Source organism: Synechococcus sp. H55.2, from assembly GCF_047462495.1.
In the GTDB taxonomy this organism is placed as follows: Bacteria; Cyanobacteriota; Cyanobacteriia; order Thermostichales; family Thermostichaceae; genus Thermostichus.
This window is the reverse complement of sequence record NZ_JANSJH010000011.1, coordinates 1-41,904: the sequence shown is the minus strand read 5'-3', so window position 1 is coordinate 41,904 and position 41,904 is coordinate 1. Positions and strand designations below refer to the sequence as shown.

Annotated in this window: 50 protein-coding genes and 1 pseudogene; 33 read left to right on the top strand and 18 right to left on the bottom strand. The window is 60.7% G+C overall.

Going from position 1 to position 41,904, the window contains the following annotated elements; genetic code table 11:
• Positions 1 to 345: 345 nt before the first annotated feature.
• The 4 genes from NW844_RS02865 to NW844_RS02850 all read right to left on the bottom strand — a co-directional run bounded on the left by NW844_RS02865 (position 346) and on the right by NW844_RS02850 (position 5,827).
• Positions 346 to 906 (bottom strand): hypothetical protein, encoded by a 561-nt coding sequence (locus NW844_RS02865; RefSeq protein ID WP_414333301.1) that lies wholly within the window; start codon positions 904 to 906, stop codon positions 346 to 348.
• Positions 907 to 1,054: 148 nt separating this feature from the next.
• Positions 1,055 to 3,430, bottom strand: coding sequence for a tetratricopeptide repeat protein (locus NW844_RS02860; protein WP_414333299.1), 2,376 nt, complete (start codon positions 3,428 to 3,430; stop codon positions 1,055 to 1,057).
• Between the two features lie 98 nt (positions 3,431 to 3,528).
• Positions 3,529 to 3,804 (bottom strand): hypothetical protein, encoded by a 276-nt coding sequence (locus NW844_RS02855; protein WP_414333297.1) that lies wholly within the window; start codon positions 3,802 to 3,804, stop codon positions 3,529 to 3,531.
• 34 nt (positions 3,805 to 3,838) lie between these two features.
• Complete coding sequence (locus NW844_RS02850) at positions 3,839 to 5,827, bottom strand: hypothetical protein (protein ID WP_414333295.1); 1,989 nt, start codon at positions 5,825 to 5,827, stop codon at positions 3,839 to 3,841.
• A gap of 443 nt (positions 5,828 to 6,270) precedes the next feature.
• On the opposite strand from NW844_RS02850, the gene rplC reads away from it, so the two are divergent.
• The 23 genes and pseudogenes from rplC (at position 6,271) to NW844_RS02735 (ending at position 19,772) form a co-directional block, all read left to right on the top strand.
• Positions 6,271 to 6,915 (top strand): 50S ribosomal protein L3, encoded by a 645-nt coding sequence (gene rplC / locus NW844_RS02845; protein WP_414333293.1) that lies wholly within the window; start codon positions 6,271 to 6,273, stop codon positions 6,913 to 6,915.
• A gap of 42 nt (positions 6,916 to 6,957) precedes the next feature.
• A pseudogene (gene rplD, locus NW844_RS02840) lies at positions 6,958 to 7,584 on the top strand (50S ribosomal protein L4); the annotation flags it as partial.
• Positions 7,585 to 7,810: 226 nt separating this feature from the next.
• Positions 7,811 to 8,110 (top strand): 50S ribosomal protein L23, encoded by a 300-nt coding sequence (locus tag NW844_RS02835; protein ID WP_414333291.1) that lies wholly within the window; start codon positions 7,811 to 7,813, stop codon positions 8,108 to 8,110.
• A gap of 58 nt (positions 8,111 to 8,168) precedes the next feature.
• Positions 8,169 to 9,053, top strand: coding sequence for a 50S ribosomal protein L2 (gene rplB / locus NW844_RS02830; RefSeq protein WP_414333289.1), 885 nt, complete (start codon positions 8,169 to 8,171; stop codon positions 9,051 to 9,053).
• A gap of 70 nt (positions 9,054 to 9,123) precedes the next feature.
• Positions 9,124 to 9,405 (top strand): 30S ribosomal protein S19, encoded by a 282-nt coding sequence (gene rpsS / locus NW844_RS02825; protein ID WP_414333287.1) that lies wholly within the window; start codon positions 9,124 to 9,126, stop codon positions 9,403 to 9,405.
• A gap of 41 nt (positions 9,406 to 9,446) precedes the next feature.
• The gene (gene rplV, locus NW844_RS02820; protein ID WP_414333285.1) at positions 9,447 to 9,821 is read left to right on the top strand and encodes a 50S ribosomal protein L22; all 375 of its coding nucleotides are present in this window, start codon (positions 9,447 to 9,449) and stop codon (positions 9,819 to 9,821) included.
• 42 nt (positions 9,822 to 9,863) lie between these two features.
• Positions 9,864 to 10,613, top strand: a complete 750-nt coding sequence (gene rpsC / locus NW844_RS02815) for a 30S ribosomal protein S3 (protein WP_414333283.1) — start codon at positions 9,864 to 9,866, stop codon at positions 10,611 to 10,613.
• A gap of 47 nt (positions 10,614 to 10,660) precedes the next feature.
• Entirely contained in the window at positions 10,661 to 11,137 is a 477-nt protein-coding gene (rplP, locus tag NW844_RS02810; RefSeq protein WP_414333281.1) for a 50S ribosomal protein L16, read from the top strand.
• 16 nt (positions 11,138 to 11,153) lie between these two features.
• Positions 11,154 to 11,390: a 50S ribosomal protein L29 gene (rpmC, locus tag NW844_RS02805; protein WP_414333279.1), complete on the top strand. Its 237-nt coding sequence runs from the start codon at positions 11,154 to 11,156 to the stop codon at positions 11,388 to 11,390.
• On the top strand, positions 11,390 to 11,641 hold the full coding sequence (gene rpsQ, locus NW844_RS02800; RefSeq protein WP_414333277.1) for a 30S ribosomal protein S17: 252 nt from the start codon (positions 11,390 to 11,392) through the stop codon (positions 11,639 to 11,641). Before rpmC ends, rpsQ begins: the two co-directional genes overlap by 1 nt.
• Positions 11,638 to 12,006 carry a 50S ribosomal protein L14 gene (gene rplN / locus NW844_RS02795; protein ID WP_011434162.1) on the top strand — a complete coding sequence of 123 codons (369 nt, stop codon included), beginning with the start codon at positions 11,638 to 11,640 and terminating at the stop codon, positions 12,004 to 12,006. The genes rpsQ and rplN overlap by 4 nt, the downstream gene beginning before the upstream one ends.
• A complete protein-coding gene (gene rplX, locus NW844_RS02790; protein WP_414333276.1) occupies positions 12,007 to 12,405 on the top strand; it encodes a 50S ribosomal protein L24 in 399 nt (132 codons plus the stop codon). It begins immediately after the preceding gene.
• 59 nt (positions 12,406 to 12,464) lie between these two features.
• On the top strand, positions 12,465 to 13,007 hold the full coding sequence (gene rplE, locus NW844_RS02785) for a 50S ribosomal protein L5 (protein WP_414333275.1): 543 nt from the start codon (positions 12,465 to 12,467) through the stop codon (positions 13,005 to 13,007).
• A gap of 54 nt (positions 13,008 to 13,061) precedes the next feature.
• Entirely contained in the window at positions 13,062 to 13,472 is a 411-nt protein-coding gene (rpsH, locus tag NW844_RS02780) for a 30S ribosomal protein S8 (protein WP_414333273.1), read from the top strand.
• A 32-nt stretch (positions 13,473 to 13,504) separates the two neighbouring features.
• Positions 13,505 to 14,050 carry a 50S ribosomal protein L6 gene (rplF, locus tag NW844_RS02775; protein WP_414333271.1) on the top strand — a complete coding sequence of 182 codons (546 nt, stop codon included), beginning with the start codon at positions 13,505 to 13,507 and terminating at the stop codon, positions 14,048 to 14,050.
• A 7-nt stretch (positions 14,051 to 14,057) separates the two neighbouring features.
• Positions 14,058 to 14,426 carry a 50S ribosomal protein L18 gene (rplR, locus tag NW844_RS02770; RefSeq protein WP_414333269.1) on the top strand — a complete coding sequence of 123 codons (369 nt, stop codon included), beginning with the start codon at positions 14,058 to 14,060 and terminating at the stop codon, positions 14,424 to 14,426.
• Positions 14,427 to 14,444: 18 nt separating this feature from the next.
• Positions 14,445 to 14,981: a 30S ribosomal protein S5 gene (rpsE, locus tag NW844_RS02765; RefSeq protein ID WP_414333268.1), complete on the top strand. Its 537-nt coding sequence runs from the start codon at positions 14,445 to 14,447 to the stop codon at positions 14,979 to 14,981.
• Positions 14,982 to 15,016: 35 nt separating this feature from the next.
• Entirely contained in the window at positions 15,017 to 15,484 is a 468-nt protein-coding gene (gene rplO / locus NW844_RS02760; protein ID WP_414333266.1) for a 50S ribosomal protein L15, read from the top strand.
• Positions 15,485 to 15,589: 105 nt separating this feature from the next.
• Positions 15,590 to 16,888: a preprotein translocase subunit SecY gene (gene secY, locus NW844_RS02755; RefSeq protein ID WP_414333264.1), complete on the top strand. Its 1,299-nt coding sequence runs from the start codon at positions 15,590 to 15,592 to the stop codon at positions 16,886 to 16,888.
• Positions 16,888 to 17,469: an adenylate kinase gene (locus NW844_RS02750; protein ID WP_414333263.1), complete on the top strand. Its 582-nt coding sequence runs from the start codon at positions 16,888 to 16,890 to the stop codon at positions 17,467 to 17,469. The genes secY and NW844_RS02750 overlap by 1 nt, the downstream gene beginning before the upstream one ends.
• A 32-nt stretch (positions 17,470 to 17,501) precedes the next feature.
• On the top strand, positions 17,502 to 18,275 hold the full coding sequence (gene map, locus NW844_RS02745; protein WP_414333305.1) for a type I methionyl aminopeptidase: 774 nt from the start codon (positions 17,502 to 17,504) through the stop codon (positions 18,273 to 18,275).
• A gap of 267 nt (positions 18,276 to 18,542) precedes the next feature.
• Positions 18,543 to 18,767 (top strand): translation initiation factor IF-1, encoded by a 225-nt coding sequence (gene infA, locus NW844_RS02740; RefSeq protein WP_011434173.1) that lies wholly within the window; start codon positions 18,543 to 18,545, stop codon positions 18,765 to 18,767.
• A 24-nt stretch (positions 18,768 to 18,791) separates the two neighbouring features.
• A complete protein-coding gene (locus NW844_RS02735) occupies positions 18,792 to 19,772 on the top strand; it encodes an alpha/beta fold hydrolase (RefSeq protein WP_414333261.1) in 981 nt (326 codons plus the stop codon).
• Between the two features lie 51 nt (positions 19,773 to 19,823).
• Here the strand turns inward: NW844_RS02735 and NW844_RS02730 are convergent, their stop codons facing one another.
• From NW844_RS02730 to NW844_RS02715, 4 genes are all read right to left on the bottom strand, one after another.
• Positions 19,824 to 20,714, bottom strand: a complete 891-nt coding sequence (locus NW844_RS02730) for a PRC-barrel domain-containing protein (RefSeq protein ID WP_414333259.1) — start codon at positions 20,712 to 20,714, stop codon at positions 19,824 to 19,826.
• Between the two features lie 74 nt (positions 20,715 to 20,788).
• Entirely contained in the window at positions 20,789 to 21,925 is a 1,137-nt protein-coding gene (locus tag NW844_RS02725) for a glycosyltransferase family 4 protein (protein ID WP_414333257.1), read from the bottom strand.
• 71 nt (positions 21,926 to 21,996) lie between these two features.
• Complete coding sequence (locus NW844_RS02720; protein WP_414333255.1) at positions 21,997 to 22,440, bottom strand: ubiquinol-cytochrome c reductase iron-sulfur subunit; 444 nt, start codon at positions 22,438 to 22,440, stop codon at positions 21,997 to 21,999.
• Between the two features lie 174 nt (positions 22,441 to 22,614).
• The gene (locus NW844_RS02715; protein WP_414333253.1) at positions 22,615 to 23,745 is read right to left on the bottom strand and encodes an AI-2E family transporter; all 1,131 of its coding nucleotides are present in this window, start codon (positions 23,743 to 23,745) and stop codon (positions 22,615 to 22,617) included.
• 62 nt (positions 23,746 to 23,807) lie between these two features.
• Here NW844_RS02715 and xseA point away from each other — a divergent pair, with 62 nt between their 5' ends.
• The 3 genes from xseA to folD all read left to right on the top strand — a co-directional run bounded on the left by xseA (position 23,808) and on the right by folD (position 26,340).
• Positions 23,808 to 25,109, top strand: a complete 1,302-nt coding sequence (gene xseA / locus NW844_RS02710) for an exodeoxyribonuclease VII large subunit (protein WP_414333252.1) — start codon at positions 23,808 to 23,810, stop codon at positions 25,107 to 25,109.
• Entirely contained in the window at positions 25,090 to 25,326 is a 237-nt protein-coding gene (gene xseB / locus NW844_RS02705) for an exodeoxyribonuclease VII small subunit (RefSeq protein ID WP_414333250.1), read from the top strand. The genes xseA and xseB overlap by 20 nt, the downstream gene beginning before the upstream one ends.
• Before the next feature lie 144 nt (positions 25,327 to 25,470).
• Positions 25,471 to 26,340, top strand: coding sequence for a bifunctional methylenetetrahydrofolate dehydrogenase/methenyltetrahydrofolate cyclohydrolase FolD (folD, locus tag NW844_RS02700; protein ID WP_414333248.1), 870 nt, complete (start codon positions 25,471 to 25,473; stop codon positions 26,338 to 26,340).
• Positions 26,341 to 26,353: 13 nt separating this feature from the next.
• Here folD and NW844_RS02695 read toward each other — a convergent pair whose 3' ends face one another.
• The 4 genes from NW844_RS02695 to NW844_RS02680 all read right to left on the bottom strand — a co-directional run bounded on the left by NW844_RS02695 (position 26,354) and on the right by NW844_RS02680 (position 29,813).
• A complete protein-coding gene (locus NW844_RS02695; protein WP_414333247.1) occupies positions 26,354 to 26,938 on the bottom strand; it encodes a hypothetical protein in 585 nt (194 codons plus the stop codon).
• Between the two features lie 201 nt (positions 26,939 to 27,139).
• Entirely contained in the window at positions 27,140 to 27,745 is a 606-nt protein-coding gene (locus tag NW844_RS02690; protein ID WP_414333245.1) for an Npun_F5749 family FMN-dependent PPOX-type flavoprotein, read from the bottom strand.
• A 23-nt stretch (positions 27,746 to 27,768) separates the two neighbouring features.
• Positions 27,769 to 29,037, bottom strand: a complete 1,269-nt coding sequence (locus NW844_RS02685) for a GNAT family N-acetyltransferase (RefSeq protein ID WP_414333243.1) — start codon at positions 29,035 to 29,037, stop codon at positions 27,769 to 27,771.
• A 122-nt stretch (positions 29,038 to 29,159) separates the two neighbouring features.
• Entirely contained in the window at positions 29,160 to 29,813 is a 654-nt protein-coding gene (locus NW844_RS02680) for a DUF3386 domain-containing protein (protein ID WP_414333241.1), read from the bottom strand.
• A gap of 421 nt (positions 29,814 to 30,234) precedes the next feature.
• Between NW844_RS02680 and murA the strand changes: the two genes are divergently transcribed.
• From murA to sixA, 3 genes are all read left to right on the top strand, one after another.
• A complete protein-coding gene (gene murA / locus NW844_RS02675) occupies positions 30,235 to 31,569 on the top strand; it encodes a UDP-N-acetylglucosamine 1-carboxyvinyltransferase (protein ID WP_414333303.1) in 1,335 nt (444 codons plus the stop codon).
• Positions 31,570 to 31,672: 103 nt separating this feature from the next.
• A complete protein-coding gene (locus tag NW844_RS02670) occupies positions 31,673 to 33,805 on the top strand; it encodes a transglycosylase SLT domain-containing protein (RefSeq protein ID WP_414333240.1) in 2,133 nt (710 codons plus the stop codon).
• 81 nt (positions 33,806 to 33,886) lie between these two features.
• Positions 33,887 to 34,468: a phosphohistidine phosphatase SixA gene (gene sixA, locus NW844_RS02665; RefSeq protein WP_414333238.1), complete on the top strand. Its 582-nt coding sequence runs from the start codon at positions 33,887 to 33,889 to the stop codon at positions 34,466 to 34,468.
• Positions 34,469 to 34,523: 55 nt separating this feature from the next.
• Here sixA and NW844_RS02660 read toward each other — a convergent pair whose 3' ends face one another.
• The gene (locus tag NW844_RS02660; protein ID WP_414333236.1) at positions 34,524 to 34,814 is read right to left on the bottom strand and encodes a DUF3082 domain-containing protein; all 291 of its coding nucleotides are present in this window, start codon (positions 34,812 to 34,814) and stop codon (positions 34,524 to 34,526) included.
• Positions 34,815 to 34,890: 76 nt separating this feature from the next.
• Here NW844_RS02660 and NW844_RS02655 point away from each other — a divergent pair, with 76 nt between their 5' ends.
• Positions 34,891 to 35,586: a J domain-containing protein gene (locus NW844_RS02655; RefSeq protein WP_414333234.1), complete on the top strand. Its 696-nt coding sequence runs from the start codon at positions 34,891 to 34,893 to the stop codon at positions 35,584 to 35,586.
• Here the strand turns inward: NW844_RS02655 and NW844_RS02650 are convergent.
• From NW844_RS02650 to NW844_RS02640, 3 genes are all read right to left on the bottom strand, one after another.
• Positions 35,578 to 36,447: an SDH family Clp fold serine proteinase gene (locus NW844_RS02650; protein WP_414333232.1), complete on the bottom strand. Its 870-nt coding sequence runs from the start codon at positions 36,445 to 36,447 to the stop codon at positions 35,578 to 35,580. The genes NW844_RS02655 and NW844_RS02650 overlap by 9 nt on opposite strands.
• 70 nt (positions 36,448 to 36,517) lie before the next feature.
• Positions 36,518 to 37,399, bottom strand: a complete 882-nt coding sequence (locus NW844_RS02645) for a hypothetical protein (protein WP_414333230.1) — start codon at positions 37,397 to 37,399, stop codon at positions 36,518 to 36,520.
• Between the two features lies 1 nt (position 37,400).
• Positions 37,401 to 38,360 (bottom strand): fatty acid desaturase, encoded by a 960-nt coding sequence (locus NW844_RS02640; RefSeq protein ID WP_414333229.1) that lies wholly within the window; start codon positions 38,358 to 38,360, stop codon positions 37,401 to 37,403.
• A gap of 329 nt (positions 38,361 to 38,689) precedes the next feature.
• On the opposite strand from NW844_RS02640, the gene psaK reads away from it, so the two are divergent.
• The gene (gene psaK, locus NW844_RS02635) at positions 38,690 to 38,935 is read left to right on the top strand and encodes a photosystem I reaction center subunit PsaK (protein ID WP_414333228.1); all 246 of its coding nucleotides are present in this window, start codon (positions 38,690 to 38,692) and stop codon (positions 38,933 to 38,935) included.
• 125 nt (positions 38,936 to 39,060) lie between these two features.
• A complete protein-coding gene (locus NW844_RS02630) occupies positions 39,061 to 39,198 on the top strand; it encodes a photosystem II reaction center protein K (RefSeq protein ID WP_414333226.1) in 138 nt (45 codons plus the stop codon).
• A gap of 164 nt (positions 39,199 to 39,362) precedes the next feature.
• On the opposite strand, the gene NW844_RS02625 is transcribed toward NW844_RS02630, so the two are convergent.
• Both NW844_RS02625 and NW844_RS02620 read right to left on the bottom strand, forming a co-directional pair.
• On the bottom strand, positions 39,363 to 39,902 hold the full coding sequence (locus tag NW844_RS02625) for a DUF3611 family protein (protein WP_414333224.1): 540 nt from the start codon (positions 39,900 to 39,902) through the stop codon (positions 39,363 to 39,365).
• A gap of 113 nt (positions 39,903 to 40,015) precedes the next feature.
• Positions 40,016 to 40,429, bottom strand: coding sequence for a DUF4168 domain-containing protein (locus tag NW844_RS02620; protein ID WP_414333223.1), 414 nt, complete (start codon positions 40,427 to 40,429; stop codon positions 40,016 to 40,018).
• A gap of 340 nt (positions 40,430 to 40,769) precedes the next feature.
• On the opposite strand from NW844_RS02620, the gene bchI reads away from it, so the two are divergent.
• Positions 40,770 to 41,828: a magnesium chelatase ATPase subunit I gene (gene bchI, locus NW844_RS02615; protein ID WP_414333222.1), complete on the top strand. Its 1,059-nt coding sequence runs from the start codon at positions 40,770 to 40,772 to the stop codon at positions 41,826 to 41,828.
• The last annotated feature ends 76 nt before the right edge of the window (positions 41,829 to 41,904 follow it).

Sequence of the window (41,904 nt, the reverse complement as noted above, 5' to 3'; positions counted from 1 at the left end):
AGTACGGAGCGGAAAAGCCCGTTCGCGTTAGCGGGACGTAGTCCTTGAGCGACTTGAGTCGCTCGCCAATGCTATGATTACCAATCCCAAGCAAGCACCCACCCCGGTGAAAGACCCGGACAGTGCTGTAAGTCAGCAAGTAAGCGGAACCTTGAGACTTGGTTCCAAGGAACCGTCTAGGGGCGTCTTGACAGCGCCTTTGCGAGTCCGTCTATGGACTGCGTAAGAATCCCCCGACTAAAGTCGGGGGAGTGTCAATCCTATCCCCCATCCCGACAAGCTCTGCTGTGGCGGGAGTACGCCGGAGTTGGTGATGGCAAGGATCCCTGAGGCAAAATTGCAAACTCACCGAGGCTGTCCTTGGGATGGCTGGGCAGGATCCGAAGGGTCGGCAAGCTGCAGCTCCAAAGTTACCAAAAGCTCCGTCCCGCCAGCGCGAGCCGCCGAGGAGGTTGGCGGGGCAGGATGCAAATGAACGAGCAGGTGGCGCAGCTTGGGCGGGAGATCCTGCAACTGATCCAACAACAAGTTTAGAGATATGGCCGATTCTCTGGAAAACAGGGATCCCGCCGAGGCTACGGGTGGCAAAGGAGAACGGGCAAGGGCATCCGCAACCAAAGACCGGATCAGCTCCTGCTGTTCCCGCCACAGGGATTGGCTGATTTCTAGGGGAAAGGTGAGGTGAGGAGCGCCGCGGCGCTGCCAGAGGCGGAGGATCTGTTCCACAGAGGCGGCCTTGTAGCGCCCCTGGTAGAGGGCTTCCAGCAGAGCTGCCGGGATCCAAGAGGCCGGGAACCGCTGGCTCCAGCGCTCCACCCACACCTGGCCGGGCTGCCCCTCCAGCTCAAACCCGTAGCGCTCCAAAAAGGTGGCGGGATCCATCAGGCAGGGCCCAAGGAAACTCAACCCAAGGCTAACCCAGATCCGGCAAGATAAAGGGGAGATAAAGCTTTCCTTCCCGGATCCCGCAAGACGGCTCTCGTCCTAGAATACCGCTATTGGCCTTCCATGCAGGCTCTGTGAAGAGGCTATGAAGCTGCGGTACGGCGAAGACTCAGTGGTCAACGGGCCCCAGCTCCAGCGCTGCCTCCAGAGCACGATCGCTGTCGGGAAATTGCGCCAGCAGCCGCCCTAGAAAGGTGGCATCTCCCGTCAGGCCGTACAGACTCATGAGCACATCCCCGGCATAGCGGCTCTGCGGGAAGCGGGCCAGCAGCTCATTGCCGGCGTAGATCGCCTGGCGGGCATAGCCGTCCCGCAAGGCTTTGGCTTCCAGAAAGTAGCGATCTCCAGGGTCGCTGGGATCCACGTAGTCGGGCAGCGGCGTGTCGAACAAGCTGGCATCTTCGGTCACCCCTGGGGGAAAGCCCGGCAGCGGATAGATGGCTGCCGTCTCGTCGGGAGGGTAGGCGGTGTACTGGCGGTAGAGGATCACCACCTGCCAGTAAAGACTTTTCTCTTGCAAGTGGGCAGGGGCGCTGGGATCCGCCAGCACAGAGCCGAGCAACTCTGCTGCCACAGCATGGTGATTGGCCCGCTGATAGTTGGATAAGGAACCATCAGAAGCAGCCGGTCGGGGCGGTGTCCTTTCCTCGGCATCCAGGCTGAGGCCAGCAGCGCGGTTGCGGTTAAACAGCCACAGGTAGCCATTGCGCCAACCGTCGGCAGCGGCCCAGTGGGCGGCCAGTTGATAGCGCTGCTGGGGGGTGGAGCGGGCTTGCCACCGCCTCAATTCTCGCCAGCGTTTTCGTTGGGCCTGGATTTCCGGATCCAAAGGGGTGCGGCTGCCGGGTTCTGGATCCCAGTCGTAAAGCCAGTAGCTGCCATCCAGCAAGGGGTAGCGCTCCAACACCGCATCCAAAGCCAGATTTTCCGTCAACCGGAGGGCTTGGTCGTAGCGGTGCTCGCGGGCGTAGCGCACCGCCAGCGCATAGCGGACGGCGGCAGCCAGAGGATGATCCCCGTGGCGGTCGAGAAAAGCCTGCAACTCGCCGGGGGTTGCGCCGCTGTCTAGGAGCAAAAGCAGGCGGCGGCGCAAGACGTAGCGCATGTCCCCATCGCCAAAGGGCTCCGCCAGCCAGTTGGCCAAAAGGAGCAGCGCCTCCTCCCGCTTGCTTTGCCACTCCAAGGTGCGCGTCAACCAAAAGAGGGCATCGTCGGCGCCGGGGTGATCCGGGTAGGCGGTCAGCCAAGCCCGCCAAAGGGCCTCTTCTTCTGCCGGGGGGAAAGGCCGCGGGATCGGCTCGCCGGTCTCGGGATTGTGGGGGGAATAGCCAAAATAGCTGCCCCCGCGAATGCGGGCATATTCCCGGCAAGCTTGGGTAAAGCGGGAGTTGGGAAAAGCCTCCGCCAGCTGCAGCAAAACCAAACCATTGCTGATGCCGTGCAGAGCGGCCAAATCCTCGTTGAGAGACCTCTGCAGCAGCGGCTCCCCGACGGGATCCCCCTTGATGTAGAGCAGGGCCGCCGCCAAAAACCGCTGTGGGTCGGCATCATCGGCCACCACACTGCGCAACAACACCTGAGCACCAGGGTTGAGGGTTTCCGGCTCCGCTATCTGCAGCAGAAAAAACTCTCGAGATGAGGGTGGCAAACCTTCATACAGAGGGCGCACCGCCTGCACTGTTGGCTGTTCTAGGAGCAGCACCTGGTCGGCGCGCCCATAAAAATCGATGTAAGAGGTGGTACTCCCCTCAACCCGCTGCCGCACCGCCTGCACCTGGGATAGCGCCCAGGATGGGATCCCTTCCTCCTCATAGGGCAAGACGCTCAAGAGTTTCTTGGCCCGCTGTGGAGGGCTGCTTTCCAAGGCGGGGATCAGCACCCCGTAGACCTGCTCTCGAAAGGGAAATCCTTCTTGGGTGAGCAAGCTGTTGAGCCAGTTGAGATTGAAACTCCACTCCGGGCTATCGGCTTGGATCCCGGCCAAGGCCAGCTCGGTGAGGCGCTGCACCGACTCTGGCCGATCCAGCCCAAACAGCTCGTACTGGGGCGGGATCTCCTGACCGCTGGAGTAGTCGTAGCCCCCGAACAACGCCGCTGGGGCGAAAAACTCAGCCGGATTTTGCCGCAGCCGATCCTCCAACCACCAGCGGCTGTAAGGCAGGCCATGGCTTTGTAAAGTGTAAAAGGCGTAGCTGCGGCGGCTTGGGTCGGCGGATCCCCCCCAGCGGGCTAGCACAGGATAGGTCAGAGGAAACCAGCGGTCGCTTGGGCCGGGATCGAACGCTGCCACATCTTCATAGCCGGAGAAAGCGGCGTACCGATAGAGGATCAGATCCCGGTGCATCTGCAGCCGTAGCCGCTGCAGTAGGACGTAGCCCCCCGCTCCCAGCCCCGCCAGGAGGCCGGCGGCGAGGGCCAGCGTTGCCACAGGACGAAGGGGAAAGCGGCGGGACGAGGGCGCAGCAGGCGGGGTATCCGGATTCATAAAACCCAATCCAAGTCCAGGCGGGCGTCCCCACTCTACTCGATTCTTTCCGAGCGCGGATAGAGGGCCTACAGCCATTTCGGGCCGGCCGCTTTCGATCACGGCTGCCGACGTAAACACCACACGGCTCCGGGCACGTCGGTTTCTCCCTCTCGCCGCAGGGTAAAGTTCTGATGATAGACGGGATCCAGCCCTGCCCGTTCTGCCTGCCGCAGCACGTAGGCGGCGGAGTGGGCAGAGCGCCCCGTGGTGGATCCCAGCTCGTAGCCGGGGACGGATCCCTGCTCGACGGTGAAGGCCAAAAGCCCGCCGGGATTGAGCACCCGCCCACAGGCCGGCAAGACCTGGCCCAAATCCCCCAGATAGATGAACACATCTGCCGCCAGGAGCAAGTCGTAGCGCTCTGAATCAAGCCGTGGCCATGGCCTTCGCGGCCTTTAAAATGAGGTAATCTAACATGCCGGTGTTCTCTTCGCCGCGGTAGTTACAAGTGGAGCGCACCAGCCACAGCCCCTTCCGAGTTCGGCAACAGAGGTTGAGCAGCGTGCGAGCCAGAATTTGTTGACGCGCCTGTAGGTCTTGGGCCGCGTCGAAAACCTCCCCATCCCACTCCGGTGTCAGCACACGGCTGTTGTAAAGCACACGCCAGAGAGAACGGGACCAAAGCGGATTGGTGATGTCGAACCAAAACTGGTAATCTGCCTCTAAACCTCGATTGATATAGGCCACCGGCGTCGCCACCACCAGGTAGCGGGAATAGTCGGGCTCAAAGCGTCCGCTGCTGGGGGTTTGTCCCGAGCGGATCATGGCCAAAAAGGCGGCATCCCCTTCGGTAGGGAAGGCCCGGCGAAACCGTTGCGCCGCCTCTATCAGCACGCGCAGCAGCTCCTGATCCTGAGGGGAGGAAATCACCGGGGCCAAGTGATCGGCAAAAAACCGCTGAAAGAAGACGGCCAATGAAGGCCCAGGAGGATAGCCGCGTAGCCAATCGAACAATCGCTGGTAGCGCTCCAGGTTGGCAAACCCCACCCGCTCCGGCTGCCGTACCGCGGTTCGGGAACGCAGAGAACGACCCACCGGATCCCAGGTATCTTGGGCCAACAGGGCTGCCCGGATGGGATCCAGATCCAACACCCAGCTCAACAGCAGCCGCCAGGCCGGCAGGGTGGGAAAAGCGCCCCACTCGGGATGGGCCAATTCCGCTGCCGTCAGCACTGCGCGCACCAACGGGTAGCGGATCAACGCCGGGAAAGGGGCGATCGGCAAGACCTCCGGCAATTGCTCCTGCAGCCTCAGGCTCACCCCCACATCCATACGCGGCAGCAAAACAGCAATGCGAGAGGCCGGGATCCCGGCCCGCAAAAGCTGCCGGATCTCAGCAACCATCCCTTCCACCGCTGTAAACAGAGTCTCTCCCTCCAGCACCTGCACCTTCGGCGGCTCTCCCCCCTTCGGTTCGGGCAGCGAATGCGAAAACTGGGGATCCAGCACCCGCACAATCTGCACCCCCAGCCGAATCATGCCGGCCGAGCCGCGATAGCTCCTCTCCAGAAGCTGAACCCGGGTGTTTTCCATCAAAAAGTCAGCTACTGCCTCCGGGATCCCGGTCAACGAGACTCCGCCGCCGAGGGTGTAGCTAAAAAACTGGCTTTGCAGATGGGCTTGCCCTTGCCGGTAAAACTCCAGCGCCACCCCGCAACTGTCTTCCGCCTGATCCACGATCAGGTGATCCCACTCCTGCCAAAACTCCGCCAGCGGCAAGATGTACTCACCAAACAGCCGGATCTGCAAGCCAAAATCCAGGGATCCCAGCCGCAACCCCACCTCCCACAGCCGCTCCACACAACAGCCCATCGCCTGCAAAGCCTCTGCCCGCCCCGGATCCCCCTCCGCCGGCCAGGCCGCTGCCAGCCGGGATCCCACCGCTTCCGCCGCCAAACCCGAAGCCCCCGCAATATAGGCAGCACTGCTGATCTGATCCCAGATCTGGAACTCCTTGAGCCCAACGCCGGCAAAGACTTGCCCATGCCGCGGGCACAAAGCGCAGGCCCGTTGGCAGAGAAATTGAGTCAGATCCTTGGCCAAGGGGATCGGCTCAAACTGAGGGGGCAACTGCGGGAGGCGGGCACACACCTGCGGCCAATGATCGGCCAGAGAGCGCCCCACCCGCTGCAAGAACGTCTCGATCCGCCACGGCCCCACCAAACCCAAGCTGGACTGCTGCAAGCGCCGCAACACCTCATCCGCCTGCCGTTGACTCCGCACCAAAAACAAGATCCGCGCCGGATCGGATCCCGCCTGCAACAAACTCCAATAGCGCTCCACACAAGCCTGGGTCAGCCCACTGCCTGCCCAGCCCAGCACACTTTGGAAGGGATCCCGCCAATGGTTCCTCATTGCTTCCACCGTCATTGGCCTCCCCAACCATTTTCTCGGCAAAAGACTGGACAAATAGGCCTTCGCTTCATTATGATTGGTTTTCGTTGCCAACTAAGCCCACGCGCTTCGGCAACCCAACGTACTGCTATTCCAGATACTGCCTCTTTGCAGGCAAGTCTGAGCAGTTCTAAGCAAAAGCAGTTTGGCGTGTAACTTCAGGCCGAGCTGAGCAGCAGGCCCAGTGCTGTCCAGATTGGCAGGGATCCTAGCCTCTCCCTGCACTGTTTTTTTGCCTGAGCCAGCAGACTTAGCCAGAGTCTGATTTTCCTGCCGTCACGCTGCTGCTCTACGCATCTGGCTGACCCAGCCAAAGGGCTCCGTCTCGACGGCTAGCTGATTGTCGGAGTGAGCCGGTTCTGAGTTGATGAAAACGAGTCGTGCAGGCTCGAGGGGAGGTTCTTGTGGCACTTGGCATCCTTGGCAGAAAAGTCGGCATGACCCAGATCTTCTCTCCAGAAGGGCTGGCCATTCCGGTCACCGTTGTACAGGCCGGGCCTTGCACGGTGACCCAGATCAAAACCCAAGCCACAGATGGCTACAACGCCGTTCAGTTGGGCTACTTGCCCACTGCCGAAAAGCATCTCACGCGGGCGCAGCGGGGCCACCTCAGCAAAGCGGGGGTGGCAGAGCTACTGCGCCACCTGCGGGAGTTTCGGGTTGACCAGCCAGAAGCCTACCAGTTGGGGCAAAAAATTACCGTTGAGATTTTCTCCCCCGGCCAATTGGTGGATGTGGCGGGCACCTCCATCGGGCGAGGGTTTGCCGGCTATCAGAAGCGGCACCACTTCGGCCGTGGCCCCATGTCCCACGGCTCCAAAAACCACCGCCGGCCAGGCTCCATCGGCGCCGGCACAACTCCAGGCCGCGTCTTTCCGGGGATGCGCATGGCAGGGCGGCTGGGAGGTGGCCGAGCCACCACCCGTAAATTGCAATTGGTGCAGGTGGATCCGGAGCGGGATCTGCTGGTGATCAAGGGTTGCGTGCCCGGCGTGGAAGGGGGGCTGCTGGAGATCACCCCTGCTAAGCAGGTGGGCAACAGACGTTAGGCAAAACCAAGGCTGACCGGCATCCGCGAAGACGAGGAAACCATGGCAAGTTGTGTGGTGAAAAATTGGCAAGGGGAAACGGTGGGCAGCGCCGAGCTAAGTCTTAAAGTGGCTCGTCCCGCAACAGCTCCCCACATCCTCTATCTGGCTCTGCGCCGGCAGATGACCAACGCTCGCCAGGGCAACGCCCACACCAAGACCCGAGCCGAAGTGCGGGGTGGCGGTCGCAAGCCTTGGAAGCAGAAAGGTACCGGTCGGGCTCGCGCCGGCTCCATTCGCTCCCCCCTGTGGCGCAAAGGTGGGGTGATCTTCGGCCCCCGCAAGCGGGAGTACAACCTGGCCATGAACCGCAAAGAGCGGCAACTGGCCCTGCGCACCGCTCTGCAAAGCCGGGTGGAAGACCTGATCGTGGTGGAAGATTTCCAGGAGCAGCTCAACCCACCCAAGACCCGCGCCGTGGCCCAAGCTCTGCTGCGCTGGGGAGTGATGGAGGATCAATCAGCTTTGCTCATTGTTGCCGAACGCTCGCAAGCTGTAGAGCGGGCCGTGCGCAACATTGCCCGCGTCAAGCTGATCGGCCTGGATCAGATCAACGTTTTTGATCTGCTCAACGTCGATTGGGTGCTGATCACCACCTCTGCCCTGGAACAGCTCAAGGCCCGCTGGGGATCCGGCGCAGCAACAGAAGCTGTAACCCAAGCCGAAGCCGCCGAAGGTCAAGCTCAGCCAGAAGATCCAAAAGCGCAAGCAGATCAGGCGGATCAAGAAGTTGCTCCAGCAACTCTCCAAGAGCCAACAGATCAGGCTGTAGTCGAGGAAGAGTTGCAGGAGCAGGACAGTGCCCAGCCACCAGCCGTAGAAGAGGCCGAAACAGCCGCAGCAGAGGAGGAAGACGATGACTGAGAGCAAGCGGATCCTGGCCGATATCTTGTTGCGACCCGTCATCACCGAAAAGGCAACCGCCCTGATGGAACAGCGCAAATACGTCTTTGAAGTGATGCCCACCGCCACCAAGCCCCTCATCCGAGCCGCCGTCGAGGAGATGTTCGGAGTGCGGGTCACCTCGGTCAACACCCTAAAGCTGCCCCGCAAGCAACGGCGGGTGGGTCGCTTTGTTGGCTATCGCACCCGTCCCAAGCGAGCCATCGTCACCTTGGCCGAGGGAGATTCCATCACCCTCTTCCCGGATACCTAGACCCTTTGATCCCTTGTTACTAAGCCGCTACCCCTAGTCCTCCACCCCCACCCGAGCCATGGGCATTCGTACTCTCCGACCGTACACCCCCAGCACCCGTCACATGACGGTCTCTGACTTCGAGGAGCTGTCCCGTGACGAGAACGGCAAGCGGCCCAGACCGGAAAAGTCTCTGCTGCAATTTCTTCACCGCAAGAAAGGGCGCAACAACCGCGGCGTCATCACCTGCCGCCACCGGGGCGGCGGCCACAAGCGGCTTTATCGCATCATCGACTTCCGCCGCGACAAACGCGGGATCCCGGCCACCGTCAAAACCGTGGAGTACGATCCCAACCGCAGTGCCCACATCTGCCTGGTGGAATACGAAGACGGTGAGAAACGCTACATCCTCGCTCCCCGTAACCTACAGGTGGGATCCACCATCATGGCCGGGCCTGAGGCCCCCTTTGAGATCGGCAATGCCATGCCTTTAGAGCGGATCCCGTTGGGAACGGTGGTTCACAATGTGGAGCTGTATCCCGGTCGCGGCGGGCAGATCGTTCGCGCTGCCGGGGCTGGAGCTCAAGTGGTGGCCAGAGAGGGCAAATATGTCTCCCTTAAGCTGCCCTCTGGCGAAGTCCGCATGATCCGCGGCGAGTGCTACGCCACCATCGGCCAACTGGGCAACGTCGACCACAACAACCTCAGCCTGGGCAAGGCCGGTCGCAGCCGTTGGTTGGGGCGCCGTCCCCACGTGCGTGGCTCGGTGATGAACCCCGTCGATCACCCCCACGGCGGCGGGGAAGGAAAAGCACCCATCGGTCGCAGTACCCCTGTCACCCCTTGGGGCAAGCCCACCCTGGGCTACAAAACTCGTAAGCGCAACAAGCCCAGCAACAAGTTCATCGTGCGCGGTCGCCGTCGTGGAGGTCGTCGCGACAGAGGTGGGAGAGCCGCTCAATAGCAATCTGCTGGCCATCCGTATCCTCAAGCGTTTTCGAGGCTGAATTGCTTGTCAAACTGTCGAGGTTCTTATGGGACGTTCGCTAAAAAAAGGCCCCTTTGTGGATGCCAAGCTTCTTCTCAAGGTGGAGAAGATGAATGAGCGCAACGAGAAGCACATGATCAAAACCTGGTCGCGGGCCAGCACCATCCTGCCGGTGATGATCGGCCACACCATTGCCGTGCACAACGGCAAGCAACACGTGCCCATCTACATCACCGATCAGATGGTGGGCCACAAGCTGGGCGAGTTTGTTCCCACCCGTACCTTCCGCGGCCATGCGGGTAGCGACAAAAAAGCATCTCGCCGTTAACTGAGCGGCTGATAAGGAGAGCGATCTAGTAGGAGAGCGTTATGGCTGATTCATCGTCGGATATTAAAGCGGTAGCCCGCTACATCCGCATGTCCCCCTTCAAAGTGCGGCGGGTGCTGAACCAGATCCGAGGGCGCACCTATGCCGACGCCCTGATCCTGTTGGAGTTCATGCCCTACGCTGCTTGTGAGCCGGTGCGCAAGGTGCTGCGCTCGGCGGTGGCCAATGCGGAACACAACAGCGGCCTGGATCCGCGGGATCTGGTGATCAGCCAAGCCTACGCCGATCAGGGGCCTGTGCTGAAGCGGTTTCGCCCCCGCGCTCAAGGTCGGGCCTACCCCATTCGCAAGCGCACCTGTCACATCACCATCGCCGTCCGGCCTATAGAAGAAGCTGGAGCAGCAACAACTTCCTAACCTTCCCTATTCCCAGACCTCTACCCCTCAACCGACAACACCATGGGACAGAAGATCCACCCCACCGGTTTCCGCCTCGGCGTGATCAAAGAACATCGCAGCCGCTGGTTTGCCGATCCGGCCCGCTACCCGGCCTTGTTGCAGGAGGACGATCAGATCCGCGCCTACCTGACCAAGCAGTTGAGCAGTGCCGGCCTGGCCGACATCCAGATTGAGCGTAAGGCGGATCAAATTGACCTCGAGATCCGCGCTGCTCGCCCTGGGGTGGTGGTGGGTCGGGGAGGATCTGGCTTAGAGACTTTGCGCCAAGGCCTACAAAAAGAGCTGAGCTCACGAGGTGGCGGCGAACGAACCATCCGCATCAACGTTGTGGAAGTTACCCGTGCCGATGCCGAAGCAGCTTTGCTGGCGGAAAGTATTGCCCAACAGCTGGAACGGCGGATTGCTTTTCGCCGCATCGTGCGCCAGGTCATCCAGCGGGCGCAGCGGGCCGGTGTACAAGGGATCAAAATCCAAATTGCCGGTCGCCTCAACGGGGCCGAGATCGCCCGCACCGAATGGACGCGGGAGGGGCGGATCCCTTTGCACACCCTGCGGGCCGACATCGACTACGCCGAGCACCTCGCCCGCACCACCTTCGGCATCATCGGGGTCAAAGTTTGGGTCTTTAAAGGAGAAGTTCTGCCCGGGCAGGAACGTCCCGAACAAAAGGTTCCCCTGCAACAGCCCAAACGCCGGCAGCAGCGGCGGCGGCCCACCTTTGAAGATCGCTCGGCAACAGCAGAGACTTGAGCGTCGGCTAGGGATCCCATCGGTTCGCCAATGATTGAGGAACGGCTATGTTAAGCCCCAAACGCACCAAATACCGTAAGCAACAGCGCGGGCGCATGAAAGGCAAAGCGACCCGCGGCAACCGCATCAACTTTGGGGAATACGGCCTTGTGGCCCTAGAACCCGCCTGGATTACGGCTCGGCAGATCGAAGCCAGCCGTCGGGCCATGACGCGCTACGTCCGGCGAGGCGGCCAAATCTGGATCCGCATCTTTCCCGACAAGCCTGTTACCCAACGGCCTGCCGAAACCCGCATGGGATCCGGCAAAGGCAACCCCGAGTATTGGGTTTGCGTCGTCAAGCCAGGCCGCATCCTCTTTGAGATGGGAGGAGTGCCTGAAGCCACGGCTCGAGAGGCCATGCGCCTGGCCGCCCAAAAGCTGCCGATCAAAGTCAAGTTTGTAACCAAAGCCGACTTTGAGAAGCCGGAACCTGCCCAGGAAGCAGTTCCGGAAACCCCAGAACCGGTAGCTAGCCCTACCTGAGGGAGGAGAGTCAACCATGCCCATGCCCAAAATTGCCGATGCCCGTGCCCTATCGGACGAGGAACTGAGCCAGGAGATCTACGCCGTCAAAAAAGAGCTGTTCGAGCTGCGTTTGCAGCAGGCCACGCGGCAGTTGAACCAGCCCCACCTCATTCGCCTGCGCAAACACAAGCTGGCTCAACTGCTGACCGTTGAATCCGAGCGCAAACGCGGCAAGTTCTTGCCCTCAACTCAGACCCAGAAGGAGGAGTAATGCCTGCTCGCGAAAAGATCGGCGTTGTTGTCAGCAACAAGATGCAAAAGACGGTGGTTGTTGCCGTGGAAAACCGGGTTGCCCACCCCAAATACGGCAAAATCGTCGTCAAAACCAAAAAGTTTAAAGCCCACGACGAGGAGAACCGCTGCCAAGAAGGGGATCTGGTGCGCATCACCGAAACCCGTCCCCTCAGCCGCACCAAGCGTTGGCAAGTGGCCGAAATCTTACGGGAGGTGAAGAAACTATGATTCAGCAGCAAACCATGCTGACGGTTGCCGATAACACCGGCGCCCGCAAGATGATGTGTATTCGCGTGTTGGGCAGCAGTGGCCGCCGCTACGCCAGCTTGGGCGATGTGATTATCGGCGTCGTCAAAGATGCCCTGCCCAACATGCCCGTCAAAAAATCTGACGTCGTCAAGGCCGTGGTCATCCGCACCGTCGATACCGTACGTCGCCCTGACGGCATGTGCATCCGCTTCGACGACAACGCCGCCGTGATCATCAACAACGACGGTAACCCCCGTGGGACTCGTGTTTTCGGCCCTGTGGCTCGCGAGCTGCGGGAGAAAAACTTCACCAAGATCATCTCCCTTGCTCCGGAGGTACTCTAGATGGCCCGCCCCCTCAAGCCCAGCCAAATTCGGCGCTTAATCCGGCAACCCGGCATTCGCAAGCACCGCAACAGCCTGCGCTACAAAATGCGCATCAAGCAGGGGGATACCGTGCAGGTGATCTCCGGCGATGACAAAGGCAAAATCGGCGAGGTGCTGCGGGTTTTTCCCGAGCGCAACATGGTTGTGGTGGAAGGAGTCAACATCGTCACCTACCACCGCAAGCCGCAGCGAGAAGGGGAAAGTGGCCGAATTGAGACCAAAGAAGCCCCGATCCACGCCTGCAAGGTGATGCTCTATTCCAAGAAGCAGGAGGTGGCCAGCCGCATCCGCTATCAAATCACCGCCGATGGCCGCAAAGTCCGTGTCCTCAAGAAAACAGGCGAGATCCTCGACTAAGTGTCCCTTGAAGTTGACTAGGGCTCTGACCCAGCCCAGAGCCAAAAGGAGAAGCCACCATGCCGCAACGCCTGCAAATCCACTACAACACTGTCATCGTCCCCAAGCTACAAAAAGAGTTGGGCTACACCAACATCCATCAGGTGCCCCGCCTGGAGAAGATCGTCATCAACCGCGGCTTAGGGGAAGCCTCCCAAAATGCCAAAGCTCTGGAGTCCTCCATTGCCGAGATCAGCGCCATCACCGGCCAGCGTCCGGTGATCACCCGCGCCAGAAAGGCCATCGCCAGCTTCAAAATCCGCAAGGGCATGCCGGTTGGCCTGATGGTAACCCTAAGGCGGGAGCGCATGTATGCATTTTTGGATCGCTTGATCAATGTTGCCCTGCCCCGTATCCGCGACTTCCGCGGCATCAGCCCCAAAGCCTTCGACGGACGCGGCAACTACACCCTTGGCATTCGTGAACAACTGATCTTTCCGGAAATTAACTACGACTCTGTAGATCAGCTGCGAGGTATGGATATCTCCATCGTGACCACTGCTAAAACCGATGAAGAAGGCCGTGCCCTGCTCAAGGCGTTTGGCATGCCCTTTGCTTCTTAGGTTTGCCTATCCTGAGTTTTCTTGATCGATCTTCCGAGGAGCACTGACCCACCGATGGCCCACACCAACGACACGATCGCCGACATGCTCACCCGCATTCGCAATGCCACCCTGGCTCGGCACGAGTCGGTGGCAGTTCCGGCCACGCGCATGACCCGCAGCATCGCTCGCGTTCTTCATGAAGAAGGGTTCGTCAGCGAATGGAAAGAGGAAGGAGAAGGGATCCAAGCCCGCGTGGTGTTGCGGTTGAAGTATAAAGGCAAAGGGCGCAACTGCAGGCCCATCATCAACGGCTTAAAGCGAGTGAGCCGGCCGGGCCTGCGGGTTTACCGCAGCCACAAAGAGCTGCCCCGCGTATTGGGCGGAATTGGGATTGCCATCATCTCTACTTCCAACGGCATCATGACCGATCGGGAGGCTCGCAAACAGGGCATTGGTGGCGAAGTACTCTGTTTTGTCTACTAGGTTCTCAGTTTTCTCTTGTCAGGAGTTTTCCCATGTCTCGCATCGGTAGACGCCCCATCGCCCTTCCTGCCAAGGTGGAGATCCAGATCGACGGCCAGCACATTGCGGTGAAAGGCCCGAAAGGACAACTGTCCCGCAGTTTGCCTCCCCTGATCACCGTCCGGCAAGACGCTCAGATGCTCACGGTCAGCCGGCTCAACGATTCCCGTCCCGCCCGCCAACTGCACGGCCTCTGCCGCACCCTGGTGGCCAACATGGTAGATGGGGTATCGAAGGGATTTGAGCGGCGGCTGGAGCTGGTAGGTGTCGGTTACCGCGCTTCCACCCAAGGCAGCAAGTTAATCCTGAACGTCGGCTACAGCCACCCGGTGGAGATCCCCTTTCCCCCCGGCATCCAAATGGCCGTTGAAGGAAACAACATCGTTGTCGTCTCAGGTATGGATAAAGAACTGGTGGGCAACACTGCCGCCCGCATTCGGGCCGTCCGGCCCCCAGAGCCCTACAAGGGAAAAGGGATCCGTTATCTGGGAGAACAAGTTCGCCGTAAGGCAGGTAAATCGGGCAAAGCCAAGAAGTAAATAGCCTATGAAAACCAACCGCAAAATCACCACCCAACGTCGCCATCGCCGCATTCGCCGCAAGGTCTTTGGCACTGCCGAGCGGCCTCGCCTGGCTGTGTTTCGCTCCCATCGACACATCTACGCCCAGGTGATCGACGATGTAGCTCAGCATACCCTAACCTCTGCCTCCACCCTGGACACGGAGCTGCGCGAAAAATTCAAAGAGACCGGGACGGCCACCCAAGAGGCGGCTGCCTTGGTGGGCCGCTCAGTTGCCGAGCGGGCCTTGCAAATGGGTATTTCTCGCGTGGTTTTCGATCGGGGGGGCAAGCTTTATCACGGGCGCGTTCAAGCGCTGGCAGAGGCTGCCCGAGAGGCGGGGTTACAGTTCTAGCTACTGAGGAAAAGGCACATGGCTGAGCAGAGAGAACGTCGCAGAAGCAAAAAAAGCCGCGAAGAGCAACCCACCGAGTGGCAAGAACGGGTTATCCAGATTCGGCGCGTCACCAAGGTGGTCAAGGGCGGCAAAAAACTGAGCTTTCGCGCGGTGGTGGTGGTCGGCAACGAGCGCGGCCAAGTTGGAGTCGGCGTGGGCAAAGCCAACGACGTGATCGGGGCCGTGCGCAAGGGAGTGGTGGACGGCAAAAAGCACCTCATTGAAGTTCCCCTCACCAAAGGATTGTCCGTCCCCCATCCCATGCGGGGGGCAGGTGGCGGTGCCGCCGTCTTGGTGATGCCAGCAGCTCCCGGCACAGGCGTCATCGCCGGGGGAGCGGTGCGCACCGTTCTGGAGTTGGCAGGTGTACGCAACAGCTTGGCCAAGCAACTGGGATCCAGCAACCCCCTCAACAATGCCCGTGCCACCATTGATGCGCTGCGGCGGATGCGAACCTTTGAACAGGTGGCTCAAGATCGAGATATCGATGTGCGCCGCCTATTCAGCAAGTGATGAACCCATGATATAGAGCAAGGGAGCTGGAAGCCATGCGACTGGAAGACATTCGACCTCAAGCAGGTTCGAGGCGGCGGCGGCGGCGCCTGGGCCGTGGCGTTGCTGCCGGGCAGGGAGCCTCCTGTGGCAAGGGGATGCGAGGGCAGAAGGCCCGCAAGGGAGGCAGCACGCGACCCGGCTTTGAAGGCGGCCAGACCCCTCTTTATCGGCGTTTGCCCAAGCTTAAACATTTCCCCCGCTACACCCGGCGTCTGGAGTACACGCTGATCAACCTGCGCGCCTTGACAGAGCTGCCTGCCGGCAGCGAGGTTAGCCTGGAAAGTCTGATGGAACGGGGGATCGTGACCACCAACGATGGCCCGCTGAAGATCTTGGGAGATGGGGAAATCGGCGTGCCCCTGACGATCAGGGCGGCTGCCATCACCCCCTCAGCCCAAGCCAAGATCGAGGCAGCCGGCGGCCGGGTCGAGCTTGTGGGATCCCAAGCCGCCGGCTCCTAGATGGGCCGAGGTTGGCAGCATTTCATTTTGCCGACTTCCCCAGCGGAAGCGTAGAGTGGTAAGTAGCTCACCTGGCCCTTTGCTCCTGCGAGGTTTTCTTTACCTATGGCTGACACACGAGGCTCTGCTCCCTCCGCCCAAGAGACCTTCATGCAGATGGCGATGGCCTCTGGCCTGCGCAGCCGTCTGTTGCTGACCCTAGGACTGTTGTTGTTGGTGCGGCTGGGCATCTACATTCCGATCCCCAGCATTGACCGGGCCCGCTTTGCCGCCGAGGCCGCCAACAGCCCAGTGTTCGGCTTTCTGGATATCTTCTCCGGAGGCGGTATCTCTGCCCTCGGGATCTTCGCCCTTGGGATCCTGCCCTTCATCAACGCTTCCATCATCATGCAACTGCTGGTCTCGGCCATTCCGGCCCTGGAGAACCTGCAGAAAAACGAGGGAGAACAGGGGCGGCGACAGATTTCTCAGTACACCCGCTACGTTACTTTGATTTGGGCCATCATCCAGGGCATCGGCATCTCCTTCTGGGTGCGGGAGTTTGCCAACACCACCAATGAGCTGGCCTTTATGGCCTCCACCACCTTGGCTCTGGCGGCGGGATCCATGTTCGTCATGTGGTTGGGGGAAATGATCACGGAAAAGGGGGTGGGCAGTGGCCCGTCGCTGCTGATCTTTGTCAACATCGTGGCCACGCTGCCCCGCGCCCTGGGCCAGACCATCAGCTTGGCCCGCGCCGATAGCAGCACCATCGGCGGCATCTTGCTGTTGACGGCTATCTTTTTGGCCACCATTGTCGGTATTGTCTTTGTCCAAGAGGGCAGCCGCAAGATCCCGATCGTCTACGCCAAGCGCCAGGTGGGCAACAAACTATTCCGCGAGCAGAAGAGCTACCTGCCCCTGCGGCTAAACCAAGGGGGGGTGATGCCGATCATCTTCGCCTACTCGGTGATGTCTCTGCCCTTGGCTTTGGCTCAGTACACCCAGAACCTAACGTTGGTGCAGGTGGCCAACTTTTTATCTCCCACCTCCTGGTTTTACATTCCCTTCTATTTCGTGCTGATCCTCTTCTTCAGCTACTTCTATGCTTCCTTGATCATCAACCCGGTGGATCTGGCGCAAAACTTGAAGAAGATGGGGGCCAGTATTCCAGGGGTGCGACCGGGCAAGGCTACGGCTGAATACATCGAAGGGATCCTCAACCGGCTGACGCTGCTGGGAGCCCTATTCTTGTGTGCGGTGGCCATCATCCCGACGACGGTGGAGCGGGCGACCGGCATCACCACTTTCCAAGGTTTGGGGGCGACTTCGCTGCTGATTTTGGTGGGGGTGGCGATCGAGACCTCCAAACAAATCCAGACCTATGTCATCTCACAACGCTACGAAGGGATGGTCAAGCAGTAGTGCCGAGGTTGATCTTTTTGGGGCCGCCGGGGGCGGGCAAGGGTACACAGGCGGAGCGGCTGGCGGCCATCTACCACACGCCCAAAATTTCCACAGGCGATCTGCTGCGGGCAGAGGTGAAGGCCCAGACCCCGCTGGGATGCCAGGCCAAAGTATACATGGACGCGGGAGAGCTGGTGCCCGATGAGGTGTTGATCGGGATGGTCAGAGGCCAGTTGCAGCAGTCTCCAGAGCAGGGTTGGATCCTGGACGGATTTCCTCGCACCCTAGCCCAGGCGGAAGCCCTGGAAGAGCTGCTGCGCGAGCTGGGGCAAGATTACGACTGCGTCCTCAACTTGGATGTGCCGGACGAAGTGGTGGTGGCCCGTCTGTTGGCCCGGGGCAAGGAACAGGGGCGCAGCGATGATGCGGATCCCTCGGTGATTCTCAAGCGTTTGGAGGTCTATCGGCAGCAGACGGCTCCCCTGATCGATTTTTATGCGGCCAAGGGGCGCTTGCAGCGAGTCAACGGCAACCAGCCGATGGAATCCGTACAAGAACATCTGCAGGCTCTTTTGGACGGCTTCAGGAGGACAGCGTGATCAGACCAGGAGCTGAGAAGCAGCGGCGGGGCATGCAGCTCATCGAGATCAAATCTCGCCGCGAAGTGGAAAAAATGCGGCGGGCCGGGCGGGTGGTGGCCCAAGTGTTGCAGGAGATCGCCGAGCGCTTAGAGCCGGGCTGGACGACGGCAGATATCGATGCCTACGCCGAGCGACGGGTGGCCGAACTGAACGCTCTGCCCAGCTTCAAAGGCTACTACGGCTTCCCGGCCTGCGTCTGTGTCAGCATTAACCACGAGGTGGTGCACGGGATCCCCAGTCCCCGCAAAGTGGTGCAGCCGGGAGATGTGGTCAAGGTGGATTTCGGCGCCGTTGTGGAGGGCTGGCATGCGGATTCTTGCCTCAGCATCGGCCTAGAACCCCTGAGCGATGCAGCCCGGGATCTGATCGATACTGCGGCCAAAGCCTTGCAGACGGGCATCGACCATGTGTGCCACGGCGTCTGGCTGCAGGATGTTTCGGGTGCCATTGAAGATTACATCGAGGGGCGGGGCTATTCTGTGGTAAAGCAGTATGTCGGTCACGGGGTGGGGCGCAACCTGCACGAAGAGCCGCAATTCCCCAACTATCGCACCCGCGATCTGCCCAATCCCAAGCTGCGCTCCGGCATGACCGTGGCCATTGAGCCCATGGTGAATGCAGGAGGAGAGGCCACCCGAGTGTTGTCGGATGGGTGGACGGTGGTGACGGTGGATGGCGCTTGGTCGGCTCAGTTCGAGCACACGGTCTTGGTCACCGAATCGGGAGCAGAGATTTTGACCGATCGCACGCCTTTTCAGTCCTAAACTAACCAACCCCGATACGGAGCGGGCTTTGGGTAGCCCTGCAGTTGGCAAGCCAACAGCCCGGGCCCCCTCTCTCCCCGTATAGGGGGGGAGGGGTCGAGACGGTATAGGGACGGGCTCCTGCGGTTTCTAGCTGAAGGATCCCCTAGTGAAGGACTGCAACAGCTAGGATAGAAGAGGTGGAGTATTTTTTCACTTCTTAACAGCGCGTGTCGTCGCGGCTGTGAGGAGTGGGTTGCTCACTGTGTCGTTTTTTGGGAGGTCTCCTTGTCTAAGGAAGATGCCATTGAAATGGAAGGGGTCGTCACAGAGTCCCTGCCCAACGCCATGTTCCGGGTGGATCTGGATAACGGCTTCAACGTGCTCGCTCATATCTCCGGCAAGATTCGCCGTAACTACATCAAGATCCTGCCCGGAGATCGGGTCAAGGTGGAGCTCAGCCCTTATGACCTCAACAAAGGGCGCATCACCTACCGCCTCAAGAAAAAGTAGGATCCCCGGCGGGGGTTGCTGCTCATGAAGGAGCTGAGCCAAGTTTTCAAGACCGGTCTTTGGGTTGCAGCCGGCGGGGTGGGCGCCCTGGCCGTTCTCAACGCCTGGATTGCTTCTCGCACCCAGCCTTTGCCCAGCCTGTTGCCGGGAGAGGAGAGGCACCACTTTTGGCGGGGCCATCGCCTGTTTTACAAAGTGGCGGGATCCGGCCAGCCCTTGTTGCTGCTGCACGGCATCGGGGCCGGCTCTTCCAGCTACGAGTTCCGCGCCATCATGGCGGAGCTGAGCCAGCACTATCAGGTTTATGCTTTGGATTGGTTGGGTTGGGGCAACTCGGAGCGCCCCGATCTGGAGTACACCGGTTATCTCTACGCCGAGCTGATCGGGGATTTTGTTCGGCAGGTGATCGGGCGGCCCTGCCACGCCATCGCCAATTCCCTCTCGGCAGGATTTGTGCTGCGCTCGGCCCGGCTGCAACCTCAGCAGTGGCAGAAGCTGCTGCTCATCGCCCCCCTGGGAGACAACAGCCTTATCCCCCCGGCGCTGGGGATCCCTTTGGCCGAGGCCCTCTACGGCTTCCTCAGCCTGCCTGTGTTGGGGTTAGCCTTTTACAACGGCATCACCGCCCCCTGGAATATACGTCTGTTTACGGAGCAGAGCCTGTTCTCGCCGGGGTATGCTCTGGAGGAGGCGGTGGTGGATTACTACTATCAGGCGGCTCACCAGGCGGGGGCCCAATTTGCTCCCCGTTCTTTTTTGACCGGCAAACTCAATTTGCCCATTCAAGACGACTTTCGCGTTGTGGCCAAACCCATGGCTTTGGTTTGGGGGGAACAGAACCGCCTTACCGGCCTTGAGCAGGTGGAGCGGTATCGCGCTCTGCGGCCAGAGGTGCCGGTTTACCGATTGCCGGGAGCTGCTTTCCCCCACATCGAAGCGCCGCAAGCTTTTTTATCGGTGGCTTTGCGCTTTTTAGCCGAGGCCGATCCTGCCCTGCCGGGATAGACCTCAACGCCCCAGGCGTCGCATCCGTTGGGGATGGGATACGCTCCGCCATCAGGTGGGCTCGCCGGACTTGTCTTCCCAGGGGTCGATATCCGTGGGCGTAGAGGGGGGAGGAGTGGGCTCGGGAGGAGAAGGAGGAGCTTCCTCTTTGGCGTACTCTTGCTCCCATTCCGGTTGTTCAGAGACAGGAGGCGGCTCGGGCCGACGGGGAGGCGTCGCCTCGCTCTGAGGTTCCGGCTCTGCTTCGGCGTAGGGGTCTTCTTCTGCGCCCTCCTCGTACTCCTCCTCGTATTCTTCTTCGTAGTCTTCCTCAACAGCGGAACCCTCGACCGCACTGGGCAGGGCAGGGGCAGGACTGACTCCGGATTCCCAAGGAGGCTTGCCGAGTCCCAGGGTTTCCAAGATTCCCTTGGCCAGTTGGGTCAGGCGGGTTTCGGCGCCATCGGCAACAATGAGGCGCTCGCCGCCAACCGAGACGATCTCATCAGCCGGAAGCAAATAGGTGCTGAGGATAAAGCCGGGCAAAAAGGTGAGGCCAAGGTTGGAGAGGATTAAACCCGTGATCAGGCCGGAGACGGAGTTAAATTGAAAATCTTTGACCTTGCCGAGGCGGATCCCTTCTTCCGTAACCACCTCGCTGCCAACCACCCGGCTCAGGCCTTCCAAATCCAAGTCGTCGAAAACCTCATCGTTGGGGACGAGGATGGCATCCTGGCCCAAGGCCGTCACTTGCCGCAGCTCCAGCAACCGTGGGGATCCGGCAAAGGCTTTCTCCAGCACCCCCAGCACCAGCACTTGCTTGGCTTCCAGATCTGCCCAAACTTCGCTAACTACTCCGAGCCGGGCCGCATTGACCTGGCTGATCACCTGCGTTCCCAGAACCTGTGACCGCCGACGAACCTCTGATCGCACCAGCGCAACAGATCCTTTCCCAGTCGTCATGGTGGTTTCCCTGTCGTAAGTCAAAATGTTCGCGTCGTTGGGCTGCGCGTCTGGCGCAGATTGCCAGAATCAAGTTAATAGTACCATTGCCTGTCTCCTCCCTCGCGGGCTGCCCAGATGGGATCCCGGCCAATTGCCTCGCTCCAGGCCAAAAACCGCTCCGCCATGGCCTGCAGGGAATAGCGCTGTTCTGCATGGTGTCGGCAGCGGCTGCGGTCGATGCGATCCAAGTTTTCTACAGCCCTGGCCAAGGCCGCCACGTCGTCTGGATCCACCACCCAGCCGGTCTCGCCATCGCTAACAATTTCCGCTGGCCCCCCACGGCGGTAGGTGATCACCGGCACGCCACAAGCCAAAGCCTCCACTGCCACCAGGCCAAAGGCTTCCACCCACTTGGGGGTCATGACCAAGGCGGAGCATTGCCCTAAAATTCGCTGCATTTGCGATGTGGGCAGAAACCCTCGGTAGTCCAGTTGGGCCTGTGGGTACTGTTCCTGGATCTGCTGCCAGTAGCTTGGCTCTTGCAGGTGGCCCAGGAGCACCACCGATCTTCCCGTCTTCTCGGCCAGGGCAGCACAGTCTTCCAGGCCCTTTTCCGGAGCAATGCGGCCAATCCAACACAGGGATCCGTTCCCTTCGGGCACAAAGTCGTAGCGGCTGAGATCAACGCCGCAGGGCAGATAGACAAAGGGATCCCGACCTGCCGCCATCTGGGCGCGGGCAAAGGCAAAGGTCTGGGCTTGGGCTCGCGAGTGCACCGCCAGCCGGCCAGGGTAGGTCTGCGCAATGTGCTCCAAGGCCTGATCGACGGCGTCGCTGAGGGATCCCATGCTGACGATGTGGGCCACCGGGGTGCGGAAAAAATCCGTCAAATAAAACGACAGCCAATCGTAGCTCCAGTTCACAATCAGATCGAACTGGTCTTGCAGTTGGGCAGCCCGCTGCCACAGATTGGCCAGCAGAGAGGGGGTGTGGATCTGAACCGGCTGGTCGCGGCGCTGGCTTTGCGCATAGGTCGGGGGAAGGCCGGTTACCGCCTCGATCACCTCCACCGGCAATGCGTCGATTTGGGATCCCTCGGGGGCCAACACCCGCACCTGGGATCCCATCTGCAGCAAGACACGGGTCAGGTTGGCAAGATTGAGCTCCACGCCGCCGCCAGCCCCCGATCCGAGCGGGCCAACGGGGGTGGAGACAAACAAATAGCGCAAGTAGCAACGCTCCCTGGGTGGCCTCATTGGCTCAGCCCATTACCTGCTTTTGCAGAAAGCTGGCTACCCGCCTAGGATTGGCTTTTGGCTACGAAAATCTCCTCCTTCTCCACCTTAACTTTGTAAGCGGTCAGGTCGGCCTTGGCCGGGCCCCGGGTACGGCTGCCATCGACAGCAAAGGCCGAGCCATGACAAGGGCAGACAAAGTTCTCCCCCCGCCAGTCCACGTCACACCCGGCATGGGGACAAGCGGCATCCAGAGCCAGGAAAGAGTCTTCTTTTTGGGGATCCTTGACCAACCAGAGGGTGGCGGTGTTCTTTCCAAAGGCGTTTTCCACTTTGAAGGGGCCATCTTTGAAATCGGCGAGGTTGGCCACTTTCACAAACTCTGGTTCAGGAGCCTTGGTTTCCCGGGCAAGGGCAAAACGGCGCCGGGCCAAGGCCGGTAACAAACCCGCCAGCGAGCCGAAACCGAGAGCCAACCAGCGAAGAAAACCGCGACGATTGTTGTACATGGCTATGTGTCCCTAAATATCTGCCAAATGTCGGTCGTGGGCCAGCAACAGCCTGCCCCGCAAGGGATCCCAATGCAAGTGCTGCCCTTAATATTTTGTTACGCCAAGACAGTTTCGGCCAGAGCTGAGCCCCATTTTTTCTGGCCAAAGTCCGCAGCAGGCATCTGGGTTGCTTCAATCTGTTGGCGCCGATTGCGGTAGCGAGGCGGAGTCCGGCAGATGGGTGGAGCTCTGGTCTGCCCTGCTCTCTAATCTGAGCAAGGGGAGCGTCCGGGATCCCTGCCAAGGATCCAACACATCCCGAATCAGCACCTCTTGGATCCACACCTGCAGGATGGCCGCCAAGGGCACAGCCAAAAACAGGCCCAGCACCCCGAAGAAAAAGGCCGAGGTAATTTGGGCCACCAAAGTCAGAGCCGGCAAAAGCGACACCTGCCGCGACATGACGATGGGGGTGAAGACGCTGCTTTCCAACTGTTGGATGAAGATGTAGAGCCCCAGCACCGCCAGCGATTTCCAGGGGGCATCGGTGAGGGCCACCAGCATGGGGGCGACCACGCTCAAGGTGGGGCCGATGTTGGGGATGAAATTAAACAGTCCCGCCAGCACGGCATTGGCCAAGGTTAAAGGCACGCCCAAAATCCACAGCCCAATGCCGCTCAGCAGCATTACCAGGCTGCTGGTGAAGAGGATCCCCACCAGCCACCCTCGCAGGGCCAGCTCGCAGCGCTTGAGGATGTAGCGGACGCGGGGGCGGTAAAAGGCGGGGAAAACCGAGACAAAGGCGCGGCTGTAGGCCTGGGGATCCACCAACAGCAGGATGGTGAGGATGATGACAAACAACAGATTGAGCAGGGTGGCAAAGAAGGCGGTGAAGGACTGGGAGAAAAAGTCCCGCACCTGGCGCACCAACTCAGTGGCCTGGGGCACGAGGCTATTGGCCAACTCCCGCAGCGTCGGCAGCTCGATATCCGTCGGCAACGAGAGGATGAGGCTCTCAAATAGCCGCTGCGCCTGCACGATCCCGGCGGGCACCCCATCGGTAAACAGCCGCCGCAACTGATCCGCCAGGGGAGGCACTACGATCAGCCCCACCAGAATCGCCCCCACCAGAACCGTCAAGCCGGTGATGAGGAGCGAGGGGCCGCGGCGAAAGCCGTAGCGCTGCGGGATCTGAGCCAGGGTGTCCAAAGCTACTGCCAAGACGATGGCCGCAAACACCAATAGCAGAATCTGCCGGATCTGCCAGAGCAGAACCAACAGGCCCAGCAGCGCTGCCAGCCCCAGCCAATGGGCGAAGGTCACCGCAGCTCACCTCCTCTCTCGTCCTGTCGTCGCCTATTCTAGATGGGATCCCGAGCATTCCCATGGGGAAGCGCCGTATGCGCGATCTGGATCCGCAAGCAATGGCTCTGGCCTTTGATGGCCTCGACTTCGGGACAGAATCCTTTCCTGCCGAGGAAGTCCCTCTCCTCTCGGTGGGGGGAGTGTCCGGCTACTTGAAGTCGCTGCTGGCCGGGGATCCCTACTTGGCCAGGCTGTGGGTGGTTGGAGAAGTCTCCAGTTGCCAGCGCAACCGCAACGGCCACCTGTTTCTGACCCTGGTGGATCCGGAAAGCGGCGACATCCTCAAGGGGGTGATCTGGCGGAGCCAAACTTCCCGGCTCAGCTTCTGGCCAGAAGTGGGGCAACAGGTGCTTGCGCTGGGGCAAATCGGCATCTACAGCGGCGGCAGCTACTACCGCCTTGTTATCTGGCAACTGCTGCCGGCGGGCGAGGGGCTGTTGGCGTGGCGCTTGCAGCAGCTCAAGGCCCGCCTGGCTGCCGAGGGCCTGTTCGACAACCAGCGGCCTCTACCTACCCACCCTCAGTGCATTGCCGTCGTCAGCTCTCCCGACGCCGCCGGCTGGGGCGATATCCGCCGCACCCTCAACCAGCGCTACCCCGGGCTGCGGGTGCTGTTTTCGCCGGCCCAGGTGCAAGGGGAAGCGGCCCCCGCGTCGATCGTGCGGGCCATTCGCCGGGTGGAACAGGATGGGCGGGCGGAAGTGCTGCTGATTGCCCGGGGGGGTGGATCCGGCGAGGATTTGGCTTGCTTTAACGATGAGCGGGTGGTGCGAGCCATTGCCGAGTGCCCTATTCCGGTGGTGACTGGGATCGGCCACCAGCGGGACGAGACCTTGGCGGACTACGCGGCCGACTACGCGGCCCACACCCCCACAGCGGCGGCCGAGCGGATCGTGCCCGATCTGCGGGAATTGCAGCGCCAGGGATCCCAGTTGCGTCAGAAGTTGATCGAACGCACGCTGCAGGCTTTGGAGAGGGCACGGCGGCGCTTCCAGCACACCCAGCGCCATCTCGCCCAAATCCATCCGGAGCGGCTGCTGCAACAGGCGCAGGAGCGCTTGACCCAACGGCAGCAGCGCCTAGTGCAGGCGGTGCGCCACCGCTTTCACCATCACCAACAGCGCCAACAGGCCCTCCAGGAGCACCTGCAAGCCCTCGACCCTACCGCCGTCCTCAGGCGGGGCTATGCCCTGGTGCGGGACGAACGGGGATCCCTGGTTCGCACCCACCACCTACCGCTGCAGACCCGGCTGAGGATACAACTGGCCTCGGGAAGCCTCTGGGCCCGAGTGGAGGAGAGCCATGAGCCGCCGCAAACGTGAGGATCCCTGGCGCTACGAAGCAGCCATCGCCGAAGTGGAAAGTCTGATCGCCCAGATCGAATCGGGAGAGCTGGATCTGGCAGAGGTGGTGGAGCGCTTCCAGCAGGCCGCCCAGACCCTAAAGCGCTGCGCCCAGTTTTTGGAGGAAAAGCGGCAGCAGGTGGAGATCCTCATTGAGGAGTTAGGGCCCGGCGAAGAAGAGTCGCGCGAGTTCTAGAGCCGGGGGGAATGGGGCAGCCCAAAAAACTGGGCAAAGGCCCCAGGTGCCCCTGCTGCTGTTGCTCAACGGCGGCAAGACTTGACGAAGGGGGCGGCGCCCCTGAAGATGGTCAAGTTGTCAAGATCTCTTGGGGCGCCCTCTATGTCCGCCAAGATCTTGGATGGCAAAGCCTTGGCCGCCCGCCTGCAAGCGGAGATGGCCGCCCAAGTGCAAGCTTGGCTGCCGCGGGTGGGGCGTCCGCCGGGATTGGCGGTGCTGCGGGTTGGGGAGGATCCCGCCAGTGCAGCTTACGTGCGCGGCAAAGAGCGGGCCTGTGAGCGGGTGGGCATCGCCTCCTTTGGCCGCCATTTTTCCGCCCAAGACTCCCCCGCCCACCTGCTCGACGCCATCGCCCAACTCAACCAGGACGAGCGCGTCGATGGCATCCTCGTGCAACTGCCCTTACCCCCCGGCTGGGATCCCATCCCGCCCCTTCTGGCCATCGACCCCGACAAAGACGTGGACGGGCTTCACCCCCTCAACCTGGGCCGGCTGCTGCGCGGCGAGCCCGGCCTGCGCAGTTGTACCCCCCTGGGCGTGATGCGCCTGTTGCAAGCGGAAGGGATCCCGATTGCCGGACGAAAGGCGGTGGTGGTCGGTCGCAGCATCCTGGTGGGCAAGCCCCTGAGCCTGATGTTGTTGGCTGCCGATGCCACCGTTACCCTGGCCCATTCCCGCACCCCCGACTTAGCCGAAGTAACCCGCGCCGCCGACATTGTGGTGATGGCCGTCGGTCGCCCCCACTTGCTCAAGGCAGAGATGGTAAAACCGGGAGCCGTGGTCGTCGATGTAGGCATCAACCGTATCCAGGGCCCCGACGGATCTGAGCAATTGGTGGGAGATGTGGATTACGCGGCAGTCAAGGAGTGGGCCGCCGCCATCACGCCCGTGCCGGGTGGTGTGGGACCCATGACGGTAGCGATGCTGCTGGCCAACACCCTAGAGAGCTACAAACTGCGCAGCCACCTGTAGCTTGGAGACTGCCCTAAGGCTGCAGGATCATCGACCAGGAGCCGCTCTCCTCATTCCAAAACGGGGCCAGAGACTCTCCCACCACGTTCGGCCCCCAGTAGCGGCGGGTTCCATCGAGGACAAAAGCCACCACAATGTCTCCGGGGCCGATCTGCAGCGGCTCTTCCCCCAAGCTCAGCACCAATCCTTCGCTACCGCCTTCTCCGGGCGCAAAATCCCAGTGGGCCGTTTCTGGGTTGAGCAGCCGCCCGCCGCTGCGCATCAAGATCACCACCCGCACCGGATGGGGGGTGCGGTTGCCAACACGAAAGGAGCCTGTGCGGGCAGAGGTGGGGCCGGTCTGCGAGGGTGAGGCCGCTTCTGCAAGCAGAACAGGAGCAACATTCCCCTCAACCGAGTCTTCTAGAGCTTCCGGCGTCGGTCTCCCCAGAGTTTGTGCTCTCAACCCCTGCACGGCAACGCTCACCCCAAACAAGGCGGCAGCTAAAAACAGGGATCCCTTGCCTTTCGCAGTCATGTTCACCGACGGCCCGCCGGCAAGAAGAGCGGCAACAGCTTGGGCAATGCGGTCAGGAAATGAGGGGATCAAGGCGAACATCAGATTACCGCAACCAGGAATGCTACATACCAGATGGAGAAAAACCCGAGCGGCCACCCTCACAGCGTCGGTGGGGTGGGCACGGAACAGGACGATTGTTCAGCTACGTTAACACCTTCATTCTCTTAATTCTCTTCAAGATTTCAACATTCTCTCGAAAGGCGCTGCCCCGCGCCAGCTTGAAACCGGCTGGGATCCCTTCTAGGGGTTGACCGCTCGGCATTGCCAGCCTTGCAGCTTGCGCTCGTACACCGTTCGCCGTTGGGGATAGATCGAATCCCCCTTGAGCTGCAGGTGATCGACCTCAGTCGGCTGCAACAGGAGCACCACAAAAGTCGGAGGCGGCCATGAAGCTTTCTCTGGCGGCAGCTTTTGAACAAAAGCCTCGGGCGAGGCAAGAGGCCCCTTGGGTTCCGGCCAAAACCAGAGGAGCCGTCCTTTTTCCGAGATCTGTTGCCACAACTGCTGCCGCTGCTGCTGCGCTTCAGGATCCGGATGATCGGCGGTGATGGCCTCCAGAGTGCCGGCAATGCGAAATTGCTCGCGCGTCTTGCTGAAATACCAGCAGATCTGAGCCAGCGGGCAGTGGGCGATCTGGCAAAGCTTCTCGCTGCGGCCGTCCACCGCCAACTGGATGCGGTCGGTGTCCCCCAAAAACCCCCGAAAAACCACCGTGCGGTTACGCGGATGCCCCTGGGGATCCACTGTAGCCAGTTGCAAATAGCGTACACCGGGATCGCTGCGGTTGCGGTGCAGGGCCGCCTGGAGCAACATCCGCCAAGAGGGATCCCTGGCTAACGGGTTCATGGGGGTGCCAGCCAAGACTTCAACTAGGGAGGGGGAGGAGCCTCTGATTGCGAGTCTCTGGCGCACCCCGGTGAGGACTCCGGCTGAGTAGCGCGAACGGCATTGGGATCCGGCACAGTTGGGTGAAGAGAATGAAAGGGATGTTCCAGCCAGCCCTCCGCCAGCCCCTCAAAGCGTTCTGGCACCGGCTGCTTCACCGGCAATTTTTGGAGCACCAGAGCGAGATACTCGCTATACCAAGGGGAGCGGACTTCCCGCACCTTATGCCACACCGAGCGCGACATCAGCAGCGTCCGCTCCACATCCTGGGCGCCCAGCTTGAGCAAAAACTCCTCCCGCTCCGGTTGGTAATCGGTGGAAGCCAAGGCCAAAGCCTGCGGGGGATAAGCTTGGGTGAGCTGGGCCATCTTGGCCATGAGCTCAGGATAGAGCCAGGTATAGGCAGGGTGAACTGTGAGTTTGGCCACGTGCGGCTGCTGCCCCGTCCGATCCAACTTGAGGTTGAAATAGCCAATGGCGGTTTTCCGCTCGGGCTCATAGACACACATCTCCACCCGTTCCGTTTGGCTGATGGCACACTTGGCCCGTTCCAAAAGCCACTCCAGTGGGCTGGTGCGGAAGTCGCTCACGTCGCGGTCGTACACCTGGCGCACAGTGGCCGGCATGGATCCCGTATCCAGTTGATAGATGGCGTAGGCATCGCGGTTGGTCACCGGCACCAGGTTGGGCAACTTGGCCTCGTGCCGGCTGAGAGCAGCCAGAATCTCCGCCGGGATCGACCAATAGGTGATCTGAGCCAAGGGCTGGAAGCCGTTGTGTCGGTAGAGGGCCATTGCCCCCTTATTGTGGATGTTCACCTCCAAAATCCAGGTGTGGGCCTCGCGAAAGTGCTCCGTGCAGTGCCTGAGCAACTTAGACCCGATTCCCTGCCGCTGGGCCGAAGGCGCCACCGCAATGTGATCCACCCGCCAGGTGCTGCGGGAATGGTTAAAGGGAGAAACTTGAATGACCCCCTGGATTTTGCCTTCCAGCTCCGCCACATGGACGGTAAACATGTGCTGAAAGCGGTTGGGAAACAGGCTCAGGGTTCTCAGGGGGCCATACCACTGACGTAGCCGCCGCACCTGGCGACGAATATCCACCGAGCGGCTGCTGTAGTCCTCCTCAAAGGCTTGCGCCAGGATCTCCTCCACCGCCTCCAGATCCCCCAGTTGAGCGGGGCGGAGAATCAGTTCGGGAACCTCGGTAGGGGCTTTGGAATCTGGGTCGGGCTTTGCCGCAGGGTTGTTCATGCCAAAGTGTAGGCGGGAGAATATTCAAAGCATAGCTCAGGCTCCCTTTCTAATTCTAACTGAGGAGGTCGTTGCTGCCATAAAGTTCATGATTATCGGGTTTTGCGTTGGCGTTTGGCCAATTAAGCCCCGGCATCCAGCAACGCCAAGTTGCGGAAGGTAAAGCGCTTTTCCACAGGGCCGGTTTCCGTCTCTGTTTGAATGCGTCGCTCCGAGAGGATGTAGTACTTGCCGACTTTGGTGTAGAGATCCTCAAATTGGCTGCGCCCGCCCTTTTGCTCACCCGTTTGGGGATCGTGATAGACGGAATCGTAGCGGTGAGAGAGGTAGCCTTCGCCCGTGTCGTGGCTGCTGAAGGTGTGGATGGTCACCACCACCCCATGAATATGCCGATGCACCAGGGTTACTTGGTTGTCGCGCACGTGGTAGCGATCCCCTTCGGCTTTGCCCCCCACCAGGATCTCCACGGTGCCATCGGGTAGGGTCTGCCCATAGCGGAAAGTGTTGTTCCCGTGGGTCTCGGCAAAGCTGCGGCGCACCCGGTGAATGGCAATTTCCCAAAGTTGATTGTGAATGGCTTTCCGGGCTTCCTCATCCTCCACGCCCGTAACGGTGGCCTTTAGGTCTGCCCCCACTCGCACCTGCCCCACAAAAGTGCGCTCCCCATCCCAGTAAGTGACCTCGGCGCTATAGCCCGGGAAAGCGGGATCCCAGGTGTAGCGATTTTCATAGGCGGCCCGAAACAACTCTTGGGCAGAGACTTGAGTGGTGATCATCGACTGTCTCCTATGGCTATTGCAAGCATTTCTCACGAGTATCATACTGCTTCTGGCTGCTGGGCCCAACCCAGTAGGAGTCTATATCTAACATGGGGCATCTTTTTTGGGGATGTGCGGAGACCGGTCTGCTTCTTTCGGCGTAACGTAGGGCACTTCCAGATGGGGCTTGGATTCTGTTGGCGCCGGCGGAATAGGATTCTTTGGCCGAGTTGCCCCAACTGCTGCCGCAAACTGAGGAACTTGGGTAAGATAGGGGCAGAACTTCTCTTCCTTCCTCTACCAAGTTTCTGGTTGCCCTTTTGGCTGCTTCTCTCTCCAGAGTATTTCCCGGAAGAGGCTTGCTTGTGTGCTCTATATTTTCTGTGGCTGAGGAGGAAGATTGGGAGAATTCACGGCAGAGTTCCAGCACGTCAGCAGGGTGGAATCCTTAGTTACACCCTCACCCGAAATGATGGGGCCAGTGCTGCAGATAACTGGCAAGCAGCCCTTGAGCGGCCACATTCCCATTGGCGGGGCGAAAAACTCTGCCTTGGCGATTATGGCCGGATCCCTTTTGGCTCCTGAGGCTTGCCGAATTCACAACGTGCCGCGTCTGCTGGACATTGAACGCATGGGGCAGATCCTGACCACCCTGGGGGTTAAAGTGTCCCATGTGGGCAATACCCTCGACCTGGATGCCAGCTCCCTCAAAACTTCCCAAGCTCCCTATGAATTGGTCAGCCAGTTGCGGGCCAGCTTTTTCATCATCGGGCCCCTGTTGGCGCGGTTGGGGGTAGCCAGAGTTCCCCTGCCGGGCGGCTGTGCCATTGGCTCCCGTCCGGTGGATCTGCACGTGCGGGGCCTGCAGGCGCTGGGGGCGACCGTGCAAATCGAACATGGGGTTGTTCATGCCTATGCCCGTAGGCTGGTGGGAACCCGCATCTACCTGGACTATCCCAGCGTCGGCGCTACTGAAACCCTGATGATGGCCGCTACGCTGGCGGATGGGGAAACGGTGATTGAAAATGCCGCCCAAGAGCCAGAAGTGGCGGATTTGGCCCGTTTTTGTCAGGCGATGGGGGCGCGCATTCGCGGTGTTGGCACTAACACGGTTGTGGTGGTGGGGGTGCCCCGCTTGCATGGAACCGAGTACACGGTTATTCCCGACCGCATCGAGGCCAGCACTTATCTTATTGCCGGGGCCATTACCCGCTCTCACCTCACGGTTGGCCCTGTTATTCCCGATCACTTGCGGGCGGTGATCGCCAAGCTGCGTGACATGGGGCTGCGGGTCGAAGAAGAAGGCCCCAACCGGCTGCGCATTGCCCCGGCTCAGCTCAGTTCGGGCTGGCTCTGCCAGGCGACCGATATTCAAACGCTGCCCTATCCGGGTTTTCCCACCGATGTGCAGGCGCCGATCATGGCCTTGGCCGCCCTGAGCGAGGGCAGTTGCACCATCGAGGAGACGGTGTTTGAAAACCGCATGCACCACATTCCCGAGCTCAATCGCATGGGGGCGGACATTCGTTTGAAGAACCGGGTGGCCCTGATCCGGGGGGTGCCGTCGCTGTCGGGGGCGCCGGTGGTGGCTACGGACTTGCGGGCGGGGGCAGCCTTGGTGTTGGCCGGCCTGGCGGCTGAAGGCTGCTCTACGATCCACGGGCTCCACTACATCGATCGCGGCTACGAGGCCATCGACAAAAAGCTGCGCGATGTCGGGGCCAAGGTGTACCGCAGTGAAAGTCCGCCGCGGATCCTGCAATCTGGCAAGTAACTCATAAACGACTGCCGGGCCCAATGCCTGCGGTACAGGTATCCCAGGTGACCCAACGCAGTCGGGTTGAGTATCGTAGTCAGAGGTTGCAGAGAGACAAAGCATGGATATCCTGACAGGCAGCAAACGGTGCTGGGCAAGATGGGTTGCCGGTGTGCTGGCGGCAGGAGCGGCTCTGGGCGGGGCCATCTGGGGCTTTTACACCTCATCCTGGGCAGAAACCGTGGAGGTGGCTGCGGCGCCAGAGGGCAGGGATCCGGTACAACTGCCCCACACTTCCACAACGGCCTTTCTGCGGGCTTACGCAGCGCTGCAGGCCGGCCAAGCGCAATTGGCCCTGCAGGGTTTGCAGGGGTTGGAAGAGAGCCTGCCGGTTCTGCGGGAGGAAATTTGGAAGCTCAGGGCCCAAGCCTACGAGCAGTTGCAGGATAAGGCAACAGCCCAAGGGATCTGGTGGCCCAAGATTTTGCAGGAGTACCCCCACAGCCCGGTGGCCGCCTATGCCCTCTGGGGGATGGGCCAGGTGGATCAGTTGCGGCAGCAATTTCCCACTCACCCGCTGACTGGCCGCGCCCTCCAGCATTTGCTGGAGCGGGATCCCGACCGCTACGACCTGCTGCGGGATTTGGCTCTGCATCACCCGCAAACCCCTGGGTTAACGCCGCTGCTGGATCGCTGGCGGCAGGCTCAGGAGGGATCCCTCACGGCTTCCGATTGGCAGATCCTGGCCGATGCCTATTGGGAACAACGGGAGTACGGCAAAGCTGCCCGCGCCTATGGGCGTGCCCCCGCCACCTCTCAGAATCTCTACCGCTGGGGCCGCAGCCACCAGATCTCGCGGGAGTTTCCCCAGGCGAGAGCGGCTTACCAAGCGCTGCTGGCTCAATTTCCCAATGGGCCAGAGGCTTCCCTCACCCGTCGCCGTTTGGCAGAATTGAGCGACCTGTCGACGGCAATCGAGCTGCTGCGCCAGGCGGGATCCGGCTCGGATAGAGAGGCTCCAGAAGCGTTGCTCAGCCTCAGCCAGCTTTACGATCGCCATGCCAGCCCGCAATCGGCCCAAGCGGCTCGGCAAGCTCTTTGGGAGCGCTTTCCGGCCAGCGAAGCCGCGGCCAACGCCGCCTGGACACTTGCCTGGAGTCAAGCGCAAGCGGGCAATCTCGGCCAAGCCATCGCCCTGGCCCAACAGATCGGATCCGCCCAGCGGGATACGGAAATGGGGGCGCAACTGCTCTACTGGGCGGGCAAATGGCGGGAACGGCTGGGGGATGTGGCTGCGGCGCGGCAAACCTATCAACAGGTGCTGCAACAGTTTCCCCACACCTACTACGCCTGGCGGTCGGCAGTGCAACTGGGCTGGCCGGTGGGGGATTTCTACAGCGGGCGCCAAAGGGTGGAGGTGGATTTTCAGCCGGTGCGGCTACCGTTGCCGGGGGTCTCTGAGGCCACGCAAACTTTGCACTTGATGGGAGCCAGCCAACTGGCCTGGGAACGCTGGCAGGGGGAAATGGCCGTGCTGCAACGGGATCCCCGCCAGATGAGTGTGGCTGAGCGCTTTGTCACGGGTATTCTGCGCAACAGTGCCGGAGAGCACCTGCGGGGTATCAACCAGGTGGCCGCTTTGCGCTTCAGCGAAGAGCCGGATCCCCTGCTGGAGACGTTGAGGCAGCGCCAAGATTTCTGGCAGGCCGTCTATCCGCTGCACTACTACGCCGGCCCAGACAATTCCTGGGGCGGGGATCCCTATGCCCGGCCCGGCCTGGCCCGCTGGTCACGGCAATTTAACCTCAATCCCCTGATGGTGGCGGCCTTGATCCGGCAGGAATCCCGCTTTGAGCCGGAGATCGTCTCGGCCTCAGGGGCGCTGGGCTTGATGCAGGTGATGCCTGCCACCGGGCGCTGGATTGCCCAACAAATTGGCCTAGCCCAATACAGCCTCACCAACCCCGCCGACAATCTTTACCTGGGATCCTGGTACTTCGACTACACCCACCGCACCTATCAAGACAACACCCTGCTGGCCCTGGCCAGCTACAACGGCGGCCCCGGCAACGTGGCCAGATGGCTGAGCCGCTTTGGCTTTGAAGATCCGGATGTGTTTGTGGAGCAGATCCCCTTCGCCGAAACGCGGGGCTATGTGAAGTCTGTCTTTGGCAACTACTGGAACTACTGGCAGCTCTACACCCAGGAAGGGCGCACTTTGGTCGGCCAGCGCCTGCACAACCCCTCCTCGTAGAGAGAGCGTCCCCCAGGGTATTCTGGGAGAGTGTCTGGGCAAAGTTTGACGGTGCCGTTTGCATTGACGGGACGGGGTTCGATGATCTCTGGGCTTGAACAACAGGAGGGCGTTCGCGGTGGGGAGCACTCTCAGGGAGCAACTGAGAAGCAGATTGCCCGGCAGGAATTGGCTGTGGACTTCATCCGCCATGGCATAGCCGAAGAACCCCGGCCAGAAGTTGAGGATGCCTTGCGAGCCCTTACAGACGAAGGTCGCAAGCGCTGCCGCAAGGTGGCCCGCCAGCTCAAGAGCATGGGCTGGAAGTGGGATCTCCTGCTCACCAGTCCCCTGGTGAGGGCGCGGCAGACCGCCGAGATCTTGTTGGACGAGAACCTGGCCGCAGCGGTGGAGGTGTTTGAGCCTCTGGCTCCGGGCGGCAGTTTTGCCGACCTGGTGCGCTGGCAGGCAGAGCGGGGATCCCTCACGTCTTTGGCCCTGGTCGGTCACCAGCCGGATCTGAGCCTGTGGGTGCAAGCGGCTGTTGGGCTAAACCCGGCCAATGCCCACGCGATCACCCTTAAAAAGGCGGGCCTGGCCCAGGTGCGCTTTGCCGAAGGCCGAATTGACCACTGCCAGGGATCCCTGACTTTGTTGCTCTCGCCCAAGGTGGTGTTGCGCTAGGCAGCCGTCCCAACGCAAACTAAGTCGGCCAGAGGTCGTGCCCGGATCCCCAGGCTCAGCGCTGAGAAGATGTTAGCCGCTCTCCCAGCAATTGCACAGAATAGGCCGCCAGCCCCAACCCCACCATGGCAAACATGAAGGCGATCAGGGAAACGGAACCGACCAGGAGATAACGCACCAGGATGCTGATCCCGCGCGCCAGCGATCCAGTCTCGACATCGATTGGCGGCAATTTGGTCACCATCGAGAGCAGCAGTTGCAAGAACCCGTAGCCCAGACTGACGGCAATGGTGGCCCCCAAGAGGGCACTGAAAGGATGGGGGGATCCCTGTGAGGAGGAAGACATGGGGCAGCACTGGAAAACTCACCTTTATTCTAGGCTGCAGGTACAATGTGGGAGTTTCTTGCCGGCAAGCCTAGCGATGATGGAGAGCGGAGCTGGAGTCGGATCCCACTACGAGGTCTTGGGCGTTTCCGTCCTGGCGACGGCGGAAGAGATCAAGTCTGCCTACCGTCGTTTGGTCAAGTACCACCATCCCGACAGCCTGCTGGCCAAAAAAGATCGGGCCACCTCCGAGCGCATCCGCCAGATCAACGCTGCCTACGCGGTGCTCAAGGATCCGCAATCTCGCCGCGACTACGATCGGCAACTGCACTCCAGCCACACCTCACCCCGCCCTCAGCCGACGGGATCCCCTGGCGAAACCGTCAGCCAGGAAGCCATCGCCCGCGCCGCCTGGATCCGACAGGTCTACACCCCCCTGAACCGAGTTTTGGGGCCCTTGTTGTCTTCTCTGAAGCCTCAGTTAAATGCTTTGGCGGCAGATCCGTTCGACCCTGACCTGTTGGAGTCCTTTGAGGCTTATCTGGAAGAGTGCGGCCAGAAGCTGGCCCAAGCTCAGCAGATCTTTCGCCGCCTTCCCAATCCCAGCAGCTTTGGGGGTGTGGCTTCCCGCCTCTACTATGCCCTCAACCACTTGGAAGACGCTCTGGAGGAGCTGAAGTATTTCCCGCTGAACTTCGATGAACGCCACTTGCACACCGGACAAGAGCTATTTCGGCGGGCAAAAGGGCTGCGCCTGGAAGCCATGGATGTCTACGCCAAGAGTTCACCCTAGGCCAGAGCGGGATCCCCCTTTGGGCAAAGCGGGACGAGGATCGTAGGGGGTGGGAATGTACTGCACGGAAGGACGGCCCATGCTGGCCTGGGGGTACAAGTCCATCAGGGCGTAGATCTGGGGCGGCAACTCGGTGGAGATGGGCAGGCCCAGCTCCCGCGCTTCTTCAGCAGTGATCGGGTAGTCGTGGGTCACCCGACCGCTGGTCAGGTACTGGATCAGAGGCTCAATGCGTTCGGGGGCAATTTTGCGCTTGGGCACATCGTCCTTCAGGAGATCCCGCACGAAGTTCTGCACCTGTTGCATCGCCTTGCGGGCCAGATCCGCCAGAATTAAGGTCTGGTCGTCGATTTCGGCAATGGGTTTTTCCGCCACCACCTGCAGAATGCTGGCGGCAGCATACCCCCCCAACTGCGGATCCACCGGCCCCAGCACGGCGTTAGCATCCATGACAATTTCATCGGCAGCCAGGGCCAACATCGTCCCGCCCGACATGGCGTAGTGGGGCACAAATACCGTCACCTTGGCCGGGTGCCGGATCAGGGCGCGGGCAATTTGTTCAGTAGCCAGCACCAGGCCGCCAGGGGTGTGCAGAATCAAATCAATGGGAGTATTGGGCGGGGTGAGGCGGATCGCCCGCAACACCTGCTCCGAGTCCTCGATGCTGATGTAGCGGGAAACCGGGATCCCCAAAAAACTGATCGACTCCTGGCGGTGGATGAGCAAAATCACGCGGCTGCCCCGCTTTTGCTCCAACTCCCGAATGGCCAGCAAGCGCCGGAACTCTTGCGCTCGCCGGTTCAACAGGGGTTGCAGCGAGCTGAAGATCAAAAAAATCCAAAATAAGCTGCCCCAGTCCACTTTCGCGCCTCAAGCGGGATCCCTTTGCTTCCAGCATAGAGGATACGGAACCTCTGGCAATCCGGGGGCCTCACGCGTTGGGTTCAGACGCCGCAAAAAAGCGATCCAAAGCCCGCAGCAAATCCGGCACAGAAGTTTGGTCAATCCAGGAGCGAATGTAAGCCTGCTGCTCCGCCAAGTTCTCAAGACGGCCCAGCTTTTGCATGGCCAAAAAGCGGCTTTCTGCCTCGGCGCGGTTGGTTTGTAAGTCCAGCCGTTGATCGGGGGTGAGCGGATGCTCTGTCTGGGCCAACAGGTGGTCGGCCACCATCATCAACAGCAACGGCCCCGCCAATTCCACCTGAGACTCGGCTTCCGGCTCAGAATCGGGCCCGGCAAGATCCTGGAGATCTTGAAAGAGATCCTGCCCCAGTTGCAGCAGCTCTTCTGCTGAGGCAGCCCGCAGCTCCCTCTCGGCAGCCGCCCGCAGCGGCTCTGGGGAAACCTGGTGGTGAGCGGCCAATTCTGCCAGGGCCTGTTCCCATTGATCCCGTTGGGCTTGCAACACAGCTCTCTCTTGCGGAGAAAAATCCAGCCGCTCCAGCAACACCTGCAAAGCCACAGCCCCCACCAACAGCGGCGGAAAGCGCAACAGGGTAGAGTCGGATCCCGCCTGCTCCAAAAAGGCTTCCAAATCCGGGCCGGCTCCCCTGTCGAGCAAATCCTGCAGGTAAGCCAGCACCTGCGGCGGCGAGGTCAACCTCAGGATCCCTCGGGCCTGCGCCCGCAACTCTGCCGGGATCCCAAGGGTTTGCAATTGGGCTTCCGCCTGCGCTTGCGCTTCAGCGATCAACTCTGGCAGATCTGCCGTCGCCTGACCAGCCTGTAACAGGGCCTGGCTGGAGTCCCGCAGCAAGCCGGCTGCCTCCACAAACAGCAGCAACTGAGGGATCCGTAGCGTGGGCAAAACCATGTTAAGTAAGCCTCAGATCCGTAGATTCTGGATCGGCTGGCGCAGCAGGACGAGTTGAGTTGGGCTTGTGCCAGTGCAGGCCAATCAGCGCATCGTACAAAAAGCTCCAAAACTCTCCCTTCTCCCAGATCCCCAGCGTTTGCTGGCAGTTGCGGGCGTCCAGCTCAGGTTTGGCCGCCCAGTAGGCTGCCTGATATTTGTACCAGGGAACCGAGGGCCAGAGATGGTGGATCAGGTGATAGTTTTGCCCCAGCAGCAGAATGTTGGTCAGCCAACCGGGATAGACGCGGGCGTTGTGCCACCGCTCTTGAGATTGAAAGGGACGATGGGGCAGGTAGTCGAAAAACAGGCCCAATAGAAAGCCCATGATAAAAGCAGGGGGCAGCCAGTAGTTCATGATGTAGTCGGTGTAGCCAAAGTGAATGGCCAACGCAAACGTCAGAACCACCACCAGTCGGCTCAGCCCCCATTCCAGCAGATCCCAGCGGCCTTTGCGCCAGAGCTGCCGCTTGAAAAAAAACACCTCGTGATAGAAAAAGCGCGGTGCGATCAGCCACAGCGGCCCGCCCGTGGACACATAGTGATCGGGATCGTCTTCGGGGTGGTTGACATGGGCGTGGTGCTGCATGTGCACCCGCTTAAAGACCGGATAGACAAAGCCCTGCAACAAGGCGGAGCCGTGGCCCAGCGCCTCGTTCAAAAAGCGGTTGCGGTGGGCCGAGCCGTGAGAGGCATCGTGGATCACCGTGCCCAACACATAGAGGGCGACAAAGTTAAGCCAAAACACCAGCCAGCGGGGCCAATGCCAAAAGGCGTACCCGCCAAAGCAAGAGGCCGAAAGCACCACCGCCGCCAAAAACATCAACAGGGTGGGGTTCCAAAATTCCGGCGGCGGCCCCAACAGCTCACGGGGTAACGCAAAAGGCTTGGGATCCGGTTGCGGAGTCGCAGCAGCAGTCATCGGCAGCCATCCTTGGGTGTGCACAGCGCAGACGGTGAGGATGGATCAAGGCAAAAGAGCCAGTTCATCACCTGCAAAGCGGGGGAAGAGAAGGATTTGTTAACTTTCGTTAGTATACGGCAGAGATCTGCGCCCAGACCGGATTTTTCTTGCCAACTCCAGCCCGTCCAGGCTGTTCCCGGCGAGGGGTAGATCGGCCATGGAGCCAGAAGAAGCCACAGTGTGAGGTTTTGTTGCGGCCTCTGTTGCAATTCATGTGGGGATCCCCTTGGGAGTTGCGGAATGGGGGTAATCTAGGGGGCGGTTAACCTGAGCCGAGGATGAAAACCATGATGCCCGTTGTTGTGCCGTTGGCCATGACTGCCCACACCAGCTCTTGGTCGCCTTTGAGTGCCGTAACCATCTTTCTCTGCACAGGTCTTGCCTACTTGATCTTCAAGTCCTCTTCGGGAGCGGCCTCAGAAACGGGGCCGGTGCTGGGGATGACCTGGCCGGAAGTGCTGGGGGTCGCCAGCTTCGGCCATCTGCTGGGCGCGGGAGTGATCTTGGGCCTCTCCAACATGGGAGTTCTCTAGGTCACCATCTCCTTCACATTTCTTGACTTTAGCCGGGATTCCGGCCCGACAATGTTAAAATCCCTGTCAATTCTGAAAAGAGCAGTTTCTCCAACTCCACTTTCTTCTTGTCGAGGTTTGTTGTCATGCCTGCGATAATGCTCCTGGCGGCTTTGCCAGAAGGCTATGAGTTGTTCGATCCCCTGATCGACATTCTGCCGATCATCCCTGTTTTGTTCTTTTTGCTGGCTTTTGTTTGGCAGGCGGCGGTGGGCTTTAAGTGAAGCCCTCGGAATCTGCGATTGGCAACTACGGACTTCGAGACTGCTTCCGCTTGCCCCTCTTCCTCTGGCAGGGGGGCAGTTTTAGCTGGGGCAAGTTTAGGGCGGGCCACTGTGCCGCAGGCCTGACTTTCTGCCTTGCAAAGTTAAGACTGGCCGGCTGGGGTTCAAGGCTCGCGGTCGAGGGCGCCGGTAATCCAGAGCACCCCTGCTAAGCAGACGAAGTGGGCAAAGGTAACGTTGATATTGGCAGCCAATAGCAGCACTCCTGCTGTCTGGGTGCTCAGCGTGCGGGTAAACAGCCGCACCAGCAGCTCTCCCACCTGCGCCTCCATGGCGATGAGGGCGAGGAAAGCGCCGATCAGGCTGACATAGGTAACCAATTGCAACTGCTTGGGCAGATCCAACTGGCTTGGGGTAGCGGCAGACACTGAGCGGCGCTCCGCCTGGAGCAGGTAGCGCCAGTTAAAGAAGAGACCGGCTGCCAGGGTTAGAAGGGTAAACAGGGTAAACCAGAAGGCGATAAAGGCCCCCATCGAGTCGTCGCGATAGAGGGTATTCTGGCCAACTAAAAATCCCAGCCAGAGCAGCAGAGCCGTTGCCCCCAGAACCGCCTGAAACCAGAACCCGAAGCGGCGCGTCAGGCGCAAGCGAGACTTCATGCGCTCGACAGCCGCCCGTACTGACGGCGACATAGGCTCGTTCATTGCTCTCCCCCCGCTCTCTACGGACGAGCACCGACCTCCGCTTCCAGCCTACCGCTATCTTCCGTCCCCCGTCACATCCGGGCAAAAGCGCTGCAGGGGATCCAAGGGGGGGGTTAGGGTTTGGAGCTAGGGCTCACGCTGGGATCCCCGCTTTGCAGGCGCAGGATTTCGGCTTCGATGCGCTGTTGGAGGTCTCTGCCTTCTTCGGAGCGAATCAACAGGGTGATGCGGTTGTATTCGGGCACGGTCATGCCGTGGCGGGTGATGATCTCGGTGGCGGTGCGAATGAACTCCCGCCGGATTTGATCTTTGCTGGCCGGATCCGCGGTGGCCTGGGAGCGCTGCTGGGCCTCTTGTCGGTGGGGCTCCATCTCCAAAACGATGCGGGCATACTTGGCGACCTGTTCATCGGTCAAAACCAGAGAGGTAGCGGCGGTTTGGGCTACGGCAAGGGAAATGCTCAAGACAGGGATCCAGGTGCAGACCCAGATCAGGCCCACCAGCCCTTTTTGGGCCACGCTGGGCATCGAGAATGCCGTCCATCGTCTCCGACTTGCTTGACCTGACACCGCTGCTATCTCCCCACCCAATAACGAACTCTCTCTGTGGTTGCCGGCGCTTTTGGGAGCCCCCTTTCTTTTGGTGTAGCTTTCGCTGTTACCCAGATTCAACCCACTCCCAGCCAACCGTGCAGGCTCCGATGTTATCTAGTCTTCCCCAAAAGAAGCCAGGGATCCCCGACCGGCACCGGAGCTTGCTTTATCCATTTGACCCAAAAGCGGCCTTTAGGTTCCTGTTGCAGCCTGGAACCGCCCAGAAGGGAGGAGCCTCTGGGATAATGGGGATGAATTGCTGGTTGTTGCCCCTATGAACTTGGAACGTCGCCCGGTTTTCCCGTTCACCGCCATTGTCGGCCAAGAGGAGATGAAATTGGCTCTGCTCCTCAACGTCATCGATCCCCGCATCGGTGGGGTGCTGATCATGGGGGATCGCGGCACGGGCAAATCCACCACCATCCGCGCCTTGGCAGATCTGCTGCCCCAGATCGAGGTTGTCAAAGGGGATCCCTTCAACAGCCACCCGCGGCAGCGGGATCTGATGAGCGACCAGGTGTGGGAACGCCTGCAGGCGGGAGAAACGCTGGAAGCCACCTGGATCCAGGTACCGATGGTGGATCTGCCCCTGGGAGCCACCGAAGACCGGGTCTGCGGCACCTTGGATATCGAGCGGGCTCTCTCCCAGGGGGTGAAGGCCTTTGAGCCGGGGCTCTTGGCCAAGGCCAACCGCGGCATCCTTTACGTAGACGAGGTGAACCTCCTGGACGACCACCTGGTAGACGTGTTGCTGGATGCGGCGGCCTCTGGCTGGAACACGGTGGAACGGGAGGGGATTTCCATTCGCCACCCGGCCCGCTTTGTCCTGGTGGGATCCGGCAACCCCGAAGAGGGAGAATTGCGGCCCCAACTCTTGGATCGCTTCGGTATGTTCGTGCGCATCGAAACGGTGCGGGATCCGGCCCTGCGAGTGCAGATTGTGGAGGAGCGCAGCCAGTTCGACGCCGATCCCCAGGCGTTCTTGGCCAAATACGCCGAGGCCCAGCAACACTTGCGGGAGCGCATTGAAAAGGCCCAGCACCTCTTGCCCACTGTGATGGTGGATCCTGAGTTGCGCCTGAAGATCTCCGGCGTGTGTGCGGCTCTGGAGGTGGATGGGCTGCGGGGAGATATCGTCACCAACCGGGCGGCCAAGGCCCTGGCGGCTCTGGAGGGGCGCAGCGAGGTCACCATTGCCGATATTCGCCGGGTAATCAGCCTGTGTTTGCGCCACCGCCTGCGCAAGGATCCTCTGGAAACCATCGACTCCGGCTACAAGGTCGAGAAGGCCTTTAGCGAGGTGTTTCAGGTGAGCCTGGAGAGCGCTGCTTAGCCTCCCCCTCACCCCCAGCCCCTCTCCCAAAGGCGCCCAAGCGCTCCGCGCCGCTCACGCGACCACCCCCAGCCCC

Excerpts from the sequence above, each read along its gene's own strand:
- NW844_RS02860 (WP_414333299.1), bottom strand. The coding sequence starts at position 3,430 with ATGAATCCGGATACCCCGCCTGCTGCGCCCTCGTCCCGCCGCTTTCCC.
- NW844_RS02850 (WP_414333295.1), bottom strand. The coding sequence starts at position 5,827 with ATGAGGAACCATTGGCGGGATCCCTTCCAAAGTGTGCTGGGCTGGGCA.
- NW844_RS02835 (WP_414333291.1), top strand. The coding sequence starts at position 7,811 with ATGACTGAGAGCAAGCGGATCCTGGCCGATATCTTGTTGCGACCCGTC.
- rplB (WP_414333289.1), top strand. The coding sequence starts at position 8,169 with ATGGGCATTCGTACTCTCCGACCGTACACCCCCAGCACCCGTCACATG.
- rpsS (WP_414333287.1), top strand. The coding sequence starts at position 9,124 with ATGGGACGTTCGCTAAAAAAAGGCCCCTTTGTGGATGCCAAGCTTCTT.
- rplV (WP_414333285.1), top strand. The coding sequence starts at position 9,447 with ATGGCTGATTCATCGTCGGATATTAAAGCGGTAGCCCGCTACATCCGC.
- rpsC (WP_414333283.1), top strand. The coding sequence starts at position 9,864 with ATGGGACAGAAGATCCACCCCACCGGTTTCCGCCTCGGCGTGATCAAA.
- rplP (WP_414333281.1), top strand. The coding sequence starts at position 10,661 with ATGTTAAGCCCCAAACGCACCAAATACCGTAAGCAACAGCGCGGGCGC.
- rpmC (WP_414333279.1), top strand. The coding sequence starts at position 11,154 with ATGCCCATGCCCAAAATTGCCGATGCCCGTGCCCTATCGGACGAGGAA.
- rpsQ (WP_414333277.1), top strand. The coding sequence starts at position 11,390 with ATGCCTGCTCGCGAAAAGATCGGCGTTGTTGTCAGCAACAAGATGCAA.
- rplN (WP_011434162.1), top strand. The coding sequence starts at position 11,638 with ATGATTCAGCAGCAAACCATGCTGACGGTTGCCGATAACACCGGCGCC.
- rplX (WP_414333276.1), top strand. The coding sequence starts at position 12,007 with ATGGCCCGCCCCCTCAAGCCCAGCCAAATTCGGCGCTTAATCCGGCAA.
- rplE (WP_414333275.1), top strand. The coding sequence starts at position 12,465 with ATGCCGCAACGCCTGCAAATCCACTACAACACTGTCATCGTCCCCAAG.
- rpsH (WP_414333273.1), top strand. The coding sequence starts at position 13,062 with ATGGCCCACACCAACGACACGATCGCCGACATGCTCACCCGCATTCGC.
- rplF (WP_414333271.1), top strand. The coding sequence starts at position 13,505 with ATGTCTCGCATCGGTAGACGCCCCATCGCCCTTCCTGCCAAGGTGGAG.
- rplR (WP_414333269.1), top strand. The coding sequence starts at position 14,058 with ATGAAAACCAACCGCAAAATCACCACCCAACGTCGCCATCGCCGCATT.
- rpsE (WP_414333268.1), top strand. The coding sequence starts at position 14,445 with ATGGCTGAGCAGAGAGAACGTCGCAGAAGCAAAAAAAGCCGCGAAGAG.
- rplO (WP_414333266.1), top strand. The coding sequence starts at position 15,017 with ATGCGACTGGAAGACATTCGACCTCAAGCAGGTTCGAGGCGGCGGCGG.
- secY (WP_414333264.1), top strand. The coding sequence starts at position 15,590 with ATGGCTGACACACGAGGCTCTGCTCCCTCCGCCCAAGAGACCTTCATG.
- map (WP_414333305.1), top strand. The coding sequence starts at position 17,502 with ATGCAGCTCATCGAGATCAAATCTCGCCGCGAAGTGGAAAAAATGCGG.
- NW844_RS02735 (WP_414333261.1), top strand. The coding sequence starts at position 18,792 with ATGAAGGAGCTGAGCCAAGTTTTCAAGACCGGTCTTTGGGTTGCAGCC.
- NW844_RS02730 (WP_414333259.1), bottom strand. The coding sequence starts at position 20,714 with ATGACGACTGGGAAAGGATCTGTTGCGCTGGTGCGATCAGAGGTTCGT.
- NW844_RS02720 (WP_414333255.1), bottom strand. The coding sequence starts at position 22,440 with ATGTACAACAATCGTCGCGGTTTTCTTCGCTGGTTGGCTCTCGGTTTC.
- xseA (WP_414333252.1), top strand. The coding sequence starts at position 23,808 with ATGGGGAAGCGCCGTATGCGCGATCTGGATCCGCAAGCAATGGCTCTG.
- xseB (WP_414333250.1), top strand. The coding sequence starts at position 25,090 with ATGAGCCGCCGCAAACGTGAGGATCCCTGGCGCTACGAAGCAGCCATC.
- folD (WP_414333248.1), top strand. The coding sequence starts at position 25,471 with ATGTCCGCCAAGATCTTGGATGGCAAAGCCTTGGCCGCCCGCCTGCAA.
- NW844_RS02695 (WP_414333247.1), bottom strand. The coding sequence starts at position 26,938 with ATGTTCGCCTTGATCCCCTCATTTCCTGACCGCATTGCCCAAGCTGTT.
- NW844_RS02690 (WP_414333245.1), bottom strand. The coding sequence starts at position 27,745 with ATGAACCCGTTAGCCAGGGATCCCTCTTGGCGGATGTTGCTCCAGGCG.
- NW844_RS02685 (WP_414333243.1), bottom strand. The coding sequence starts at position 29,037 with ATGAACAACCCTGCGGCAAAGCCCGACCCAGATTCCAAAGCCCCTACC.
- NW844_RS02680 (WP_414333241.1), bottom strand. The coding sequence starts at position 29,813 with ATGATCACCACTCAAGTCTCTGCCCAAGAGTTGTTTCGGGCCGCCTAT.
- NW844_RS02670 (WP_414333240.1), top strand. The coding sequence starts at position 31,673 with ATGGATATCCTGACAGGCAGCAAACGGTGCTGGGCAAGATGGGTTGCC.
- sixA (WP_414333238.1), top strand. The coding sequence starts at position 33,887 with ATGATCTCTGGGCTTGAACAACAGGAGGGCGTTCGCGGTGGGGAGCAC.
- NW844_RS02660 (WP_414333236.1), bottom strand. The coding sequence starts at position 34,814 with ATGTCTTCCTCCTCACAGGGATCCCCCCATCCTTTCAGTGCCCTCTTG.
- NW844_RS02655 (WP_414333234.1), top strand. The coding sequence starts at position 34,891 with ATGATGGAGAGCGGAGCTGGAGTCGGATCCCACTACGAGGTCTTGGGC.
- NW844_RS02645 (WP_414333230.1), bottom strand. The coding sequence starts at position 37,399 with ATGGTTTTGCCCACGCTACGGATCCCTCAGTTGCTGCTGTTTGTGGAG.
- NW844_RS02640 (WP_414333229.1), bottom strand. The coding sequence starts at position 38,360 with ATGACTGCTGCTGCGACTCCGCAACCGGATCCCAAGCCTTTTGCGTTA.
- psaK (WP_414333228.1), top strand. The coding sequence starts at position 38,690 with ATGATGCCCGTTGTTGTGCCGTTGGCCATGACTGCCCACACCAGCTCT.
- NW844_RS02630 (WP_414333226.1), top strand. The coding sequence starts at position 39,061 with ATGCCTGCGATAATGCTCCTGGCGGCTTTGCCAGAAGGCTATGAGTTG.
- NW844_RS02625 (WP_414333224.1), bottom strand. The coding sequence starts at position 39,902 with ATGAACGAGCCTATGTCGCCGTCAGTACGGGCGGCTGTCGAGCGCATG.
- NW844_RS02620 (WP_414333223.1), bottom strand. The coding sequence starts at position 40,429 with ATGCCCAGCGTGGCCCAAAAAGGGCTGGTGGGCCTGATCTGGGTCTGC.
- bchI (WP_414333222.1), top strand. The coding sequence starts at position 40,770 with ATGAACTTGGAACGTCGCCCGGTTTTCCCGTTCACCGCCATTGTCGGC.